The organism is Paenibacillus sp. FJAT-26967, from assembly GCF_001541095.1.
In the GTDB taxonomy this organism is placed as follows: domain Bacteria; phylum Bacillota; class Bacilli; order Paenibacillales; family NBRC-103111; genus Paenibacillus_F.
This window is the reverse complement of sequence record NZ_LMXH01000001.1, coordinates 2,231,906-2,289,576: the sequence shown is the minus strand read 5'-3', so window position 1 is coordinate 2,289,576 and position 57,671 is coordinate 2,231,906. Positions and strand designations below refer to the sequence as shown.

Below are 57,671 nucleotides of genomic sequence, written 5' to 3'. Positions count from 1 at the left end.
AAAAGCGGCAGAAGCTTGCCGAATCTGTTTCGATAAAAAAACCTGGTCGATTCTTTCCGGCCCGGAGCTAGCAGAAGCATCCCGCTAATCATGACGAATACAGGAACGCTCCATCGGAAGGCGGCGTTAATGATATGAGCCGTCCACCAATAGTGGATGTCGCCGACGTCGCTTTTGATTCCAATGACCGGAGCGGTTATATGTATGAGTACCACTCCGATAATCGCCGCGACTCGAAGAACATCCGTATAGATCCATCTTGATCCTGCCATAAACGTATTTCTCCCAACATAAAATACCGCCGGCCTCACGAATTATCGGTTAATCAGGCGCTTCAGCAGCTTTTTTCCTTGCCTGATCACGTTGCCGGCAATCTGTTCCACACTGATATATCTTTCGAAGTACTCATTGCCTAGAGCGAAAGGGTTGTCCACCCGGTACGGAATTTCAGGCGTATCCCGGTAGACGATGCGGGCATCTCGCTGGATCCGTTCACCGCTTATATAGAAATCGTAAGACCAATTCGTACGCCCAAGATGTGCCTGATCCGCTTCCTGCAGCTCCCGAACATATTCATCGCGCAGCAGGTACACAACGTTGCTGCGATCCGGCACATACTTGTTAATCATTCCTTCGTTTGCGCCCGAATCAAACCCCGAGTAGTGGAAAAATCGCAATGGTTGTCCGTTGACCAGGAAGCCGCCGGCCTCAGCCGCCAACTTGCGCTTGGACAGATTCCACGGCGCCACATTATAGCCCGGATGCTTCAGAATATAGACGTCGAAGTAGCAGGGTGCCAGATCGATCCATTTCTGATCGGTGAAGATGCCCCTAGGAATGTCGTCATAGCAGAACATCGCCAGCCGGCTCGCCCACCACTCGGCGAAGCGCACGGCCTCATCGGATCTGGAGATCGCAAGAAAGCCGAGGTTGAACACGCCGTGCTGCAGAGCGCTTAATTCATTGTCCATCACTGCGTCCATAATGTCCTCGGGATGGCACAGATGCGGCGTCAACACTATCGGATAACGGTCCAGCGCCTCCGCCAGCTCCGTCAGTTCACCATAGACCTTGATATCCGGGTCCAGATAGACGAAGCGATCTTCTTCGGCATAACGCCGCAACATATAAAGTAACAGTTGTCCCTTGACCGCCGTCGAGGCTTCGACGATCGAATGTTTAAAGATAAACTTCTCAAACTGTTCGAATCCAAGGTCCTTCGCGAGTATGACATCATCGAAATACTCGAAGCTTCGCGCAGCAGGATGGATGTCCCGTTCCAGCAGGCACACGATGAATTGCACGGCCGGATTCGTCTCCTTCAGCGACTTTGCCAGCACCATCGCTTTCGGCAAGTAATTCGCGCATATGGATGTAGTAACGATCATGAACGAGCCTCTCTTCTACCGGTAGGCAAATGGTTGTATTCCAGCACGTAACGCGCCCGATCCCCCGACACATAGTTTCGCACATGCTCGGAATCGAACAAAAATGCTCTAAGCTCATCTTCACCGCTCAATATTTTGCCCAGCTCCGGGTGCGCATCGATGGTCGCGGCAATATTACCGCTTAGCGGCGAGGTTAAGACGGGAACGCCTGCCGCGATTGATTCTTGGAGTGTGTAAGAATAGCTCTCCGGAACAATCGACCATAGCAATACCAGGTCGATCTCTTGCGCAATCAGCAGATCGGGCGCTCCCATCCTTCCTTCCCGGAGGAAGGAATATCGGTGTACCGCGACTTGATCGGCATACTTTTCTTGCGAGCCTATATGATGGAATTCATACAGGCGGCCGAGCGCTTCATCTTTATACAAGCGCTCCCACAACAACCATCCTTTATTTTCCATTTTATAACCAAGGAAAGCCAGTCTGATTTTGCGATTCTCGGGCCGGGGCTTGTAGATGATCGTTTGCTTGTCGAAGATCAAATGCCCTCTGACCCGTATTTTATCCGTAATATCCGGGTAGAGGGCAGCCACCGTCTCTTTAACGAAATCAGAAGGAACTACGATTCGATCGGACTGATGAAGCACGGGGCGAAGGGCCTTCCTCCACTCTTCTAGCGCTATGCCGTGCGTACAGCTCTGACAAATAACCGCACCGGTTCCCGCGGCGGCGACATCGGCAATACAGGAACGTCTTTCTTTGGCTTCTATGATGCTCTGGCGGATCTTGGGCTGATACATCATATGATAGCTGGAACATAACGCGAAAAAGTCGTGCATGAAAAACGTATGGGGAATGACGCCCGACTCTTCCACGTTCTGCAACAGTGCCGTATAGTCTCTTATCTGCCAGTTCAACAGATGATGTGTATAAATCTCAGTAAGTTGCTTATGAATTCGGGAGAGCCACTCCACAATCTCTCTGACCGAATAAAAGCCTATGAATTGATCGCTCACGACCACTCCGTAGAAAGTGTCTTCCTTTGTATGCAGCAAAGAGTAGCTCTGACCTGGATAGATCTGAATGATACCCGCGTTGTTCTGAGACAAATATGAAGCTTGCTCATAAATATACTTCTCGGTACCGCCCATGGATTCCAAGTAGTTCGTGTGGGAGAAGACGAGCGCATACTGCTTATAAGGAAGCCTGCCGGTCAACCCGGCGTAACGCGAGTGCCGGTTCCTTCGAATCGCATATCGCTGCAGCAAGCCCTTGGCCCATTTTTTGAGCCGCCGCTTGGCTCCGCGCTCGATCTCTCTCGCCATTCGGAGCGGCAGGGTTACCCTCCAAGACAACGAACCTGTAAATAAAGCGACTTCCCGCCGGTAGTTTTCAATCTCCAAATCCTTTTGTCGAATCAGCAGGGCTTGAGCTTCCTTTGCCCGCTGCTCTCTTCTTTCTATCTCGGCGCTTAACCGGCTCGCTTCGGCCCGCTGCTCATACAACTCACGGCTTAGATCGGCGAGCTTCGCCTCGCGTTGCCTGCTATCTTCGCATAGAAGCTCGAGCGTATCGATCTGCTGCTCGATCTGACCGACGGCCAGTCCAAGCGCTTTCTCCTTCTCGGCATTCGCTGTCAGCAATTGTTCGATTCGCAAGCCGGCATCGTGAAGTGCATAGGACAACGCAACTTCCGCGGGGCGCTCAAGCTGAAGCGCCTGAACCACATCTTCTCCTATTCCAAGCGAGCAGCTTAGCTCCAGGCGCAAGGTCGCAGTCGCGCCATGAGAAGGCAAGTCTCGAAACAATAGCTGTGACGCAATGCCCGTGCTTATGCCACAAATGCTGTCCCTTTCTTCACCAGGCCGTGTGAAGGTTAGAAACTGCACATACTCTTTGGCATAATCCCGAAGAAGACTAACCTCTTGTCCTTCGTAAACAAGACTCAGCTGCGACAACTTGAAATATGCGGGCTCAGCAAAAAAATCGATTCGCAAAGCCGATCCGAGCGGTTCGCGGATATCGACCGTTTGAAGGCTTTTCTGTCCATTTGCGCTCACGGTGATATAAGTTGATTTGTCTTCTGTGAAACGCTCGTCCGCTCCCGACCAATATATCCGGATTCGATAGGATTTCTCATGGCTCAAGAGCCGATTGATTTGCACCAGCTGGTCGTAGGAGTTTTGGACACTCTCGTGCATATCGTCTTTATACAGCGCATTAGAGTCTCTCTCACCGATCAATCCGAGTTGATAAGTTTGCCGTACCATGGAGGGAACTAAGCGATCCTCCCAAACATCCTGCATCGAAAAACTGGCATGCCGCAGAGAAGGTTTTGGCAAACCGCCGACTCTCGCCCGCTCCACAGCGCCGTACGGAATGTCTAGAAAGTCGCTGATTGTGCGGCCAGTCTCGGCAGGCTGTTCTAGCAATCGGTCGTAGTCAATTACGATTCGCCGCTTATGGCTCGTGTAATATAAGCTGGAGAGGACGTACAAATTCCACATCGCGAATGATTTGTCATGCTCGAATTGATCTCTCTTGTGCAGAGAAGCAGCTACGTTTAAAGGATTGCGCAAGCTGAGAATATATCGGGGTTCAATGTTTAACTCGTCAAACACGGACTGCCACAGCGGAAGCAGCAGGCAGGTTCGCGGATCCTTGAATCCCCATAGTGGGTGTTTCGAGAAGTCTCTGGCGATAATAGCGGCCAGTCTCGCCCGACTCGCCATTCCCGCCTCAGTCAGCCACCACTGCTCTGGCAGCGGCTTTGTGGCATCCCAGGACGAAGATAGGCGATCCAGCAACTCATCGTGAACCGCTACGATCTCGGCGTGTTCCCAGAAGCCCTCAGGGTTGTCCTCCCTGGGAGGAACCATCTGATGTTCATCGCCGATATAAACGCCCAGCGATTTGACCGTTTGAGCCAGCAGCGAGGTGCCGCTCCGATGCATCCCCAGGATAATTACCGCAATTGGTCTATCTGACATTGCTGCACCTCTTTAGATAAGTCACGACCACGATCTTTACATGGCAATATTTGATTTGATTCGACAAAATATCGCATGAATCCTGCTAATTTTGTTTTTATGATTTAATTATCCCTGCCCGACTCGCGAGTAAAGCCTTGCTCTTGATCTATAGATTGAGTAACGGAGGGCTGCCCCTCCTCTGATGATTCATATTGGCCATTCAAGATTCATGGATTAACACCTTACATATCTTCGTTTGAAGCCAAGTCGCCCTTTATCTGCCGCTTTTTGAATACTAACGGAAGCGTCCAAAAACTTGCTTTTTGCAGTATCGCGATTAACTTCCACCGGACCTACTTCCTCCGCAATCGCGGCCGCCTTATCATGGAGCGGCAGATAAGATACGCCCACAGTGGAGATGAAATTGATCATCGCGTATTTCGTACGATCAGGGGCGTCCTGAATCGTATTTTTAACAAGTTCCAACATACCAGCAATCTTCTCCTTGGAAAATTCACTGTCCGGACGATTCCCGAGCAGCCAGCAGTAACAGCTCCAGCCCGCCGACATTTTTAGCTCTATACCGCTTGCAATCCATTTATCGGAAACTTCTTGCGCTATATCCGTTTCTGCCAAAGTTACTGCTACCACATAATCAGACAACATATAAAAATAAGCTTTATCTATCCACCGTTCAAAGTCAGCCTCTGACATTGCGCCAGGATCCGCGATTACCCCGGCAAAGTACATGGCATCGTAATTCCCTGTAGCGTAGAGCTGCTCGGCCAAGGGTTGATTGTTTTTTATTTTCCTGAAAAGAGGCTTCATTCCCCCTGTAGCCACGCCAAAAAGTGGTTCGTGCGCACCGTTGGATTGGTATATTTTCTTAGTGCGTTCCTTGCCGAGAGCTTCAAGCTCTTGCATGACCGTTTCCAGATTCATTATTCGCACTTCCTTTTTTTATTGGTTTATCGTACATGATTAAGCCGTCTGAACTTGAATATATCATAAAGCGGTGCTAATCCAATGAAATTTAAACCATAACTTAACGACTCTACCGATGAAAAAATTAAAGGAGCATGTTGAGGCATGCTCCTTCGCTGGTATAAATGTTTTTATTTTCAGACCCGCTTTTTATACACTCTCATTGCAAACATATAAGCCAGGAACATAATGCCAGCACACCACATAAGCGCGATCCATATATCGTTGCCCACCGGCTGACCGGACAGCAATGCGCGGATGGCCTCTACAACTGAAGTGACCGGCTGGTTCTCGGCAAAGACGCGAACGACGGTCGGCATCGACTCGGTTGGAACAAATGCCGAACTGATAAATGGCAGGAAAATAATCGGGTAGGAAAACGCACTTGCACCATCGACCGTTTTTGCGGAAAGTCCGGCAATAGCTGCGACCCAAGTTAAGGCCAGCGTAAACAGTGCGAGTATGCCGGCTACAGCAAGCCAGGGCAGCACTCCCGCCGACGAACGAAAGCCCATAAGGAGCGCTGCGAGTATAATGACGACCACGGATATCGCGTTGGATAGCAATGAGGTCAACACATGCCCCCACAGCAAGGCGGAGCGTGAAATCGGCATGGTGTGAAAACGCTCGAATATTCCCCGCTGTACATCGGTAAACAAACGGAACGCCGTGTAGGATATTCCGCTGGCAATTGCCATGAGAAGTATTCCGGGCAACAGATAATTTACATAGTTATCCGTTCCGGTTTGAATTGCCCCTCCGAGCACGTAGACAAACAGCAGCATCATCGCGATCGGCATAATGGTGACTGTGATGATGGTGTCCATACTGCGGGAAATATGACGCATGGAACGTCCAAGCATAACGCTGATATCGATGAAGAAATGTTTCTTTGCCGCCTCCATTTACTTTCCCTCCTGTTTGCCGACGATGGCGAGGAAAATCTCCTCTAAAGTCGGTTGTTTTTCAACATACTCCGTCTTTGCGGACGGGAACAACTTTTTTAGCTCCTCGAGCGTGCCGCCCGCGATAATCCTGCCTTCGTGCAAAATAGCAATCCGGTCGGCAAGCTGCTCGGCCTCTTCCAAATATTGCGTGGTGAGAAGTACCGTCGTCCCGCCGCCGGCAAGCTCCTTGACAATCTTCCAGACCTCGATTCGTGCCTCGGGGTCAAGCCCTGTGGTCGGCTCATCCAGAAAAATGATTTGCGGGTTTCCCACAAGACTCAAGGCGATGTCAAGCCTGCGGCGCATCCCCCCTGAGTAAGTAGACACTCTGCGGTCTGCGGCGTCAGTCAGGCCGAAGCGTTTTAACACGTCGTCCGCAATCCGGCGCGGGTTTTTGAGGTATCTCAGCTTGGCAATCATGATCAGATTTTCCCGTCCGGTCAAAATTTCATCCACCGCGGCAAATTGCCCGGTCAGACTGATCTCCTGCCGTACGTGCTCGGGTTTTGACGAAACATCGAATCCGTTTATGGTGGCGGTTCCGCCGTCTGGTTTGAGCAGTGTGGTAAGAATTTTGACAACCGTGGTCTTGCCCGCTCCGTTGGAGCCCAGGAGGGCGAATATACTTCCCTTTTCCACCTCAAAATCTACACCCTTCAACACTTGGAGCTGCTTATAGGATTTTTGCAGTCCTTTAACTTGAATGGCCTTGGTTTGCACGGTTTGCATCGGATTCCCTCCCTTAAATGACTGTAACTTTTGACAAATCAACGACCCAGAGGCCTTTAAGCGCAGCATAAGTCAGCTTATCCATCGTCGCGCCGTCAAAGCAGACGGTTTTGAAGGCTAAATACGATTTGTTTGTCACGGAAAAAGGCAGACGGAAGGAGACGTTCTTGAGTGTTGCCCCTCTAAACGAAACATCGTTCAGTGCAGACTTGTTAAACTTGACACCTATAAACGTTTGCCCTTCAAAAGATAGTCCGCTGAGGTCGGAATAGGTGAAGTCAACGCCGTCAAAGATACAGTTCTCAAAGGTTGTTTTTCTAAGGTCGATCTTAGTCAGCTTGACGTCGGTCAGTTTCACTCCTGTGAATTTGGCCCCATCAAGCCCCGAACTGCTGAAATTGGTGCGAACAAGTAATGTTTTGTTGAAGCTTGCATTTCTTAGATCAAGCGTGGATAAGCTGCAGTCCGTCAAATTGGCGCCGTCAAAATTAGCTTCGCGTACGTCGCTGCTCGTAAACGAAGTACCTGTCAAATCTGCATTCGAAAAGTCGGAACCGCGCAATGAGCTGCTTTTAAACTGTCCATTATGGGCCGTAACCCCCGCAAAATCACTCTCTGCCAGGTTGATGGCGCTAAAATTGGTCACTACTTGCCGCTCCAGCGAACGGGAGAGATTGGCTACCTCCAGGATCGTTTGCTCAATGTCACCGATACTGTCAACAGTTATCTTAAACGCGGTTTCATCGTCCTTGCCCTCAGCTCTGAGTTCACGGTATCGCTCCTGCAAATCGGAAAGCAGGTCGGCCTTTAATTCGGTAACGCTCTTAACTCTGTCGTATGGCGTAAACACGCTGTTTAGATAATCCGTCAATTTCTGATTCATCCCATCAAATCCCCTCATAACAAGTTTTCTAATACGCGCTTTGCATACTCCCAATTGCTTTTGTTGCGGGCGTATGTATCCTTGCCCTTATCAGTAATCCTAAAATATTTGCGCCGTCCGCCCTGTGATTCATCGCCCCAATACCACTCGATGTCACCGTCCGCTTCAAGCCGCCGGAAGCTGGAGTACATCGTGGCTTCCTTTAATTCGTACTCGCCGCCCGAACGTTCGGCTATCAGCTTCACAATCTCGTAACCGTAATGATCAGCCTCGGACAAAAGCCGTAAAATCATCGTATCCGTATGTCCGCGAAGCAGGTCGGATGTGATCTTGTTCTCGCTCATTTAATCATCTCCATAATTGCATAATAAGATATATTACTGTGACTGTCAAGGTAGTATTGTAATTATAATACTTTGTCTATTCCTCCATATAAGCAGTACCCTCATTGAAAACCCTCCTCTTAAGAACATGTATCGTTAAAACAAAAAAAGCCGCATTCATGCGACTCTTTTACGGTAAAAATAAAGGGAATCCGATTAAGTGCCCTTCTTATTCAAAAAAACCTAGTCGTATTCGCCAATGAAGCCATGATTTCCATCGTACGATAATACGTTATCGCATCTTTGGCTTCGTAAGCGGTTATGGTACCGTTTGGAAGTCTGCGTACACCGGGTATGCACGAAGCAATTTCCGCCTGACCGCTGTGCATGAATTCGATGTGTACTTCAACCGGCAATTTGACTTGAAACGGCGCAAGTTGATCGATTTTTCCCATCGCTTCTTTGGTTCTGGCCATGAGTACTTTACGGCTCTGCTGCAGGGATAGGCAGATCGCAGATGTTCTGGACAGTGCTTGCTTGACTATGCCGGTCACTGCATCCGGAACAATTCGCTTCGTCTCTTCGGAAGCTTTGTCGTCTCCGGTAACAAGAGCCACCGGGACGCCCAGCAAGCCGGCGTAGATCGTATTAAATCCGATCTCTCCCACTTCCACGCCATTGACTGTCATATTCTTGAACCAATACGCATGGCTCAGAACACCAGGCATTCCATGCCTGGCATGATACCCAACAAAGAAAACAGCCGCGAAGTCGGAAGTTAGACCGGACATCATATAGTTATCCCGGGGAATACCCGAAATTAACGTCGCCCCGGGATGCAAATGATCCAATCGGAGGTTATTCCCGGAAGAATGGCTGTCGGCAACGACGATTTCAGTTGCTCCTCCTTCCAAGGCAGACTCGATTACTGCGTTAACGTCATGTTCCATGAGTCTACGTCCATATTCATAATTCGGCTCGCTCGGCAGAAGGAAATCAGCATTCGTAACACCCGTGATCCCTTCCATGTCCGCTGAAATGTATATTTTCATGCTTCTAAAACGATGCAGGCTGAATGTCCCTGCGTGCCTTCTACGTCGTTTCCTTCCTTACGCCAGTACTCGATGCCTCCAAGCATTTCTTTAACTTTGAAACCGAGTCCGGATAAACGGGCTGCTCCTTTGGTCCCGCCATTGCAAGCAGGTCCCCAACAATAGACTACAATGACTTGATCTTTGGAAAAACCCGCGGTCGTCTCGGCGCTGATCAGATTGGATGGAAGATTAATCGAGCCTGGTACGTGGCACTCCCCATACGCACGGGCGCTTCGAACGTCGATAAGCACAAATTCATTAAGGCCATGCTGCATGTCGTATTTTACATCGGAGACGTCCGTTTCCATGGAAAGTTTGTTCATATAGTGCCGATGAGTCTGCTCCGGCGAAGCGGCAGGTGTTTCGAGTACGAGTGAAAAGCGTGTTTGATCTGTCATTTGGATTCCCTCCATTGGATGTCTTCTTCTTGAAATCAATATAGCACGATCACAGACACCGGAGTTATCGATAGAATTCTATACATTCCATCAATCATTTTGATAATTGACGCTGCTAATAAGCTCCAAGAAACCAAGAAACGCTTTTGACTTCCACTTTTTATTGGAGTAAATCAACTGGGTGTAGAACTTGAATTCAGGATGAACGAAAGGAATCGCGATAATTTGGGCTTTACGGATTTCTTCCGCAACCGCTATTCGGGGCAATAGGGCAATACCCAGACCGTAGGTTACACATTGCTTAATCGCTTCCAAATTACCGAATTGGTAGGATAGACTGAAATTCACTTGGTTCGCTTTCAATACCTTGAGCAGCAGGGCCCGATAGGTACAGCCATCCTCGGTCAAGATCAGCGATTCGCTCTCCAGATCTTCAACATGGATTTCACTTAGACCGCTGAATTTATGCTCCGGATTTGTAATAATGACCAATCTTTCTTCTCGCAAGATGCTGCTGTTAAGTTCCGGATCTCTAAACGGAGGATCGAGAATGATTCCGACGTCCAGCTCCCCTTCTTTGACCGACTCGACAATGTATGGCTCGTTTCCCGGCTGAATGACAACGTTCACGTCCGGATAATCGCGTCGAAATGCTTGCAGATGCTGCGGCAGGTAAAAAGCCGCTAACGTCTCGATCGTGCCGATGGAGAGTGTTCCTTTGGATTGCTTCGCTACAACTTCTTTAGATTCTTCATGCAGCCTGTGAATCTCATTGGCGTATTGCAGGAGCGCTTCCCCAGCCATTGTCAACTTCATGCTTCTACCGTAACGTTCCAATAGTGTGGTCCCGTAAGACTCTTCCAGCCTCTGAATCTGCGTCGTGATGCTCGACTGCGCATATCCCAGAGCTTCCCCTGCCTTAGTGTAGCTCCCCCATTTCGCCACTTCACGAAAGGTTCTCAAATAAGTCAGTTCCACGGTTACCGCCTCGATTCGCATAAGTTCCAGACACTTTATCATGTTCGCAAGATTACGGCAAATGCAGATTTTACGATTCAGTTGAAATGAATTAACACTTACTTTTACAACAGTACCTGTAATAAAAGTGCGTACTTACATCATTGAATTATTTTTTTTATACTCAAATTATCAAGAAGGAGGAAATTCATATGAGAACTCTTGTTATCGTGGCACATCCTAACTTAGAAACGTCTGTAATAAACAAACAGTGGACAGAGGAATTACTAAAATACCCCGACAAGTATACGGTTCACGAATTGCATAAGGTATACCCGGATGGAAATATTGACATAGAAAAAGAGCAAAAGTTAGTAGAATCGCACGGCAACCTTGTTTTTCAGTTCCCTGTTCATTGGTTTAATTGTCCCTCACTCTTAAAAAAATGGCTTGACGATGTACTATCATATGGCTGGGCTTATGGATCCGCAGGCGACAAATTAAAGGACCGCAAAGTTGCACTCGGTGTTTCGGCAGGAATCAAAAAAGAAAACTATAGCAAGCAAGGAAGATATCGATATACACTTGAGCAAATGTTGGTTTCTTTCGAGACGACTTTTCAATATTGCGAAGCAAATTATCGTTCGCTCTTTGCTGTTTACGGGCAAGAAGACAAGGCAGGCGAAAATGTGCCGGGTTCGGAAAGCGAACAAACGGATAACGAATTGATCAATAGCGCGCAGAATTATTTAAGATTTATCGATAATATGTAAGCTGCCTATAACGCTCTATAACAATTAAGTATTTCCTCTATAGGGAAATACTTCTTTTACATTCCCCAAGGTAATACCTATGGCTGTACCCGATTCTTCGACGCCATGTTTTTCTCCCCCCACTCGCACATCATATTCAAAAGCGGCATCAGGGATAAACCGCGTTCAGATAATGAGTACTCAACCTTTGGAGGTACTTGAGGGAATTCCTCGCGTATAACAATCCCATCTGCGACCATCTCTTTCAACATCATACTGAGGGTTTTAAAGGTGATCGAACCGATGCATCGCTTTAGTTCGTTAAACCGCATAACTTTATTTTCTGACAGCCAATACATAATGATCATTTTATATTTACCGCCTACAATGGACAATGTATATCCGAAGCCGGTGTCATTAAGTCTCACTCCGCTCGGAACACAGGTATCTTTCATTACATCCACTCTCCATTTCTTTACGATCATTTCTGAATTCCTCTTCGCTTGGTTTCAAGACTCAGACTTCTTTCTTTATAGTATAGAAAAGTTAAGTGATATTACATTAAAATTATACACTTCTAGCTAAATATCCATGTAAACATTTCCATTTTGGTAGAAAGTTAGGGGTTTGAAACCTTACCTGGAACAACGCTGCTCATTTTGCATGCTGCTTTCTCTCTTATAAACTCTTGCGGCTTCTTTTTCAAAATCTAGCAGTTAGACATTTCTTGAGATCACTAGTGAATCCTACCGCTTGAAAGCTTTCCGGAGGACGAAAATGATTAAAGATCACAATCTTGCAAAAAGTTTCCCATTGTGCAATTTTGCCCATTGGGTAATAATATAATGTATTGGATAAAATTCAGAGCTTCGTCTTTGAACTAAAGAAAAGGAGGGCGCATGTAACTTGAACGCTAAGCAGACGCTGCGCGACAAAAAAAAGGAAGCCACCGCCTATGCCTTGGCCGAGGCCGCCTTTAAGCTTGCGCTTGAACAAGGCATGGACGGCTTCATCGTCGAAGACGTTGTTCGGCAGGCCGGTTTCTCCCGGCGGACCTTTGCCAATTACTTCTCGTGTAAAGAGGAGGCGGTCGCGGCATATTTTATGGGCAGCGTCTCCAATGAAGATGAGACGCTGCTGTTTGCGGATCTGCCCCCGGATACAACCCCGCTCGATGCGCTGTACAGCTTGCTCAAAATGCAGTTTACCTCGGAGTTTCTGTATAAACTGCGGCAATTCGTATCGCTCGCGAATCAGTACCCGTCGCTTGAGCCTTATATTCTCAGCGTTTTCCGCCGCTTACAAATCGCCGCGCAAGAAGTGCTCGAAAAATTCTCCCATGGACGATATAGCGAAGGGTATACTCATCTTCTTGCCGGTGCCGTTTACGGAGCGTTCGTGCCTATTCTTGACGGGCGGCTGAACGTTCTGCTCCCGGGCGAAGCGTCAGATGAACGCTCGGGTGCCATGTCATTCGATCAATATTTGAATTCTATGTTTGCTTATTTGCACAACGGCTTCTAATTCAGAGATAAAAAGGAGAACCATCTGATGTCTACATTTCTGTACCGATTGGGAAAATCGGCTTATTCTAAACCGTGGTATTTCCTCTTGCCCTGGATCGTCATCCTCGGTGTTATAGGTGCCTTGCTCGGCGCCAATGGCATCCATTCCAGCTCCGAAATGAAAATCGAAGGCACGGAATCGCAAAAAGTGCTCGATATGCTGGCTGAGGAGCTTCCAGCCGCTGCCGGCGGCCAGGCTAGTGTGGCCTTTACCGCGCCGGACGGAGAACGTCTTGACACCCCGCAGCGGGTAGCATTAATCCTGAAAGCTATCAATGAAGTCTACAGCATGGACTATATCATCAACCCCGCCGAACTGGCCGCCAAAGCCGCTGCCGGACAGACAGCCGCCGCGGATTCGTCAGCAGCTGCCGGACAAGCAGGTGCTGCTGGACAAACGGCTGGACAAACAGACGCTGCAGGACAGGCCGTTCCTTACGGTCCGCTCTTTGCGGAGGGCGTTCCGGTTCCAGGCGTTATGCTTTCTGCCGACGGCAGCATCGCCTTGTTCCAGTTCCAGTTCACCGTCCAGCAGACGTCCCTGCCCGCTTCCGTGCCGGATAACGTTATCAAAGCCGTGAGCGAAGCTGAGCAGGGCGGATCGGGCATCACGGCCATTCCAAGTGATTCGCTCAAGAGCACGCCATCCATCGGATCGACGGAAGCAATCGGTGTTGCCGTCGCCGCGGTTGTTCTGTTTATTACGCTCGGCTCGGTCGTTGCCGCCGGGCTGCCGCTGATTACCGCGCTCCTTGGCGTCGCGATCAGCGTCGGAGGCGCTTTTGCTCTATCTAATATCATCCAGATGAATGATATTACTCCCATTCTCGCCGTCATGATCGGTCTGGCTGTCGGAATCGATTACTCGCTGTTTATTGTGAACCGGCAGCGGCGGTTGATTCTCGATGAGCAACTAAGCGCCCACGAAGCTGCAGGCCGGGCACTTGGCACCGCAGGCAGCGCTGTATTTTTTGCCGGGCTGACCGTCATTATCGCTCTGTGCGGCATGTTGGTCATCGGGATTGGATTTTTGTCGACCATGGCTCTGGTTGCCGCTGCAAGTGTTCTGATCACCGTCCTGCTCGCGCTGACTCTGCTGCCTGCGCTGCTGGGTCTGGTCGGTGAGCGGATCTGTACATCCAAGGCCCGCACGAAAAACGAAACCTCAGGCAAGAAAACCTTAAACGGGTTTTCACACCGCTGGGCGCGCGCCACAGTAAAATACCGCTGGATCATCATTATTGCGGTGATCGTGGTTCTTGCAACGGCGGCGATTCCAGTAACGAAAATGGAACTGGGCATTCCGTCCGGCGCCTCGGCCAACTTGGATACCCCGGCACGCCAAAGCTATGACATCATATCCAAAGGTTTCGGAGAAGGCTTCAACGGACCGCTGCTCCTGGTGGCCGAGGCGAAAAAAGACTCCGGCAAAATTTCTCCGCAAACGCTTGGCAAGCTTGTTCAGGAGCTGCAAATGCACGATAACGTCACGCTTGTGGCCCCAATGGGCTTCAACGAGACCGGGGATTTAGCCATTATCAGTCTGATCCCGAAAACAGGTCCGACGGATACGAAGACTAGAGATCTGGTGCAGGATCTGCGCGATCCCGGTTCCAGCTTTGCGTCGGCGAATAATGTTACGCTTGGCGTGACCGGATTTACAGCCATCAACATTGATATGTCCTCCAAGCTTTCCGAGGCCTTCCCTATGTATATTGGCATCATTGTAATTCTGTCGCTGATCATCTTGCTGCTCGTTTTCCGTTCGGTCATCGTTCCGGTCAAAGCGACGGTTGGCTTTGTTCTCAGCATCTTGGCCACCTTCGGCCTGACTACTGCCGTTTACCAGTGGGGATGGCTGCATTCCCTGTTCGGGTTTGACACTGGAGGACCGCTGCTCAGTTTTATGCCGATTCTAGTCACGGGCATTCTGTACGGACTGGCGATGGATTATCAGGTTTTCTTGGTGAGTTCCATGCGTGAGGCTTACGTTCACGGGCGCCGCGGTAACGAAAGTGTCATTCACGGCTACGATCTCGCCAGCCGCGTCGTGCTTGCCGCAGGCGTAATCATGGTTTCTGTCTTTGCCGGCTTTATTTTCGCACCTGACGCCATGATCAAACAAATCGGTTTCGCATTGGCGTTCGGTATCCTGATCGACGCATTCATCGTACGTATGACACTCGTTCCGGCCATCATGGCGGTCTTCGGCGACAAAGCCTGGTGGCTTCCGAAATGGCTGGACCGGTTGCTTCCGAACCTCGATGTCGAAGGCGACAAACTGATCGCCAAGCTTCATGCCGAGAGCGGAGATAAGAGTTAATAAAGGAAGGCTATAAATGCCTTCCCCCTTAAGTCCAAGAAAGGAGAGCCTGCGGACAATGTCCGAAGCTCTCCTTTCTTTTGTTTCCAGTCGAAGATCGAATTTAAAGACTATATATTTCGTTTCTCACACTCAAACGGTTCTTCACAAGAGCCAATCTCTTAGAAAATCCCATATACGGGATATTATCTTTCAGACATTTAGAGACCTAATGCCGGCGGTTAGTCACAATGATGCGCGAACATCAAGCTAAAATGCTAAAAAGCACCCTAATCGGTGCTTTTTATTTCGCCTAGAATGTCAGTACAGGTTCAGACGATAACATCCCTCCCCTTTTACTTCTTCACAGCACCAGGTCAACCTCTTATCTGTCGTTCACTATCCCTTGATTCGTCGGATTTCTTGCACGATCTGTTCCTTCTTATTCATTTTCAACGAATAGAGTACAGGTGCAGTCGGAATCTCAAACTTGAGATGTGAATGAGGAATTTCCGTCAATAAAGTTCCAATAGGTTGTTGGCTTTGTTTATTTCGTATAACACTCCAAAATATCCGGGATCTATTTTCCTCGGTCCCCCATTTTTCAAGCGAATTTCGGAATAGTAAACATTTACCGATAATGAAATCATTGTCCTCAAGAGGTTCCATTGCTTCAAAGCCGGCGTCCTTAAGGCCATCAAACAGTGCCGGCATCAATTGGTCCAAATACAGTCCATAGGCAGCATCCTCGATCTCATGAAAAGCGGCCGTTAGTTGATCGTGCATCGAATCGTATAAGGGCTTCCATGCCGATTCAATATACTGATTACCTGCCTGGCCAATCTCCTCGATTGTCATATTGTAATGAAAAACTGGATTAAAGGTCATTCTTATTCCTCCTTGATTGGATTTGTCTTCATCATACAACATATAAGCCAATTGGAAGGTTTTCCGGAAATATGCAAATAATATCAACATAAGGACCACAAAAACATTATAATAGTTTTAATGTTTTTGTTCATTAGAGAGGCGGGAAAACATGGGCATACGACCGAAAAAACTGGCGAATAAATTTAAGATATGCGCCAACACTTTACGAAACTACGAAACGAAGGGCTTAATTCCTCCTGCTGAGCGATCTGTCAATGGATATCGCATGTATACGGAACTGCATGAGGCTTATCTGGCATGTATTCAAGCTTTGGCCCCTGCATTCGGGATGGAAGTGACGACGGAGGTGATGCATAGTCTCCAAAAAAATGAGTTGGACGATGCATTGTGGATCATCAGGGAAAGGGAGGTCATGCTGCATCGTGAAAAAGCAAGCTTGGATCAACTAGTAAGGGAGCTGAATTTGTATACCAACGAAAATCAAACTTACGACTTGAACCAACGCTTCCGCATCCACGAGGTCTCTAGACGGACGGGAATTCCTAAATCGGCGATCCGTTATTGGGAGAAATGCGGCCTCTTCACTGCTGAGCGGGACCCTGATAATGAATATCGACTATATAATGAAGGACATCTTCTTAAAATTAAAATGATTCAGGTGTTGCAAAACTCTGTATATTCCGAGGAGACCGTAAGCTTAAAGCAATTGATCGCACATGTAGAAATACAAAACATCATGCATGCGATGAAGCTTGTGGAAAGTATCCGTATCTATCAGCATAAAACGATCAAACTCCAGATGCGGGGCATTTACTTCCTATATCGCTTGATTCAAGCGGTCCCCCAGATGCAATCGCGCTTTTCTCCGGGGTAGCCAACAGCCGGTCCCCTCGCTCTTACAATATTTCGATATACCCTTCTGTTCCATGTACGCGAATTCGCTGCCCATCTTTGATCAGCTTGGTAGCATGCTCCACTCCGACAACTGCCGGCAAGCCATATTCACGTGCGATAACGGCTCCATGGGTCATCAGTCCGCCAACTTCAGTAACGAGGCCTTGTATCGATACAAAGAGCGGCGTCCAGCTAGGATCAGTAAATGAGGTGACTAATATGTCTCCCTCTTCCAGGTTAGCTTCTTCCATGTTAAAGATGACACGCGCCCGACCCTCTATAACTCCGGAAGAAACAGGCAAACCAGCCAGAGCATTGACCGGGAGATTTTCTCTTTTGTACTCCCCCGCAATGATTTCACCATCCGACGTGATAACACGCGGCGGAGTTAGCTTTTCATAGAATTTGTACTCGTCTTTTCGTTTGTTGATGATCCGGTAATCCAGTTGGTTGGTGTGTACGACTTCACGAAGTTCTTCAAAATTGAGATAGTAGATATCTTCTAGTTCATAAATAACGCCCGCTTGCAGGAGTTGTTCGGCTTCTCTCCGTAAAGCCTGTTTATAAACGAAATAGCGATTAATCATGCCGTATTTGGGATATTCCCTAAACCCGCTGAAATTTCGGATCAGGTCGATCCTTCGTTTGGTTTCCAGGGCTTTTTGTTCCCCGTCCGGTAAGTGCTTTAATCGCTCTAGCAACTCTTGTTCTTTGTTCCAAGCTTCCTGTCGTCCCTGCTCGAATTTTCGTTTGCTGGCATTGGGCTCAAAGTTTTTGATGTTGCTGAGAATCAAGGGGACAAGTGTAGTTGGTTTTTCGCTCCAACGGGCTTTGGTGATATCAATTTCTCCGGCACATCGCATCCCGTACTTGTCGAGATAAGCACGGATCGCGTCTTGCGTCTCCTGTCCGCCATTCAGTTTAACCAGTTCATCCAGAAAGCTGTCGTCTTGTACATGCTGCAGATAATTTATAACTTCCGGAAAAGCACGAATCACATCAGCGACATCTAGTAGCGCCAGACCCATTTCCGAAGTAATATTGCCCGGTACAGATTGAGTAAGTGTATCTGCTGCGTTTTTCTCACCCAGCCACTCCTTCATTTTTTCATTAATCCATTTTGAAGCACCCATAGCGGCCATAATCACATCCAGGCTTTGCGGGTCAAATATAATTTTCTTTAATTGCTGGAGATCTTCTAGGATAAAATCAAATAAATCCGATCCTGATTTCGCCTGGATGTTATGCTTTAACTCTTCTATCGAGGTTTGACTACGCTTAATATAATAAGAAACGATAGTCGGATCGTAGTCGAATTGAGCTTGAACGCCTTCAGACGGCATGCCTTTAGTGCTTTTACCGGAACTCCCTTCTTGTTCATCAATTGCGGACGATTTTATAAAATCCCCCCGCTCTATGATGGTCAAAAGCGCGTCTTTGATAAGCGGATCGGATTGTCCCAGGGTATTTAATAAAGTTTCTCTGCTGTTGGGTGAAGACAGCATATGTGTAACATCAACAAACAGCCTTCCACCGGCTTTACGCATGGGTGCTGGAGTCGTTAACAGGAAAAAAGCCAGCCCCAGCGGTTTCATGGGATCTGTCATCATTTGTTGATGACCGACAGATACGTAAACATGGTTGTCTTCATCATTCGTTTCAGGAATCGGGAATAAAGTCGTGATTGGCCGGCTCTGGACCATATAAAAGGTATCTTGGGCCAAACACCATTCGATATCTTGCGGCTGGCCGAAATAAGCTTCGATCTGTCTTCCTATGCGTGCTAACCGTAAAATTTGCTCTTCAGAAAGCGTTTGAGTCTTTTGCCGATCAGGAGCGATCTGCCGGGTCTCTGTTCCGCCTTCTTTTAGCGCATAAATGGCCAATTTCTTGGCTGCTATCCTCATATCGACGATTTTCTCTTCCTGTACTTTATAACCATCGGCTGATACTAAGCCAGAGACCAGCGCTTCTCCAAGTCCAAAACTGGCATCGATGGACAGCACCTTTCTGCTCGAAGTAATCGGATCTGCGGTAAATAAAACTCCGGAAGCCTGTGGAAAAACCATTCTTTGAACGATAACGGATAAATAGACCTGATTATGGTCAAATCCGTTCTGCATCCGGTAGATGACCGCGCGATCCGTAAACAGGGAAGCCCAACATTTGCTGATATGCTGCAAGATGGCTTCAATGCCGATGATATTTAGATAAGTGTCCTGTTGACCTGCAAAAGAGGCATGCGGCAAATCTTCAGCGGTCGCGCTGGAACGCACGGCATAAGCATGCTCATCTCCAACTTGGGAGAGATTGCGAGTAACGGCTCTCACAACATCGGAAGGAATTTCAGCTTCCCTAATGATTTGCCGAATCTTCCTGCTGATTTCACCAATTTGTTCCCGTTCCTCTACTTTTAGCATGGCTAGTTGATCGAGCAAAGCATGATACATTTCGTTTTGATGAATGACTTTTTGATATCCCACTGTTGTAATACAAAATCCTTCGGGTACTTGTATTCCTGCTATTTTTGATAATTCCCCTAAATTCAACCCTTTTCCGCCGACAAGCATAAGCTGCGTTTTATCGATTTCTTGAAATCCGAGAACCAAAGAATTCATCATTATCTCTCCTAACCATTAAAATTGAGAAAAACATTTGACGGGAGTTTATCGGTGTGGTAAAATTAAATTATAAGATGGTATATCTATGCTCTTATAATTTTGAAAGTCGTAAACTGATTATATCATCGTGTCCGTTTAGACGCAATATAAAAGAACCTGATACAAATCCCCAGGTTCTTTTTTTGATATTCCGCTATCATACTCACATCAAAAACCTCATCAACTAACCAAACAATAAATCCAGAATCTTTTCATCCGCTCTTCTGTTCTTTCCTTTATATGGGTAGCAGTGAATATGAATCGCTGGATTAAAATTAAGTTCTATAATGCTGTAATTGGTATCGTCTGCTTCTTCCTCTATTGAATCAATCATCATATCCACACCACATATGGCCGCTCCTGCAGCTTTAGCGGATTGAACGGCAAGATCCTTATAGCTGTCCGGTATTACATCCGTTAGATCGATACTGTCTCCTCCTGTACTTATGTTCGAATTTTCTCTGAGATAGATGACTTTCCCCGCTTGGGGTATATCGTTCCAACGCCTATCATGGTTCTTCAAAAACATCTCTTCTGCTTCCCCTAATTGAATTTTCTCAAGGGGAGTCTTATACCCTTTGCCTCTGAGAGGGTCCTTATTCTTCTCATGAACAAGCTGCTCTATCGTGTGGATTCCGTCTCCGACTACATTTGCAGGGACACGATGCAGAACTCCTATGACCTCATCTCCCATAACTAGAAAGCGATATTCCTTGCCTGTCATAAATTCCTCAAGAAGGATTGTCCCATCGTGTGTAAAGGCTATTTTAAACGCTTTTTCCATATCCTCTTTCGAATAATCTCGATTAAATATCGTTATGCCTAGCCCATAATTAGTTGATTTCGGCTTAATTACAATGGGAGTGCCGCGATACATTTCGTAGGCAGACAGAGCTTCTTCCATACTCTGGAACGCTTCTCCAGACGGCACACGAATTCCATGCTGTTTGAGCACGGCTTTCGTCACCACCTTATTCTCCATAATTAACACCGTACTATAAGAGTCTAGGGACGTTTTCGTAGCCTGCTTCACATACTCTCTATGATTACCTTGTGAAAGTAAGACAAAATTCTCTTCCCGGTCAACCAAATTAAACCGTATGCCTCGTTTGACCGCTGCCTTTAAAAGAAGTTGGGTTGACAATTCGAGATCTTCATATCCTGCAAACCGGTATCCATTTTGGACACTTTGCCGGGCGTATTTTTTTGCCTTTTCCAAATGGTAGGACAGATAGGATGATTTCTGAACCTCGGTCTTCACTATTGAGGCGACATTTAGCTCAGCATGAAGAATCTTTTGCTTTTCTCCGTCCAGGATCTGAAGATAATCCTCGTTTCCGGGAAACAGGAGCTGCACCATTTCCTTCATCTCCCCGATAAAAGCGAGAGCCATTTCTTCCATGGTGAACTGACTATACTCAGGCTCGTTTAAATAACCCTGTATCCCTTGCATGATCATCTGATCCTGATTGATATTAGCTATTCTCATATTTTCTTCATCGAAGGCTTCATCTACTTTTAACACCATAAATAGAATAAACAGATGGATAAAGTGCATCATTTCTTTGCTTATACCAATCTTATAAAGCGGATTGATGTCGATAAATCGAAGCTCCAAGTAGGCTACTCCGTCTTCTACAAGTTCTTGGCAGAGGTTGATTCCCTTCGAGGTCTTTAAACGGATAGGGCTGTAAAATTCTTTGACGCTCAGTAATTCATTCTGCTGGATCAACCGGTTTAAATCATGAACATACTCATGGACCGAGTTAAACGAAACATAATAGGATTTTTCGTTCCGATAGCCACACATACTGTTTCGAAGGGAGTTCATGATCGGAAAATAATAACTCTTATTATCATGAGAATCGGCCATTCTTACACATTTTTCCATATAGGTATTATCAAAAACAGGACTTGCTCCTGTCAGATAGATGAGAAGCCAACGATATCTAAGCAAGTTACGGGCTACTTTAAAATAAATCGCATCTTTAAATTCCTTGAAATCTTTATGCCGCTCCTGGATAGCATAGAGTCTTGCAAGAAGTTTCTCATCGAATGAAAAATTATAATGAATTCCGCTTAACAGTTGTCTCTTACGCCCATACTTATCCGCCAATACACTTCGATACCCGTCTGCGATGGGGTCACTCATTCGGGCAATCGGAATTTCCTTCTCATCGGGCAGCATGGGAGGATTGCTGCTTGGCCACAAATATTCTTCTTCCAATTCTACAGAAACTATGTCATGCAAGGCTTCCATGAAGTGATAAGTCGCTTCAATCGACTCAATGGCGGGGGTTATCATCTCGATTTGACTCTCCGAGAAATCAGTTTGAATATAAGGATTCTCCGTTTTACTTCCAAAAGCTTTAGGGTGAGGTGTCAGGGCAAGTTTCCCCTCCGGGTCGACCCGTACATTTTCTTTTTCCAACCCAAAAAGTCCTCGAAGCAGATCGTTTTGAAGTCCGTTGTCTATGACAACCTGTACAAGTTCACGATTTAACAATTTCATGGTTATGACCGTCCTTTATTCGGGTTCATTAAGAAATCAAAACGATGCCCTTAATCACACTGCTCAGCGCAAACGACATCCAAACTTTATTTAAATAATATGTTCTGCATCCATCAATTTTATTTGATATGTAAGTTAAAAAAATTAGTTCTTTGCAGGAGGATAGAAAAGGCAGCACAGCTTTTCGGATAGGAGTCCCTTGATCTCTTCATCGTTCAATTCATAGTAGTTCCATTTCCCGACCCGTTCCATAAGGATCATATTTGCATCAAGCAGCATTTTTAGATGGTAGGAGAGTTTCGATTGAGGCAATTCCAGCATGTCGGTCAGGTCACATACACATACTTTGCCTCGCTGATTTAATTCATAGATGATCCTCAGCCGGTTCTTATCAGACAGGGCTTTGAACTTTTGTTCATACAGACTTAGAACATCTTCCTGTATAAGTGGGTCCTTCATAGTGTCACCTCAACCTCCCATCAATTTATTTTGATGTATCTATCATAGCAAGTCATTACAAACACGTCAAACATCCATTTTTTGTTATCCCATTATCAAGTAGTGGTGACTTGGCTCTAAAATAAAAACAGCGGCACCATGGTCAAGAAATTAAGACCTGGAATGCCCCTGTTCTATTGAGGTATCGTTATACGTTAACGACTGTTATCTAGCCGGCACTACCCTATCGCCTCCATCGGTATGTTAACAGAAGCCATCGCATTTTTCTTTTGCTCATCATTAATATGCGTATAGAGATCGGTGGTTTCAATAGACGCATGCCCCATAAGTTCCTTCACAATTCGGATATCGTGTCCTTTTTTCAGCATCATTGTTGCAAAAGAGTGCCGCAGCTTATGGCAGGATAAATTCATGTCCGTTACCTTTGGATTTTTCTCCTTAAAAGCTGAAAAAGTTTGGTTGGCGATCTTCTGGATCTGTCTGATCGAGAGTCGTCTTCCTTTTTGTGATACAAAGAAGGCGTCTTCTTTGGAGCTGTAAGGAGTAAGCCGCTCCTCCAAGACATTGCTTAAATAGTCCTTAAGCATATCGGGAAGCGGGATTTCATTCCACTTTCGACCCTTACCGAACACTTCGATAGTTCCTTTTGCCTTCTTGAAATTCAAGAGGTTCAACCGGTGCACTTCACCTACCCTCAGTCCGCAATAACCCATTAGCAGGAATATGGCTATATTTCGGTTCCGATACCTTCCGCTTATATAATCCAGGCTTTGTACCAGCTCTTCTTCTTCGAGATAGACGGGCTTCTTATTTTTCTCGGTCTTGGATTTTCTCACTTCCAACGCCGGATTCTTCACCGCCAAATCGAAGTCGATTAAAGCGCTATAAAAGGATCTTACTGCTGAGAGTGACCGGTTTCTTGTAGACTCACCCGCCGTTTTTTGCTTGGAAACAAGAAAGTTGATCACGCCTATCTTGCCGGCCTCTTCAATTGGACCGCCTTCTAAGGATTGCAGAAAGCACAGCACTTCCCGGTTATACTCTTTTTGCGTTGCCTCGGTATATCCGAATTGTTTCATCCATAATGAAAATGCACGGATCTGCTCCGCATATTTCTCTTTGATTTCATATCTGCTCATCAGATGCGTTCTCTCTCCTCCATCAACATGTGCTCACCGGTACATCTGGATTGCTTCTAAGCGTTAGGCCGGTAAGAGCAAACGAATCCTTCTTCATTTTCTAACAAAAAAACTATCCAACATACAAACCTCGAAGACAAAAGAGGCCCTGCTACTGGTCGTAAATAAAATAAAAATCGATTTAAAAGGAAAGTGCGCCAAATATGTATTTGGCGCACTTATTATAACACATATCTGCCTTAGTTTGGTCACTACAAATACTAAAAAAGATACGAACAAAGCCTGTTCTTTTCACATCGCGATTCGGAGATGGTGAAATGGATCGATACCCGTAAACTCGATATCTGACAGCTATCCATGTTATATTATCCGAACGTACATTTGAGCGGGAGCTCAAGAAAGATCACAATAAACAGCGGCAGCCAAGGATGATAATAATCTCCTTTAGCTGCCGCTGTTTATTTCATGCCTAATTTTAATTCGCTACCGGTACAAACGACCATTGGCTCGTCCAATAGGTTGCCGGTACACTGCCCTGCTGCACGTTACCGGTCATATTCTCGGTGTGCAGGAACATCCCGTTGCTGCGGTTCTGAATCCGCCTGTAGCCTTCCTGGCTTACTTCAGTCCAATTGCTGGTTGTCACCGAGGGCGCTACGCTGCCATATCCTGCATTCGTTCCTGGCGCACCGTTCATGTACTCGCCTGTCCAACGGTTTTTATACCGCGTATAGCCATCTGTCGTTTTTTCTCTCATCCATTGCGAACTCCAATAGGTTGCCGGCACACTTCCGTACTGAACGCTGCCTGTCTTCTGCTGGATGTGCATGGACTGGCCGGTTTGACGGTTCTTGATCTGTACGAACGGTTCCGGATAGCCGCCGTTTTTCTTCCAGACGCGAACATAGTCAACAAACCATTTCTTCGGAAATACGTTGTTGTGCTGACCGGAGCCGGCATCTGTATAGATGCCCAGTATCATGCCCATCGGGCTCTGCGGCGCCTGATTGATCGTCTTGTAGAGCTGGTTGTCATAATAGAAATTAAGGGCTGTCGGCGTCCATTCCATCCCATAGATGTGAAACTCCTCTGTCGGGTTGCCGGACGGAACCGGGTCCTCGAACCCCTCCCAATACGAAAGGAAATCCGGATCGTTCCAGCCATAAGCGGCGATCCTCCACGTTTGCGGCTTGCTGAAGAAGGACTCGATAATGTCGATCTCGGAATTTTTGGTCGTTTGGCCGTTCGCGTCCGTATCCTCCTGTGTTCCAACCAGCCACCAGGCTTGATGTCCGCCGCCGCCCGCATTGGAAAACTTGGCCCGGATCTCAAAATACCCGTATTTGGTGCTGTAGCCGTTAAATTCCGGTTCATGATGATCATTAGGCATGGAGCCGTTAAACCGGTGAAGCCAATCCCGGTTATACGTCTGAATGCTCGACACGCGAACCGTGGTGTCGTACGCCGGATTCCACGCAGGGGTATCGGCGTCGATGCGTTCGACCAGGTTGCCGTTCTCGATCGTATAGCGTGCTGCCGCTTTGGTGCGGTCGCTTGTCCAGTGCGGCAAATAATAGGGCAGCCACTTTTGCGTATCGAGCGTAGCACTGTTGAACTCCTCTTGAAAATCAAGCGTATAACCGGACTTCGTTGTCGGGTTGGCAGGGAAATCGGCTGCGGCTGCCTCTCCCGCCGTCCAAGTACCAAGTGCAAGACCCATTACCGATATCAAGCCTGCTGTTCTTCTGATCCATTGCTTCATAAGTTATGTTCCTCCTTTGGATAGTTCGGTACTTTCATCCTTCTTAACGCCGTCCTCCGTTAACGGGCTTTTCTTCATATCTGCGATTCGCCAGGCATTCCCCTCCTTTACCAGGTCAACGACCCGTTGCTGCTTATAAAACTTGCCGAGCGACAGCTTGCGCTGGGCAAGATATTGCGGTTCACTAGCGACGAATTCAAATTCGTCCTCCACCTTCGCCTGTGCCAGGCGATAATCGGCGGAGAAGGTGATGTCGTACCAGGCCAGATTTCGCTGCTTAATCTCGATTTGCTGCTGCGCATACAGTTCCTTTAGCCCATCTTGATAGCGCTTTCCAAGATTGCTGCGAAAAGTCTCCGTATAATAAGCAAGCTCCTCCTCCGGCTGTAAGTTCTTGTAGCTCCGGTTATTGATGACATTCGCATGCATGATAAGCAGTTTGCGAACCGCGATAACATCGGGATGATCGTCCGCTACGCTTTCCGCCGCATTCCCTCCTGCATCCTTCACATGCCACAATGTCTGAGCTGCACGATCGGCTTGTTTCTGCGCTTCTGATGTGCGTTTTTCCGGCGTACATCCTGTGAGCATAGTACCCATTACAGCCAACAATACGACTGCAATCAGAATTGTAACGGTAAGCCGGCTGCGCGCCGAGCCTTTCGCATTTCGCTTCATTCCCGCTGCCTCCTCTTCTCGCTCTTTTAGGTTACAACGTCATTATAGAAGTAAGTACGAATTATCCCTATATGAGATTTTATCGTTTTCTATGGTAAATCCCGTGGTATCCTGTTCCAACCCCGTCCATAAGAAAAAACGAGCCCTTATCGGACTCGCTGGCCTTAGTTTCTCAATGTAAAAAGTGTTATACGGCTCTCGCAGCATTACCCTCCGGCCGTGCAAGCGAGGCTGACCGCGGGAATTCCAGCATCACCGTCGTTCCCTCATGAAGGACGCTTGTAATCCGCAGCCCATACGGCTCTCCGCAATAGTAGCGTATACGCTCATGCACGTTGCGAAGCCCGTATCCTCCCGCCGACTCCCGCTCCAGTAATGTCGCGCACACAGATGGATCCATGCCCGCGCCATTATCTTGGACTGTCAAAAAGACTGAATCCGCAGTAAGCTCTGCCCGAATGAGCAGCAGTCCGCCCGCTTCTTCTCGCTCATCCAGACCGTGAATGATCGCATTCTCCACGATCGGTTGCAGCACAAAATGCACGATTTCGCAGTTCTGCACCTGTTCGTCAATTTCATATACAACCTCCAGCCGTTCGCTGTGCATCATCCGCTGGATTTCGATATAAGCTTGAATGTTGGCGAGTTCTTCCGAAACGGTCGTCACCGTCTTCCCCTGGTTCAGGCTGGTGCGGTAAAATTTCGAGAGCATGTTAGCCGCCCGGCTGATTTCAGGAGCTTCAAGCCGCACCGCTTTCCAGTTGATCAGTGACAACGTGTTGTACAGAAAATGCGGGTTGATCTGTGCCTGCAGCGCTGCAAGCTCCGCTTCTTTTTCCTGGGTGCGTGCTTCGTCCACTTCCTGAATTAAGGTTCGGATACGCCGTACCATCTTATCGAAGCTGGCGGTCAACTCACCGATTTCATCGCTTGATGCCGTCCGGAACGGAACATGAAAATCACCGTTCTCGACCGCGACTATACTGCGCTTGAGCGCATGAATCGGCTTTACGAGCGTCCGCGAGAACAGCCAGATAAGTACGAGCAGTACAATTCCCGACAACAGCAGCACGGATACCGTCGCACCTAGAATATCGGAAGAACTGACCAGCACGCTATCCTTCGGCGCCACGTAGTATACGGTCCACTCCGTTTGCGAAATCGGTACCCCGGTCGACACGTACATGCTTCCGTCCACGCGGATGGATTGCTGCTGCTTTCCCCCGATCTGTGCCGCCAACGATTCGCCCACACCCCCGTTGTACAGAATTCTCCCCCCGTCATCTTTGATCAGATACCTCCCTTCGCCCGCGAGGTCCCCCTCCAGTTTTGCAAACACCTGATCATGATCGAGCCGGATACGGAGTACACCCGCGAAGGTCGTATTGTCGCTCCGCTGGATCGCATGCGAAGCATAGAGGACACTGCTTTCGTCATAGTGCCATAGTGTCTGGTTGCTGCTTTTGGCCTCCCTGTACCATTTCGTTTGCCGCACCTCGTCACTCGGATAAATAAAACTGCCGATTTGCCGCCCCACATAGTCCGAATAGAAGACAACTTCCTTCAGCTCCCGGTGAATGTTGATATAATACCAAATTGTCGGCTCAATATTCTCGTTCAACTCGCGTGTATAGCTGAGCATGTTGTCAAGCTCCCGCCCGGAGACCTTCTTCACGACCGGATGATACACCATAAAATCGATAAAGCTGCGCACCTTCTCCAGCTCCTGATCCACATTAGCTGCACTCTGGCGTACCGTATCGTTCATCCCGAGCAGTGCCTGCTTCTCCAGATAGCCTTCCGCGGCTCGATAGGCGAACACGCCGAGTGAGGCAACCGGCAGCACGCCAATAATCAAATAAGTAACGATAAGCTTGTGCATTAACTTACGGTTACGAAAGAGAGAGAGCAGCATATTCAAGATGAGCGCACCTTCTCCCGGTATTGAGCAGGCGTCATGCCGAAGTGGTTTTTGAACATCGCCCCGAAGTAGGACATATCTGCGAATCCGACCATCCTGCATACGTCGACGATTTTGTAATTGTTCTGATTGAGCAGCTCCTGCGCCTTCTCCATGCGAAGTTGATTAATATATTTCACGATGCTCTGGCCGGTCGTCCGTTTGAAAATATGACTGAGATAGCTGCCGGACAGATGTACATGCCGGGCCAGCTGATCCAGGCTCAGATCGCGGTCAAACTGCTGCTCGATCAGACGGATAACCTCATGTACCGCCCGCTTGCGGTGCGCTTCCTCCGCACCTGACGGTTCGGCATCCTCTTCGGCGGCAGCGGTGTACCGCTTGACCGGCTGCGGCTGAGACGGCTGGGGGCTGTAAGACTGCGGCTCAAAGTCAGTTGCCAGAAGTCGCATGACATCCAGAAATTCATCCGGTTCTATAGGCTTAAGCAAGTAGTGCTTCACCTGCAGCGTAATCGCCCTGCGGGCGTATTCGAATTCGCCATGCCCGCTTAGAATAATGATTCGAAGCTCCGGCTTCAGGTCGCGGGCCTCCTGAGCAAGCTGTAAACCGTCCATGAACGGCATCCGGATATCCGTCAGCAGCACATCAAATTGCATCTCCTGAAGCATTGCAAGCGCTTGCTTTCCATTCCTCGCCTCCGCGATATCCATGGGCAGCCGGTGTTTCTCAATCAAATACCGGATTCCGTCCCGTTCATTCTGATCGTCATCTGCCACAAGCATGCGAAGCATACGTCCTCCTCCTTTACGACTTTATTCTACCAAAATCGACATCCGGTCGGATAGCAAAAACAGTGTTCCGGCTTACGTGCCGAACACTGTTTATTGCATCGGGTTTTACGGCGTCAAGGTGTCTGGTCGTAATTCAGACGCCGATAAGACGCAGTACCCGCCCTGCCGCCTCATACACGCAGCCATCCGGCTGGGCAGGATAATGGTCAGTCTCCAGCGTCCACTCCGCTTCCCAGACAAACCAATCGATAGCTGCCGGCTCACAGCCATTCTTCAGTGCATTCCGCAGGCTGGCGAAGTAAAGCACCCAGCGCGGCCGATAAAACCGTTCCAACAGCCCCGACCATTCGCGGTGAGCATAATCATGCAGCGCCGTGGCGGATGCACGCGGTCCCCATACCGTCACCAAAGTACGGGCGTTCCATTCGAGCAACTGCCGCTCTTGCTCTGTTCTGCCGAGGCTTCTGGCTTCCTCCAGCCATCGGCCCAGCAGAAACTCGGGGCGCGTTCGCATCAACTGCTCTTGCGCGTCCAGCAAAGCCAGGAACCGGTCGGCTGCCCGCTCGAATGAAACTAGATCTCCCAGTTCATAAGCCTCCATAATTTCGGCGTATACCACACGCGAATTATCGGCGGCGGCTTGCCGGGCAACATCGGCCAGATCATAGCGGTAGCCGTCCGACGTACCACATGCCTCCCGGCTTGCCAGCAGCAAGTGACAGGCTTCACGAACCTTCGAAGTCTCGTAATGCGGCTCCTTCGGCCCCCAGGTCGATACGTTGGCAATGGCTGGCGCGGGTCTGGCGCACAAAAGCGATTCAGCCGCACCCTGCTGCACAGTCTGCGCATCGTAGACGCTTGCGGTCAGCAGCTGCCATGCCTGCATCGCCTCATTCGGTGCGCTGCCGTAGCGGCGTTGAATATATCCTTGGAGCCAATCTCCAATGTCCGGTGCTTCGGTCCGCCACATCATATCCGTAAGCAGGTCATACATGACAGGATTCGTGCCGATGCCTTCCATCGCCATGCCGATTCCCGACATGATGCCGCCTGCCGGATCGTTCAGCGCGGCAATCGGGGCATTTGCAATTGTGTGCAAATTTCCGAACAGGCCATTTTTGCCGCCATAATTCTGGATCATGCACCACACCCAAGGAACGCCCTGAAAAGCCTCCGTACTTGTCCATGCCGGCTTGGATTCGCACCATAGATCAAGCACGAGCGCATGTTCACGGTCTACAGCCTGCAGCAATTCGCGTTTCGGGTTACCTTCCCATGCCTGAAACACCCATACCGCTGCCGGATTACTGTTAAGCATATGCTGCTCGACACCCTTGGCAAAGCTGCGAAGATCGACACCCTCGGAACTTCCCCCTTCATGGAAAGGATCCATACTGTAATAACGGATGCGTGATCCCGTTAGATTTTCCTGCTCCTCATAGAAAATCTTGGCGATCTCTCCGAAGGCCGGCGATTCGGGCAGCAGCAGCGAAGGCCGCCGGAAGCCGCACCACAGCCCCTGGTCCAGCGGCATTCTTCCGCCAGAGGCGATCCGCTTGCCATATTCAGCCGGAACCATGCCGCTATACCCGGGCACGACAGGCTCAATGCCAAGCTCCCGCATCCGCTCATGAATCCGTCTTGCAAGCTCCTTGCGATCTTCGAACCAGCTGCCAGGCAGCGGCCCGCCCCAGCCAGTCAGATTCTGCATCCACTGCCAGGCAAAGAAGGCCGGACCGCAAATTTCAGCCGCCGCCTCCGCTTCGGTATATCCAAGACGAACGAGCGTATTCCGCCAAACCGTCTCCTGTCCGACCAGACTCAGCATCAGATTGATTCCACTGAGCGCCATCCAGTCGAGTTCACACTCCCAGCGCTCCCATGACCAGAACGCCATGGAGTAGGAATAGGTGCAGTAATTCAAGTTGTAGCGGTAATGATACGGGGAAGATTGGCAGATTATACTCCCCGGTGCCGGAAGGGGCTTCTTCAGGTCAATGCGGCTTCCGCACCAGGATACATGTACGCCGCCTACGTGCTTGAGATACCAATGAAAACCGGCCGCCAAAGCGGATACCGTATTGCCTCTGATTTCGATCAGGCCCGCATCCGAAGTCTCAATCTCAAACCGTTCGACATCTTGACTGGCCGTTATGACTTTAAGAGTAAAGCTATTCGCAAGCTCAGCCCCGATTGTACGAACCATCAGTGCTTGGACAGCACGAACCGCTCGTCCCGCTTCTTCCATTCCCATTTTCTCTCCCCCGCTCATCCTTTTAGCGCTCCCGCCGCAACGCCTTTGATCATATATTTCTGCATGAACAGATAGAACGCCATGAGTGGCGCAATGCCAAGCAGCAGCATCGGGAACAAGCTCGTCCAGTCGACCGAGAACTGGCCGATATTGCGGAATACTTCGAGCAGGATCACATTATTCTCTCTGGATTGCAGGAATAACAACGGGTTCATGAAGTCGTTCCATACATTCAAAGTCGTTACGATCGCAACCGTCGCAATGACGGGCTTCAGCAGCGGGAACGCGATCAGCCAGAATGTCTTCGGCACCGAACAGCCGTCCATGAATGCCGACTCCTCCAGTTCCAGCGGCACTGAAGATTGAATGAAGCTATGGAACAAGAAGATCGCAATCGTACAGCCGCTGCCGATATTAACGAAGATCACGGCGAGCAGCGTATCCATCAAGCCAAGCCCATTGATCAGCTTGTATAGACTAACAAGCCCCATTTGAAACGGAACCATCAGTCCGGCAAGGAACAAGTAAAATATAATCCGGTGCAGTCTGTGCGAGCGTCGTGCCAGTCCATAGGCCGCCATCGCGGAGAATATAACGATGCTGGTCACGGATGCCACCGTGACGATTACCGTGTTCGCCAGCACGCGAGGGTAGTCCATCGCTTTCCAGGCCGCGGCGTAATTGCCGAAATCAAGACTCGCAGGCAGCGACAGCGGATGGAGCGCGGCTTCGTCCGGCGTTTTAAACGTCGTCACAATCAGATAATAAATCGGAATAAATACGGCTGCTGCAAGCAGAATCAGGATCGCTTCCATCATCCAGGGGTAGCGGTAGAACTGTCGTTTCTTTGCGTTAGTCATCGTAGTCATCGTATTTTCTCCCCCCACTTGCTTAGATAACGCATCATAACAAGCGTAATGACCATGACGATGCCGAAGAACACAACGCCGAACGCCGCGCCCCGATTATAGAAGCCCTCATTAAACGAGGTTTTGATATAAGCGGTCATAATCGTCTGCGTGGCATTGCCCGGTCCGCCGTCCGTCAAGGCCAGAATAATGTCAAACACCTTCAGCCCTCCGATCATCGCCGTAACCGTCACAACATTGACCGACGGCTGCATGAGCGGCAGCGTCACGCGCCAGAACTGCTTCCAACGGCTGGCTCCATCAATATCCGCCGCCTCATAGAGATCCTTCGGGATACTTTGCAGATTCGCGAGGAAAATAACCATCGCCCAACCGGTCCATTGCCATAATTGCGTAAATACAATGGAATACAGCGCGATGTCTTTATCGCCCAGGAAGTTGATTTTGCTGAGCCCCAGTGCCGTAAGGCCCTGATTGATCAGCCCGTAATCGGAGGTAGACATCAAATACCCCCAGAGAAACCCGACAATCAGAGGACTAAAGACGGCCGGCATAAAGAAGACCGAGCGCAGCAGATTGCGCGTCGCGAACTTCCGGTCCAGGAAGACCGCGAGTACAAGACCAAGCGCCGTTTGGAATACGGTCATAAGCAAGGCATAAAGAATGGAGTTTTTCAATCCGGTACGCAGCAGATTGCTGCTGAACAAATGCTTGTAATTGTCCAAGCCGACGAAGGACAAGTCCGATATTTTACGGACCGTATAATCCGTTACGCTGTAATAAAACATGGACAGGAACGGGTATACGGTAAAGAGTACATAGAAGAGAAGCGCTGGTACGATGAACAAGCTATAGTTCAGTTCGCGTTTCCACGTTCGTTTATTCATCACGGCCTTACCGACCTTTCTTGGCAAAATAGACGGCAGCCGCCGGTTAAGCGCTGCCGTATGATTGGTGTTATGAATAAGTATCGTCACATGAATGTTACAAACCGCGTGTGCGGAAGGCTAGGAGCCTGCACTCAGTTCGGTGCGTTTCTCGTCCGTGCCTTTGAGTGCATCGCCGATGGAGCTGCCGCCGCCAAGCACCTCCTGGAGCCGTTTGCCGTATTCCTCGATCAGCGCTTGCGCATTGTCACCCCAGTTGTTCCATGGTGCATACACATTGCCCGCTTTAACCGTTTCCTTCACACCCTCGTATTCCGCAGGCATCTCGAATTCAACGCCTTTAAGATAACTGCTGCCGCCCTTGTTATCGTTCCAGAACGCCTGCTGGCCTTCCGGAGTCGAGATCAGATCGAGCACCTTCATAACCGCTTCCGCATTCTTGGATTTGCTGCTCGCTGCGAAGCCGACGCCAGGGCCGCCTATCAGCCAGCCAGGTCCTGGCTGCGAACCGTAGAACGGAAACATGTTGATCTTGATGTTCGGATTTTTCTTCTTGATCGCTTCCATCGCCCACGGACCGGACTCCCACATCGCCGCTTTGCCTGTAGCGAATTCATCCAGTGCCTGATCGTAGTCGATACCGAGCATTTCTTCGTTCAGATAGCCGTCCTTAATAAGAGCTGACCACTGCTCGACCGCAGGGGCCCAACTATCCGCCAGCTTTTTCTCTCCTTGGCCGAACTGCACGTCGAAGTTTTTGTTTTCCGGCTTGGCAAGGAACTCGTTCATAACGTAGCCCATAGACGACTTCATCATCGGCTCCCACGATTTGGCACCCATCGCTTGCGGCTTTAAGCCTTTATCCTTCAAGGCTTTGTGCAGCGCCATTTCCTCCGCGAAGGTCGTAGGCGGATTCAACCCGTATTTCTCGAAAATATCGACGTTATAGAAGATGCCTTCAAACCAGCTGATTCCTGGAATCGCATACAATTTTCCGTCTACGGAATACACGTTCTTTCCACCATCGTTATAGCGGTCAGCGAGCGTAGAGATATCCTGCAGGTAACCAAGCTTGGCATACTTGGTGCTTGCCGCCGGGCTTACGGACACAATATCCGGTCCAGAACCCGCTGCAAGCTGGGTCGCAATAATATTGTCATACTGCTTGTTATCAATAAACTGATATTCCAGTTCAATATTAGGCAGTTTTTCCTCGACAAGCGCAAGCAGAGTCTTAACGCTGTCTTCTTTGTTCCAATAGGCGAGGCGCACTTTCACCTTGCCGGCAGTTTCTTTACTACTGCCTTGACCGCTATCTTGCACATTACCGTTGTTGCCGCCGCAGCCTGACAGCGCCGTTGTCATTGCCATCAGCCCGACAAGGAGCGTAATCGAAGACTTTCTCATGGTATGACCTCCCTTTTTCTGCTATATATCGTATTGTGAACCGGTTCTTGATTAGATTATAGGCGATGGCCGGGAGCGCGGATATCTAATATATTTATGATCATTATGAGAAAACAGCTGTAACAGAGGAAGCGTGCAAGCAAGCAGCTTTGTTTGACGAGGCGATATGTCGCTTGTAACAAAAGGGCTGCCTATTAGTCTTCAAGATTTTGTAGACTGATCTGAGAAGCTGCTCAAAGGCAAGCACTTACGCTTCTCCGGAATCATCCGGCTTGTCTCGTTTTCGGTTTTCCCTTTCCATTTTTAAAAACAAAAGAAGCCCTGCTTTATCAAAATGTTGGCGCCACCAAACACCCAAACACCCAAACAAAAGTGAGGCTTCTTTTACGTAATCCATGTACAGAATTTCATACCTACAGCCGGATGGCCTTCACCTTGAGCTCATGTGGATGCCGCTACCACTTCCCGTCAGTTTATTGTAAGGTGCAAAACCCTAACTCAGGCATCAGTAACTCAACTTCCGAATACATGTTTTTTTGAATCATCAGAATCCTTTCAAGTCTATATAATTGATTTTTAAGATTATGGTTTTGCGGAGCAGCGTCCAGCTGTGCCAATATGGAAAAGTATTGAGGAACTTCCCAAACACTTCTTAAAGCCGTACTTAAATAAAATCCATAACGCATTAACTTCTCATCTCCCTGCCAACCTGCGCTGCGCAGTCCTTCCAAATAAGATGTATATAATGATCTTTGAAATTCGTCATACTGATTAGGCTGAATGATCCCTAGACTCATATTCACCCCAAATAACTTACCCAGATCCTCTCCAATCCCTGAGATACTCAGAAATTGCCAGTCAATCAGCACCAATTGAGAGGTGGAGTTGCCCTTTGCCGTAAGGAACATATTCTTTTGACTCAAGTCTTGATGTGCCAATACACGAGGCAGCCGTTGGAGCGATTCAATGGTAAAATCAAGTTTCCTAATGAGTTTCTGATACCAAGCCCATATTGTTGGATAATGATCGTCAGATAATCCTTCCACATCTGTATCAACATGGGGTGCAAATAGACGGCTGGCTGTCGTCCATGATTTAAGCCAGGCACTGCATAACCAATCATACTTGGGTAATGTGTTAATTCCGGTAAGATAGGCAGCATTAAAGCGGCCCAACTGCCCTGCGATAAAGGAAAAATGTTCCACTGTATCCGCATGTTCGCCCTGGATATGCTCCATCCATATCCATATTGTTTCGTCAGGTAACTCTTCAACCCAAAAGCATCTTGCAACCTTTATAGAATCCGGCAGCTCGTTCAAAATACCGGAATTAAATACATGAGCTTCCCTTCGCCAATAATTGTGATGCTCTGCAAAATTCTTCTCCGCACTGTCCGGTTTAATCACTTTAACGATGACACTCCATGATTTATTTTCGTTATTGGCCAACTTTGCCGTTCCGTGCAAACAATAGATCCCGGATGTCGTGAAATTTGGTGTTTTGTAACCCACATCGTCACAGATGACTGCCAGTGAATCAATTTCTTCTTCCAAAAGGATTCTTGTAACACAGGCGCAGATCCGGTCACTTTTAATTTCAAAATCAATAGTTGTATTATTTTTAATCCTTATATGTACCATCGCTAAATTGATCACCTTTTCTTACTTTAATAAACTTCTCATTTTCACTATGACGAGGAATTACATTTGACGCAATGCATTCTGGCGAGTAGGCGACTATACATAAATTTCGTTATTTAGTTATTTGCTTATCTATCTCATCTTCAATTATGTAGTTAAAATCATCTTTATTATAATTTTTAGGATTAATTCGTTCCCATTCAACGTTACAGCTAATTGCTGGTGCTGCATCTTCTACATAACCATATGTCCATCTGAAATTTGAAAATCCTTCTTCCAAAAAAATGAAGGGCCGTTTGTCTTCCATACGCTTTAAATAATTAAAAAAACGATGTTGAGGGTCATTCGGTCCATAAACTACTGGCAACCTGAGAACTGTGCCTGCTTTTTCTTGTCCCGCCAATCCGCCATATTTTCATTGGAATACTCCCTCTCTGTCTGTCAATAGAATGATTCTGGCTCAGTTTTTGATTCTCGTCAATGTATAAAAAAAGCTCCGCCCGAAAGACCAGACGGGTCTAGTTAGGGCGATGCTTCCGCTTTTTCCGTATTCTATATAAAAGCCAAAATATTCAAAAAGAACGCCGCAGATCCCCGGGGTACATCTGGATGGTCTGCTGGCGCTCTATTTGATTTCAAGATTACTTGCTGTTATCGATCAAATAAATCAATTGGATCGTACTGTCATGCACGGTATAAGTTAAATACATCATGTAATAGCCTTTATACTCGTTCGATAGATCAACAGTGAATTTGTCCGGGTTCTTCGCCCATTCCTTCCTATCAAACACGATTTCTTTGGAGGTTTTGTTGTTTCTGGCTCCCGCCATGGTTGGAATCACTTTATTTGCATCGATCCCTTTAACCGGATTATCCACTTGAACGATAGGACCATTTAAGGACCCTACTTCTACGATCTGCGGGTCGATCATAAGGTTCACGAGTTTAGTTAAGCCTTGAAGCGGAGAGAAGTCGGTAATCTCATTTCCCTTGATGTCCAAGGTTACCAGGTTTGTGGCATACTGAAGGCCTTCCAAGGATCTGGCTCGTCTGGATTCACTGGTTAGCGCGGTCAGCTTAACCATGTCCCCAAGCGTAATATCCCCGGAGATTCCCAGCGTCTTCTTGATCGATTCCTTTAAATAGCGGTCTTCAATGGTAATTACTTGCGAGAGATCTATTCTGGCTAATCCATCTTTTGCGGATTTCAAAGCTGCGGCCACTGCGTCGATTTCACTCTGGACAGCGCTTTGTTTCGTCAGAACAGCTTCTGCACTTGCTATGCAGGCATTTAATGCTGCAAGGCTCTCCGAAGTATATCCTTCCGGGTTGACCGCTTTGGCTTCCGTGATGGCTTGCTGCAAATCTGCGGTGTACAGCTTATCCGCATTGGCATAATGCAGTTTGGTATCTCCCCAAGTTGCATGGTCTGAACCGTTGCCGTTTCCTCCATCGGTTACGATTAATTTAAGCTCACTGGCGCCATTAATATCCATCTCAATCCATTTCTGCGGATCTCTGGAGTTCATCACGCCGCTGTCGAACTTCTTCTCCCCGTCTACATACACTTCGAAGCTAACGGAAGCTATCGACCCGTACATTTGCCGGTCCACACCTGCGTAGGAAGTGAAGTAATCATAATTCTTATCGCTTAAATCATATACGATCGTTGAGGAAGAATGCGCCCCGATGCCGCGAGTGTAGGCGGCTTCCCTGTAGCCGGCATCCGTTAATCTTAATGGATTGCTGCTTACGGAGATATCTTTCTTAGGCGCGGTATAGCTGTTCTGTGTAGATTTCCAGTCAAAATCGGTCAGATACTTGTAATCGTCCATGCTGACAACGGCTATGGTTCTGGTCTTGGCAACTGTGTTTCCTTCACTGTCGGTAACGGTGTACGTGATTGGATATTCACCGGTCCGGCTGAAGTTGACGAGGTCTTCACCCGTTACCTTCACCTGTGCCGTGAGATCCCCGTCTTCCGCATCCAGTGCGGTATAGTTATCTCGCAATGTTAACGCTTGGCCCACTTTCGTGGATATGGATTTAGGGATCGTCAGCTCTGGCGCACTGTTCAGAATTATAAACTTGGCATCCGCAAAATTTGCATGGTCCGAAGCGCTTCCGTTGCCCGCGTTATCGACTACCAGCTTTAACTCACGAACTCCTTTAACAGGAACTCTTGCCAGCTTGGCCTCGCTGCCGTATTTCATCAACCCGCTGTTATAGATTTCCTTGCCGTCCGCTATGATTTGGAACACCACGCTGGAGTTCGCTTGATCCGGAATGTTCCGGTCAACACCGACATAGGTTTCCAAATATTCGTAGTTCGTATTGGTGAGATTGTATACGATTTCCGAGTTGGCATGCGTGCCGATACCCTTGCTGTACTCTTTATTGACGCCGTTCACAAGCAGCTTGATTATGCCGCCGGAGCTGGCTTTATCTTTTCTGACAACATTATAGTCGGTTCTTGCGGAAGCCCAGTTCCCATCACTCAGGTAAAAGGTGGCGCTGTAGACTACGATATTTCTAGTCTTGGTCTCGGAATTACCGTCACGGTCAGTCACCGTAAGCTCAACAGGGTAAGTTCCAGTCTTATGTGAAGTGAACCCCTTCGCGTTGACTTTAAGCTGCCCACTTAAATTGCCGTCTTCCGTATCCCAAACTTGTACATCTTGCAGCACATCGAACTCGCTGTTCAGCTTCACCAAAGTTGTTTCTTCAGGAAAGGTGATCGTTGGCTTGCTGGAGTTCTTCGTCAACTTGGCATCCGCCCAGACGGTATGGTCCGCCGAATTGCTGTTATTCTGTGCATCTGTGGTCACCAGCTTAATCTCTTTGGCTCCCGTGACAGGGATTCGGATAAATTGATGCTCCGTACCCGATTTGAATACATCGCTCGTAAATTTCTTCTCTCCATCCACATACACTTCAAAAGCAGCCGAAGAAGCGCTGTTTCCTTTCACGGCTTGATCAACCCCGATATAGCTTTCAAAGAAATCAAAGCTTTTACCCTCAATGTCGTACACAACTTCCGAGTTGGCGTGAACCCCCAGACCTTTGGCATAGGTGGCGGCAATACCTTGCCGTACCAGGGTGATCGTTCCGCCCGAAGGGGCTTTATCTTTCCGCAGTTCACCCCAGCCTGTAACGGCTGATCGGGCACTCAGGTCCGAAACATACGAATAGTCACTCGTAACCGAGACATTTGCCGTTTTGGTTTCGGTGGCCCCTCCGTCTTGGACTTCATAGACGATTTGGTAGTCTCCTTTTTGAGCCATATTTACATCGTTCGATTTGATTGCAACCGCGCTTGTAATATCGCTTCCCTGATAGTTAACCGCCTTAATAAAGCTCATAGGGTCAAAAGCTTGATTCAGCTTTAGCGTAACATGTTCCTCGATGGACAACGTTGGCTTAAACGCCTTAAAGGTAACGGAATTCAGGGCATTTAATTTTTTATCATAGCCAATCACCTTGTACGAATAATTGACAGCCGGGTCCACATTCTGATCCACGAACTGATCGGTCCCGGTGAAGCCTATCAGTTTATCGTTTCTATAAATCTCGTAGCCTAGCAGATCCTTCTTATAAATTTGATCCATACTTAGATTTAACGTATTAGACTTTACGGAAGCATTCGCACTGATGTTTACTTGGATAGGAGCCTTCTTATCTTGAATTCCGGTTCCCTCGTAGTTAAGCACTGTATTATTCAGATACCAAAGCTTAAGGGAAGCCGGATATTTAGCTGTTTTCACACGGGTCTCCGGATTCACCGTGAAGCCGTGTCTGGCAAAAAAACTGCTAAGATCCATCCCGAGTACTTCGGAGGAGAATTCAACCAGATACTGCTGTTTGGAATTGTCTCCATTTGCAAGCGCAACTTTCCGGTCCCTGTACAGACCGTTAAGCTCCTTCCAGTACCCCGGATGAGCCAGCTCCAGCTGCCAGTAAGCCCCCAGTCTTGCTCCCAGAGACTGCTGATCCATCGCTACTTTATTCTCCTCAATGACAGTTTTATAGATCTCAGATTCAAAAGGAATCCGGTTATCCAGCGAATTATATGCTACCGACATCGCCATGGATAACATGTTGTTGGTAATTTCGCCGTACTCCCTTTCGCCGACAGCCATACGGTGTCCGATCTCATGAGTCAAGCCCCAGCCCGGGTATTGCTCCTTGAAATCACCTAACATCAAGCCGACTTCTCCGAGCTGGATACCGGTATGGTCCCCGGCGGCATACATAAATCCGTAAGGCTGCATCAGTCTGATATTTTCTCGGATTTGCTTCGGATCATGGTCCACACTTCGGCTATCCAGACCGTAGGCGTCAAAAATACGCTTCATCCAGAAGTCATAGCCGGTCAAGGTATCCATAGGATCATGACCTAGCGTCACAAAATGTTTGTAGGCTTCTGTAGCCGTACCCGTGAAAATAATCCGGTCACTGGCTAATTCGGCCACGTCGATGAGCTGCCGGTCTTTCACATTGGGATGCGCAGCGATATCCTGATCCAGCTTTTGCTTGTAAGCGGTTAGCAACGCTTTAAATTGGGCCGGATCCGTATTCTTGGTTATGAAAGGAATCGGCTGGAGACCTTCAAACCGGATCAGGGGAGCTTTACCCTGTTCTTCAGGTGTATAAGGATTGACGATATAGACAGTTCCGCCTTTGGTCACATCATGGGCGTATGCGTTACTCGTTGCGATCTCAGGAACGGTTATCGTATTTTTACCAGGGCTTAATGGCACGCCTCTGGCCCAACTGTTCCAGCCGCCGTCCTGCTGCGAGAAGATAAGCGAAGGGAGTTTATCCTTCGATTCCACATCAACATAGATGTTGATTGTACGGCCTGGCAAAGCTGCAAAACCGGTAGGCTGGTTGTTCGTACCGAAGCCAAACCTTAGATTTTGCTGGGCATGCTTCTTCATATCCCCGTGCTGCTGCGCGGTGATGACCGTACCTTCGATTACAACTTCTCCTTTAACAAGCTTGTCAGCCAGATCCAGCTGTTCCTTCATCAGTGGGTAGAGAGGATGGGTCTTCGCACTTTCCTGTAGCGCCTGTATGGCAGCCGAATTGTTGTACCCGGGCACTACCTCACTCATCGTACCATCGGTGAATAAGCTATTAACAGCCTCACGGATGGGATCTTCTTTGTAGAAAGCGAACTCCGCCGCACTTGCCCAGTCTTGATTAGCCTGTTTAAACACAAACTTGACCCGCTTAAAAGCGGTCGGTGCGAATTTAATCTCAACAATGTCACCGGTAGAGCCTTTATACTCCCCCGAGGAGACCAGCGTGTAACGATCACCGGTATCTTCCCCGGAAGCATAAATTTCAAACGCCTGCGCAAATCCTTTGCCTGGGGCACCGGATTGTCTGGCTGCATATAAGATTCTATTCAAGGTCGTCTCTTCATTGAACAGGAAAACGACCTCGTTGGTAAATGCGGAGGTGTTCGGCTTGCCTGTCTCCCAATGGGTGTTCATATCCCCGTCAATCGCCTTATTCAAGGTTGAACTTGCGTAATTCCCCCCGTTATTCGTCAGTGACTTGATATTGGACGGATTCATCCGATAGACCGTGTTGTAAGCAGGTAAAAGGTCTTTGCCGTATAAGTCAAACGGCGCCACGGCTGCGAGGTTTGATGTGTTCACTCCACTTTCCATTAAAGCTTGCACTGCACGTGCGTTTGCGTCAGGCAGTACATTGGCGGCCAGAGCCTGATACGAGCCATCAGAAAGACTGATTAACAGAGCTGCAGATGTTGCGATGGCTATCCTTTTATACACGTGATTAACCCCCTCATGATTGTTTGCTTATGATCAAAATGCACAAAAAAAGCTACCCCGAAGAGCAGCATGATTGCGCTAAGCAAAAAGCGGTATGCACTCTTTGGCAGCTGGCTGACATCATCTCCTTAGACCTTAGTCCCTATAGCTTTGCGTCCCCGCATTTCTGCGGGTTTGCCTATGAAGTTTGAAATATATTACAAACTTTATCACGATTCGACAAATCTTGACATGGATATTAGGCACTATCTATATAATAGGAAGATATAGGTCTTTAGATGCTCTCACGGCGCACTCTTGCGGTTATCCTAGTCTGGGAGAAACTCTCAATGGAATTAGTAATTACAGCTGCACTTGTAAAATAACCCAAGAAACCAACCCTCTATCTGGGGGTTGGTTTCTTGGGTTAATGCTCCATCGAGATTAGCTGAAGTATCGTTTTATTATTATCCGCAATCCGCATGTTCCGGCAGCTTTAATTTATATACAAGTTGCTGATAGCTATTTTCTTGGTTTTGGTTAGCAAAACCTGCTTTTTCATATAAATGGATCGCTTGCTCGTTTTCTTGTTCTAGTGTTAAAGATATAACCTTGCCCTTAGGGTGATTTTCGTAATTCCTTATCGATCTGAAATCCAAGGGTTCATTTTAATTCAATCCAATCTCCGAAATGTTCTGAGATAAATCCAATCTCATTCTCATAGTGCGCCAAGTGTCCCTCGTCAACCATTTTTTGGAAGGCGATATTTCCTTCAGCGGCACCCTTTCTCAATGTATCGCACAGAGCAGATAACCGTTGAATAATCCACTGCGGCAGATCATTAGAGACGGGAATTCCATACGACTCAAAAAACAGATGAATCCGTCGGCGGCGCTCAGCGGCGTGTAAATCGGATTGGTAAGCTGCCGTCTTTCCTGAGGAATAGTCTGGTACGAAACTGGCAAGCGGAACTGATGTGTACATGGTGTACGCAATGTCCCACATACGGGGTCCGGGACCTGCCATGTCAAAATCAATTAACGCCACGGGTGCCTCGTTTCGAAAGACCACATTATACAAAGCAGCATCATTATGACAGATCACTTCACGCTCACTGTCATCACCGAAGCTAAGCTGCCATCTGCCCGTCGTGAGAGCGAACCCTTCCGTCGCATCGTGGAATCGGCGCAAAAGAAGCGCCAAATTGACCAGGGTTTCGTCCGACCACATGTACGGTTCAAGTTCAGGATAATTGTTTCCTGGAACTTCTCCAGGAATAAATGACAAGATTTCACGTTCTGAATCATCGATTCCGTGGAATCTTGGTGCTCCCTCAAACCCCCGGTTTTCCAAATGTTCGAGCAGTTTATGCACACTCGGACTCCAATAACCTGTGGGGCGGCGAACAGTGTTCGCCATGCGGACAATATCATTTACATTCCCGCCTTTTAATATCTCTTCCTGAGTCAACGGGATCACCTCGCTTTCAGGATTCTAGCATACAATTTAATGAAAATATAAACAAAAGAAATTTTAATTAGAATTAAACTATGCTTGTTTTAAAAAAAACGCCACCGCGTATTGAGGTGACGTTTCTTCTGGTACGAATTCCCGATGACTTGTAAGTTGTTCGACGCGCATAACAACGAAACACGTTTGCTTAAGGTTAAAGTCATTTGTTTTACACTTTAGCAGCCCAAACTTCAATTTCTATTTTTATCTCTGGCAATCCTAATTCAGAAATATAGCCAATCGTCATTGCCGGATAATCATTTCCGAACAATTTATCCCATTCTTCATATAGGTAGTCCCAATCAATTTTTTGGGTTGCCCATATGTTTATTTTGATTATGTGCTCTGATGTTAACTCCTCGGAACTTAACACTTTTTGAATATTATCAAAAGTATTTTTAATTTGGTCGTTCAGACTAGCGGGAATCTCCCCGTTCAGATCCGCCCCGATTTGACCGGAAGTCACATACAATTCTGAATTTCTAGGAATTTTGGTGATATGCGTGTAGTTACCTACGGGGTGATGCGTACCTACAGGGTTTTTTCTGGAGATTTTGGCCTTTTCCATCTTTCATTACCTCGCATTCTAAAAGAAATTTTTCTGCCAATTTCACAATTCATTTTTGGACACACTTCGCCCGTACAAATGAATTTTAGAAAAAAACAGCAGTAGAGTATCCATATCCTGAAGATATAGACATTAAGGATTTTTTCTTCATGAAATGGATTCTCCTTTCTTTTTAAACGAGAAGTGAATGATGTTTAGAATTATATAAGATCTATATTACTTGTTAATGAGATTGTTTACAACAAGGCAACTTATAGCGGTAAAGGTATATTCAAAGGACGCTCGCCTACTCCGTTGAAGAAGATCACGAATAGTTCTTTGTACATTTGCCGTTTGCGATTTTCATCCTGTTCCTCACGAAGCCTCTGTAGTGCTTGACTGCTGAACAGATTGATATAAAACAGAATTGTATCGGTAGAGAGCGAACTATTAAAGAATCCGAGCCGCTTGCCTTCCCCAATAAAGGCGACGAACAGTGGAATCAGTTTAGCTTCATAGGTTTTGACGATCTCCGCCATTTCAGGGGCATCGGAGAGAAACGTATCAATGAACTGAGTGTGAAGGCTGTCGAACTTGCTAGATCGGAGCAACAATTGTTCCAGCTTTTCCTGATACGGAAGTTCTCCTTGACAGAATGCTTCGAACTCCTTCAAATATTGATCCAGATAATTAGCGATGACGTCTCGCGTCAGATCTTCCTTACTTCCGAAGTAGTTGTAAATCGTTACCTGCGAAACACCAGCAGCCTTCGCAATCGCCACAATGCCTACATCGCGCAACCCGTGCCTCATATATAATTTAAGCGCCGCTCTGCAGATCGATTGACGCTTCTGTTCTCTTCGTCTCTCGAATCCATTCATTTCTTGCACCTCTATCCAAATAGGCTATCCTTACAATAACTGAAGATATGAATTTTTTCAAAGGAATCATTTCAAAACTATTGCCATACTTTGCGGCTGAAACTATACTCAAGGCAAGATATGAAATAAATATAACATTATATTTCATAAGTGTGATGAAGGGATGATTATATGGCCACGTTCAAATTAAATGGCGCCGATATTTATTACGAAGAAAAAGGAAGCGGGTCCGCGATCATTTTTACGCATGGCCATTCGTTATTCCATAAACAGTGGGTACCGCAGATCGATTATTTCTCGGATTCGTACCGGACGGTTCTATGGGATGTTCGCGGGCATGGAAATTCCTCCTTGCCTGAGGGTGTGGTTGATCCAGAGCTATTCAGCAAAGACTTGGCTGCCTTGATGGAGAAACTGCAGCTTCCGCCTGCTATTTTGTGCGGATTATCAATGGGGGGACATATTTCGTTGCAAACTGCAGTCCGTTATCCGGACCGTGTGCGGGCGCTCGTTCTGATCGGTACTCCTTTCACGAATACGTTTAATTGGTTCGAGAAAACATCCGCCCCTTTTAGCCGTTTCGCTACTCGACTTATTCCGCTGAGTGTAACAGCCAGGCTGACTGCGATAGCACTCTCGAAGATCACGCCTTCCAATCACGACTTGGTCAAAGAAGCATTCGGATTGATGACGCACCGCAATTTTATACGTCATTGGTCTGGTAACCTACGGATGGAAAGTAAAGACGATCTGGAAAAGGTAAAATGCCCTACCCTTATCTTGTATGGTGACAAGGATAAGATGGTCGGTCGGCAACAGGCTGAGTTAGGGACACGAATTTCAGGTGCAATCTCGCATCCGATTACGAATGCACATCATTTGACAAATCTGGACAACCCGAACGAAGTTAATCGTAGAATAGAGAAGTTCCTGAACGAAATAAATGCAAACAGTTCATGAATAACGCAGTATGGGATCCATATTCCAACCTGGCAAATTTATAAACATTGATTTTAGCTCCGTCTTAAACAGCAGTAACAGATTGAGAAGTTTCACATTGACCACCATAGTATCATATGTTACTTTTAACCTATGTTATTAATAATGAGGTGTAATAATGTCGATCCGATTGGCAATATTAGGCATACTGAGTTGGAAGTCCTCAACAGGATATGAACTAAAAAAAATTTTTGAAGAATCCTCCTTCATGTATTGGTCCGGTAACAATAATCAAATTTACAAAGCCCTAATGAATATGGAGAACGAAGATTTCGTTACCAGTGAAGTGGTTCATCAGGATAACTCTCCTTCAAAAAAAATATATACCATAACAGAAGAAGGACTTAAGGAACTAAGAAATTGGCTTGTGTCATCATCAGAAGCTCCTGAGATAAAAAAAACATTTTTGGTACAGCTTGCATGGTCAGATATGTTAAGTAATCAAGAATTAAGTGAGATACTCACAAAATATGAAAATGAAATCAAACTGCAATTGATGATGCAGAAGGAAAAATACAGACGTGCTCTTCATTCGCCTAATAGAAGCAGGAGGGAAAGCTTAATATGGGAGATGATTTCAGAAAACATTATTTCAACCTATCATAATGAACTTAATTGGGTTCGTGAAACCCGTCAGAGGTTGTTCGAAAACGAAGTTATGGAGGAAAAAGATAAAATGAACTATCAAGTCAGAGAAACAGAGAGTAAAAAATATATTGAACTGATTTCTTCTACTGAACCTTTAAGTACGGAGAATAATGCACTTGATCTAATATCTCTCTGCTGGGAACATGAAGCAAACGCGATTATTATACACTATACAGCCTTATCAGAAGACTTCTTCAAACTTAAAACCAAAGTAGCCGGTGATATTATTCAGAAATTTATAAATTATGGTATAAAAACTGCTGCTATTATTCCTCAGGAGATAATTGAAAAAGGCAGATTTAAAGAATTGGCTATGGAAATGAACACGGGCAATCATTTTAGAATGTATGGAAGTAAAGAAGAAGCAGAAAACTGGCTTCTGAAATAGAAAGCCGGGCTCAACCGGCTATTTCGTATATCGTAACGATACACTGTAATTGATCCCGATTTTTTTTGCTTGCTTAATTGGTATTTGCCTGCGTTTGTATTCTTCAAAACCTAATTTTAAATAGAGTTTCATGGCTGGAATATTCGTATCGGCAACTTCTTCAATCAAGTAAGCCTCATAAGGCGTATGATTCAGAATATGAAGAATTAATTGTGAAGCTACGCCCTGTCCCCTGAAATCAGCCGCCGTCCCGACAAATTCAATAGAGCCTGCACCGTTTAAAGGCTGAACAAAGGCAGTTTCAAATTCTTTTTTTAGAAAAATACCCGCGATCGTGCCTTTGTAAAAGCCGAAATGTTTGCGAAGTTCCTTTTTATCCAGTTTAACAGAGAGTGAAATTCCATCCGTGCAGGCAACCATCCCAACCACTTGTCCCTGGTATAGAGCTACATAAAATTGATCCAGTACAAACATATGGGCAAACGCAGCGGCAATCTTTTCCGGATCCTGGGAGAAAAAACCAAGCCATTGTGTGAATCCTTCCGCGAATATTGTAGACATTCCTTGCCTCACATCAAACTCGGCTTGATCTGCTCTAACCATTTTAAACATGACAGGATCACTCCCTTTCTTTAAATAGAAATGCAGTGATGACTGAAGGTGAAGGCACTGTGAAGTTACCTTTAAGCAATACTTTCATTTCAGCCAAACCGTGAATTGAAGCATAAAAAAAGACAGCCATCTCTTGCGCATCACCCGATCTGAATTCCCCAAGCTGCTGACCTTTACGAATGAGTTGTGCCGTAGAATCAAGAAGCCTGGCATTGACTTGAAGGATCTCTTTATATGGTTCAGATGCTGTGCCAGCTTGAGCTAATAGGGATTGATTAATAAGGATCAGCAGATTAGCCAGATCTTCGCCATGACTCAAATCGCTGTGGACTTCGTCGACAAATTCTGTGATTAACTTTTTAGGAGACTGTTCAGAATCGTCAAAGAAAGTAATATTACGTTGTAATCCTTCCATTGCATAGGCAAGCAATTCGTGAAATAATTTTTCCTTTGTTTTGTAGTGACGATATAACAACCCAATACTAATTCCGGCTGTGTCGGCAATATCTTGAACATTTGTTGAACCGTATCCTTGGTGGACAAATAACCGCATCGCAGACGCATGAATTTTCTCCCTGGTTGCTTTGCGCATTTCTTCAAACTGCTCCTTAGTTCGTGGCAATCGAATCCCCTTCTTTTTTTGAGTGAATTTTCACTCATTATAAAATATATGAATGAACATAGCAACACTCAATTACAGAAGCGTAATCTGCACTCAATAAAAAAAGCAGCGGATCGCTATCTGATTGACTATCCTCTCCCTTTATATTTAATTAACGTGCACGGTTAGTTGGAATGCTGATTCCCAATACCAGTATGGTATTAGGCTTGTGAATTGGGACTTATCCTTACAATAAACAGGAGAAAAACGCAGCTAACGTTATGTAATTAAAATGTTAGCTGCGTTCTCGGGTTCAATATAAACGGGAGGTTGCGCTGATGTAAGATTTTAATGAGTATGGACTTGCCCATGCTTCCTTATTCCCTATTTATCAAATTCGGCTTTAACTATCTTACTAAAAGTTTGGTGTTCGATAGCAGTTCCTAAATAGTTGGTACTGACGGCTAACGTATGTTTACCGCCAAGCACACCGCCCGCAAATGTTGCAAATCCCGGTATTCCTCCGGTATGCCCCCACACCGTATCACCGTTTTGAAGGTTGAATGCATATATCCCGAGTCCGTATCCCTTGAAATCCTTTTGCCCTGTTGCTACAGGGGTAAGCATTTGTTTCAGCTGTTCTTCTTTCAGTAATTGGCCGCCAAGCAAGGCGGAAAAGAACTTATTCAAGTCTTCGGCAGAAGATATAATATCCCCGGCGGAGCTGGCGACGCTCGGATTATAGTACGTAATATCTAGCGGCTCCTTCCCAAATTCCGGCTGGAAATACCCCCGCGCATGTTTATTGCCGGGGATCACCGCTGAATTACCCGGAAGGAACGTATCGGAGAGTTCAAGCGGTTCTAGGATCCGTTTCTCGATTTCCTCCGCATAGCTAGCTCCGGACACCCTTTCAATAAGCATGCCCAGCAACACATATCCCGTATTGGAATACGACCAGCCCTTGCCGGGAGCGAAATCCGCGGGCATAGCCAGGCCGATTTTGACGATTTCTTCAGGAGTATACGTTTTTCTGGTTTCCATTAAATTGATTTTATCTGACTTCAAGTATTCGCTGATCCCGCTGGTATGGTTCAGAAGCTGCCGGACAGTGATCTCTTTTCCTTCGTAGCCGTTTCCGCGTACGACACCGGGCAGCCATTTCTCGATGGAATCGTCGAGATTCAATCGGTTTTCTCCGGCTAGTTGGAGGACAACCGCAGCGGTGAACGTCTTCGTTACGCTGCCGATGCGAAAACGATAATTCGTTTCCATCTGCTGCCCGGTCGTCAAATCGGCGACCCCTATGGAATAGGCCCACCTTTTTCCATTCTCAGTACTTTTGACGAGTATACCCGGCAGCCCGGTCTCCATTGCATCCCGCAAAGCTTGCTTGACGGCACTATGATTCCGTTTTGCCTGCGCCTCAGAGGAAGAATTAATAGACGAGGCGGCTTTCGCTTCTACCGCTATACCTGGAACTACGTTATATTGGGAGATTCCCGTCACCATAAGGGCCAAGCTGGCGGACACAATTTTATAAGGCATTTTCATACGTAAATCAGCTCCTCGAATAGATAATGGCGGTAATTTCCCGCCTTTTCATCCTATCCGCAAGGCTGTCATATCCGCTATTCACAAAATGTCATCATTTACATAATGACAAATTTGTGGAAGTATTTTTGTCAATCGGAACAGACTGGCCTTCGACATTCCAACCCGTATTATCCCATGATAAGCTTGGTGCGTTCATTAGCGAAAGTGATTTCGAAGGCGTTGGAGAACGCGATCGAGTATTAGCGGATTTGGTGTCACATGATCGAAAATCGCTGACATGGAGATATTTCTGACAAATCAGCAAGAGCATTTCGAACCGTACATCGTTCTGTACAAGGAGTATGCGGGCATTCATCTGCAGGCCGACACCCTACTCGGCGTGCCCGGTCTTGTGTTCCCTCATCAACGGATTGAAATCCGCGCCGTCGCACACACAGACTATAAAGCGGCTGCTTTGATAGACGGAAAGTTAACCAAACAAAAGGAGGGCTTGCGCCCTCCAATATACTTTCAGTTCTCTATTTAAATGACCGGAATCGGTTCTTCCCAACGAGTCATGCCCGCCAGTTCCGGATGATCATCCGGACATGATTCCGTAGGCAGTCTGGTTTTCTTGGAAAGCACACAGCCGCACTTGCCGCAGATCTTCTCTGCGGCATCGGCGCTGGCCGAAGTGGTCACGGACAGGGCGTTGTAGAGCAGCTTATCCGGTTTGTTTTGAATGTGCGGGCAGGCCTCGCAAGCGCTCATCCGTTTACGGTAAACGTCGTCCTCCACAGTGGCAAAACCCGTTCTCGCCCACTTCCACAGCGCTTGACCGGCTTTCTTGGCCAATTCCGCATTGGAATGCGCAGCGGCGTGCCCTTCAGCCAAACCGGCCACCTCTTTTACTTCCATTGTTGATGCATCGGAAGCATCCGTTACTCCCGCTAATTGCGACACTCCGGCTGCTTCCATTTCACCTGACGTTTCTGAAGTTTCCGCAGCTCCGGTTGAACCCGATGCTCCCGGCGCTCCGAAAGCTTCCGTCCCCCCGGCCATGTCCACCTCGGGAGGATTGTTCAGCAAATGGTTCAAGAACATCTCCGACCTTCGTGCTGCGAGTAAATTATGCGCATAACTGGGATCATGAACGGCCGCAATAAGAACCTTTTCCGAAACCGGTCCGTTCAAACCCAGGATGATGCCGAATTGCTCGCACTGTTCTTCTATAGTCCCCGTGAATGCTCCCAACGGTTTGTCGGCTGATTCCATAGTCAATCTCCTCTGTTGGTATGATCGTATTCCTATTGGTTCAACGTAACTTCAGCCGAAGAAGAGTGCGGGTCCAAGGTCGAGCCGATGTCTGAAGTCAGCGCTCTGGAGACCGAAACGGTATAAGCCACCCCGCGCTCCAGCGTTACCTTCAACAACACCGAAGATTTGCTGCTGCCAGGCGTTACATCCTTAATAAGCGCACTCGGTTCGAAGGAGAAGTCATCTTCATCGGCAGTACTCAGCGCTTTGACGGCTGTATTGAAATACAGTTCAACGGTGGAGCCGGCGTGCAGCAAGGCGTAGCGCACTTCTTCCGTGAGCAGCGTTTTGTTCTCCCCTGTCAGATCTGCGAATAAGAACGATAAATCCGTGGAAACTGCGAAATCCGCCGCAATTAATCCGGTTGCATCCACAATCTTGTTCTCTTGCAGAAGCTTGAACGCTGTCTCCGCGATATCGGCTGTAATATCAGCCGTCACCAGCGAAGACACGCTAACCGTCGGCCCGGTTACCTTCGCTCCGGTCACTTTCAAGCCGTTCGCTTCCGGACCGCCTATGCCGTTCGGTGGGAAATTCATGCCGTTACCTGCTTCGATGGCATCCATTCTGGTCCCTGTGGTTGGCTCGAAAGGATCGGTTTCAAAAGCATCATGCAGTGAAATATTAATGTTGTTAAATATTACGAGTTGAATTTGGTGCAGCGCACTAGTCATCAATGGCGCGTAGAGAGTACCAAAGAACATATTTTGCAAGATAACAGGTGTATAATAATCGCTCATGCCAACAGTTGTGTAGCCGTCCGCGTTCAGAGGCGCGCTCTTTTGAAGCCGGCTGACCATATTTCCGAGAATGAACGCCATCCCTTCCATGCCGAGCCCTTTAATACGCGTTAATCCGCCCGATAGTACAACATATTGCTTGCCGTACTGGGTAAAGGCATAAGCGTTCGGCTCCAGACGTCCGATGTCATGATAGAACGTAATATCAGGGTAAAAGCCCTGGAACAGGTTCACCAGGTATTTCACCATGGCATTACCGATGCTTACTTCCGTAAAACCCCATCTTTCCGCTTTATCGTTCACGTCAATCGCTTGAAGGGGGCTAAGGAAGGATGCCGCATTGTCCGGCACGAAAGCCACGTTCGAACCCATCACATAGAATTTGCTTAATTGCTCAGCCGCTTCAGGACTAGCCGCAACGGAAGCCGCGTTCGATTCACCCACGACCGGGGCGCTGAATGACATATAATTTCCGGCGACCAAGTGCGGGTTAGCCGCTTCATATGCCAGACTCCCTACTTTCGGGCAATCCTCCGCATCTTCCAGCATACCGCTTTTCTTAAGCTCATTCTGATGAATTTGCAAGTTGAAATCGCCGGAAACCAATCCCTCGGACAACAGTAAGTGACCATCCAGCGACCCGTCAAAGGAAACATCCGTAGCGATATGATGCACCCCGCCTGTGTATTCGCCGATGCTGATTTCATTAATCGCTACCTGCGTACCGTTATAGGAAATCAACAAATCTTTACCCGGCACCAATCGGTCGGCCCGCTTCAGTTTGCCGCTAGGCATCAGGAACAGGTGATCCGGAGTGACGATGATACTGCCGTGACCGCCGAACCGGATATAGACCATAGCGGGTTGATGACTGTGAGGACCGGTACCATTACTGAAATTAAGCTTGGCTTTCTTCCACTCCAGTTGGATACCTTCCGCGCTCTGCTGCAAGCTGGCCGTGATGACTTTATCACCAACACTGAACTTCTCAATCGCACGGTGACCATCCGGTGTTCCGATTTGAGTCCCGTGAGCGAAGCAGGAGCAGCAACAGTAGCACGTGACCACATTCCAGGTATCTCCCAGACTCATACAGCCTCTGTTACCCAACGTTGCATGGCTCATATCGGAAGGATTGCTAGTGTTAAAGCAGACCTGGGCCGCAAAGGGGTACAAATAATCATGCGGGGAACAACCCGGTACAGGTTTTCCGTTAATATCGGTGCATTGACACAAGCGGTGTGCCTGAGGCGTAAAATTGACATTATCCTGGCAATGCTCTCCGGGACATACCAGATAAAAGGGTTTTCCGAACTGAAAGTTATTGTTATTAATATCCTGAGGATTCACCTTAGACCAATCTACATCCGTTAAATTTTGGGCCGCGCCCAAGTTGATTTCAAGAGAACCTTTACAATCCATTATTCATAACCTCTTTTCGTTTAGTTGATTGTGCTTGTCTTCGCGAATACATTCGATTGATAGGTGATAATGACGGTAAGCCCCGCTAATACATCCGGATTTAAAGCCCCGTTCAACAGAAGTGCATCCGGTGTATTCGATAAAGAAAACTGCAAAGTGGCCTCTACACCGGTTCCCGTTACATTGCTTAAATCGCACGTCCCCGTGTTATTGGTTACACTCATCGGGGCCGCAGGATTATCCCCCAGCTTCAGGCTCAAGAACGGTGTGCTCTTATCCTTATCAGACACATTTGCCAGATTGGACGTAAGGATCAGTACAGTGGCGGACAACAAGCTTACATCAGATAAGTGGGTCAGAATGCTGCGGTCCGTTACAGGAAAGCTGATCTGCTGCACACCCTGGGTCGCCTGCGGATGAAACAGAGCGAACCAATCGCTCGGGAATGCTCGTTTCAAGTCCATAATTTTGGCTGGTGTATACGGATAAGGAGCGCTGTCGGCATGCAGCTGCTGCCTCACCTGACCGGCGAATTGAGCTCCGCCGTCTTTGGCCGTGTACTGAATCTTGACAATGATATCCGAGATATTCCCGAAATCGAAGCGATTGGTCTCCGGCGGCAGGTTCAACGTCCACGAGGATACCGCGCCCGTCCCCTCGAATGGCAAATACCGATCATCCTTAAAATCCAGTACGAACAACCCGGAATCATTCATTCCTCGGGTTACGGCAACCTGCTGCGCCATATGGTTCTGCCTCAACACGTCAGGTCCAGGTGCCGGATCAGACGGGTTCAAGAGATAGCTGACTCCCGTGATATCGGCTTGAACCACTACCGAATTTCGGTTTTGGACCAGTGTAGCGTTGATATTCTGATAAGGTCCGACCAAGGCCGGTATGGATATTGCGATAGACTTTATTTTGCGGCAATAATGGCCAGGAAAGTCGAAGTCGAACAACTTCTCGTTCAATTCAAAATCCAGCTTGCCTTGTACCTCCGTACCGCTCTGCATCCCCCCTTTAAATGCGATGAATTTAACCGGGTCCAGATGGAGCAGAGATACGGTTTTCTCCAGTTCCAAATCTCTCGAATTGTTGAACACGTAAGCTTTCTCCATCTGATTCAAGGCAAGCAGCAAGCCTTCCCCGGCAAGAAGACCCCTGTGCAGGTTATCCCAGTAATCGAATTGCAGGAATTGATCCTGCCGCTCCAGCTCGTATTGATAGGCCGCTTGCGCAGCCATCGCCATGTCCACAGCGAGCTGATAACATTGGAAATACGTCGTCGATAACCGGCTGATCATCCACTGGTACAGCTCTTGCCCGGTAAACTTGCCCCGCAGAAACTGTTCCATCTCATCCTGCTGCTTCATGGATTGCTGATGGATGTCAAGTTCCCTTTGCAGCATGGCGGCACGCACATTCCCGCCGGCAATCTGCTCATCCAGCTGCTTCACTTCGGAGGCCGCCACATCCCGCTGCAGCCCCCATTCCTCCCGGCGGCGCACATACTGGGCACCGGTGTTAATCAAGCCGGCAGCTTTATCCAATCCGTTAGCCACCCCGTCAGCCATAGCGGCGCCGGCGTTCACAGCATCGCCGAACTGCATTCCGCCGTCCGCTAATCCGAATATGTTCGGAGCCAGATAGCCCGCGATCGACAACCCGTGAATCGCGATGGATGCGTTCTGAAGGTCCGCGGATACCCCCCTTAATACCAGATCGGTAATTTCCAGCCCATTGATGTTCTCGTCATATAAAGAGCTGTAATGGTCGTGACGGAACACTGCGTTGGCTCTGCTTTCCGATAATGACGCCAGGGAATCGGTCATTTCCTCCAATTGCTTCTCTTTAATCATGGTCGTGAGATTGAGAATGTTTTTTTCATGCGTGCTCTGGAGCAGAGACAGGCTCTCCGCGTCATTACGTTCTAGCGCCGCCAGCAAACTTCTGCCAAACTGGGTTAACGTGCCCGCTAAAGATTTAGCCCTCTCCAGCATGAATGTAAACCGGTAAGGAACGCCTTGATTTTCCATTTTCAAAGCAGCTAAAGGATTCACGCCCGCACTGACCATGCGAATCAACTGAGCGGGATCCAGCGGCGGTTCGAACAGAGCCAGCGTTTGAGGAATTCCCTGCAGATTGAGACAATGTCTGATTTTGAACAGGCGATCCTCCACCCGATCCCAGTACGCAATAAATTGTTCATTCTCCGGCACACAGAAGTAGGTGTCGAGCGCATTAAATGGAGCATGGGTCATTAAAGCGCCGCTTTCGGGAGTCTCCTGCTCCAGTGCAATCAGGAATTGAGGAATCCCGTCCTTGAACTGCGCCAGAAGATCGGCGAACGTTTTGGGCGCAGGCTCAGGGGATTTTCCCAGATTCTCGGGCCTTGGTCCCAGTAAATCATAAGCGTAAACGTACATCATCGTTGCGGTAACGATCGCTTCCCAGGTGTACTGCGCAAAGTACGAATCGCCCCACTGCAATAAGTTATCTATATAGGCCATCACGACAGCTTTATCGTATGCGCCGATCCGAAGGCCCGCAATCGCGTCCGGATCGAACGGATCCATATTGTAAGCCGAGATCTCCTGCGGATTGGTCAATTGATCCTTTAAGGATTCCAGCGTATGGTTCCGGAAAGGATTAAACTGCCAGAAGCGAGCCGCCGGATTGCCTAACTTGTCGTTTAACAACCGATTTCGGACCGAATCAATCTGTTTGTCGTCCAGAAAAGCGAACAGCCGGTTAATCGGCGTTGTCTCCGAGAAATCCGCGCTTACCGCTCCTGCATCTGTAATGATCTTTTGATCAACCAGGATTTTGTAAATACGCTGAGAACTCGTCAGCCCGATCGTTGAGGTTTGGAAATCTCCCGCTCCTATCTGAAAAGGCTGCAGAGTCGGATTAAAAATATACTGATACCACTTCTCCGCGTCTTGATAGTTTTGATTCGTCTTGAGCAAGCCCGCGATCAAGAAAGGGGCATGGAAGAACAATTCCCAATAATATGTCTTGTAAGCTCCCCAGAAATCAACCTGCGACCCGTCGGACGCATCTGGAGCAATTACATAATTGCTATCGAACTGGAATCGCTTGAACAACAGTTCAGCCTCAATCGGAATCTGCTGCGACTCCAGACTGAGAAGCGCATCAACGCCGCCTGTGAAGAGTGTAGAGCTAAGCCTGTGCACCGCGGCCGTCGTCAGACGGAAGGTGGAGAAACGGTACTTGATGCTGCCGATACCGTCCTTGTTCCTGTCCAAGAAACCGACCGATACCGGGAAAGGCCATTGATACAACGTATCCATGACATGCCGGACCTTCAGATCCTCGCTTGGTTGTCCGTCCAACAGTCCCTTGACGTACTCGAGCAATTCATAGAAATCAATATCCGCCAGAATTCTGCCGTTAGGATCGAGGTAGCCCGCTTTGATAAACTGCTGGAAGATTAACTGGGAACCGGATGCCTCGATATCAATCGGAGCCGACGCCACAAAGGATTGATCTGTAAACAATGGGCTATTCATCAATACGTTGACGACCGCCGAAGTGTTGGATACCAGTTGCGGTTGCAGGTACTCCGTCAGGCTCTGTGCATCGGAGTCATTTTTGAGAACCCCGTCCCCATCCAAAAATCCTCCCGAGACGAGTAAATTGTAGATCGTCCGTGAACCGTTTGCGTCGATGTTCACTTGGGCGGAAATAAACGATGCCGGCGTAAAAATCGTATCGGGATTCAGAAGCGCCTCGCTGATTGTAGGCACATGATCCTGCACATCCGAATCCGTATCCATGAACAGAAAAGCCTCTTTATCCCCTTTGAACAAGAACGCAGCCGGATGGTTTTTTACGGTAAGCACTTCGTACTCATTGCCTCTCATATTACCTGACAAAGACACGGTTCCGACGGCCTGGCTGATCTGCTGCAGTACATACGCAGCTTTCGCCGGTATGTTCGCCTGCCCAGTAAGATAGCCGGCCACGTCTTTACCGAGTTGAACAAAGTTCAAGGAACTTTGAGGCAACCCTCTATCATTGAGATAGCCTGATTTGACCAGACCGCTGTAGACGGTTGTAGACTGTGACGTATCTATTCCTAACAACTCCGAAACAAAGGAAGAGGCATTCAGATTAGACGCTGCTAGGACGGGTGACGGGATTCGGATGGAATCAGCGGCATAGTTATCATAAAGAATTTGAGCCGTGTCGATCAGGTTCAGTCTGCCGGAACTTCGGTCAATTTCGGGACGGAAATACGTCTCGCTGATGGCCGCTTCTTTAGCCGAAATGATATACTCATCCGGATTAACGATAAAACCGGGCTGCAAATCATCCTGAATGACGATCGGCTGAAACAGGGGCAGGAAGCCGGTGTGCCCGACATTTTTGGCCAAAACAAACTGATGAACCACTTCATACAAACGATTCTCGAATTGCTGCAGCGTATCGTTGGCAGAAACAGGCGCATCCGGCATGGCGAACGCGGATAACCCCCCAATATCAATCATAGGACCGAGAAACAACACCAGCTTCTCAAACCGGTTGGCTCCGACGTTCGGAGTAAGATAGTTGTTTCTCTCGATTTTGAGCGGATACACCTTATTCCACCAAAGCTGAG

Annotated in this window: 44 protein-coding genes and 1 riboswitch (2 of these 45 running past the window's edge); of the genes, 6 read left to right on the top strand and 38 right to left on the bottom strand. The window is 47.6% G+C overall.

All coding sequences use genetic code 11. The features are described 5' to 3' along the window. The 11 genes from AR333_RS24250 to AR333_RS09765 form a co-directional block, all read right to left on the bottom strand. Window positions 1–272 carry the 5' portion of an acyltransferase family protein gene (locus tag AR333_RS24250; protein WP_084783552.1) on the bottom strand. Its footprint begins 1,570 nt before the window's first position, so 272 of the gene's 1,842 nt are visible here — the first part of the coding sequence; its start codon is at window positions 270–272; its stop codon lies beyond the left edge, outside the window. 42 nt (window positions 273–314) lie between these two features. Continuing rightward, on the bottom strand, window positions 315–1,388 hold the full coding sequence (locus AR333_RS09810) for a hypothetical protein (RefSeq protein WP_068775058.1): 1,074 nt from the start codon (window positions 1,386–1,388) through the stop codon (window positions 315–317). Further along, on the bottom strand, window positions 1,385–4,378 hold the full coding sequence (locus AR333_RS09805) for a sulfotransferase (protein WP_068775057.1): 2,994 nt from the start codon (window positions 4,376–4,378) through the stop codon (window positions 1,385–1,387). Before AR333_RS09805 ends, AR333_RS09810 begins: the two co-directional genes overlap by 4 nt. Before the next feature lie 216 nt (window positions 4,379–4,594). Further along, window positions 4,595–5,302, bottom strand: a complete 708-nt coding sequence (locus AR333_RS09800; protein ID WP_068775056.1) for a DNA alkylation repair protein — start codon at window positions 5,300–5,302, stop codon at window positions 4,595–4,597. A gap of 179 nt (window positions 5,303–5,481) precedes the next feature. Next, window positions 5,482–6,249: an ABC transporter permease gene (locus tag AR333_RS09795; protein WP_068775055.1), complete on the bottom strand. Its 768-nt coding sequence runs from the start codon at window positions 6,247–6,249 to the stop codon at window positions 5,482–5,484. Further along, the gene (locus AR333_RS09790) at window positions 6,250–7,020 is read right to left on the bottom strand and encodes an ABC transporter ATP-binding protein (protein WP_068775054.1); all 771 of its coding nucleotides are present in this window, start codon (window positions 7,018–7,020) and stop codon (window positions 6,250–6,252) included. A 13-nt stretch (window positions 7,021–7,033) separates the two neighbouring features. Continuing rightward, complete coding sequence (locus tag AR333_RS09785; RefSeq protein WP_068775053.1) at window positions 7,034–7,903, bottom strand: pentapeptide repeat-containing protein; 870 nt, start codon at window positions 7,901–7,903, stop codon at window positions 7,034–7,036. Window positions 7,904–7,917: 14 nt separating this feature from the next. After that, a complete protein-coding gene (locus AR333_RS09780) occupies window positions 7,918–8,247 on the bottom strand; it encodes a PadR family transcriptional regulator (RefSeq protein WP_042226496.1) in 330 nt (109 codons plus the stop codon). A gap of 212 nt (window positions 8,248–8,459) precedes the next feature. Further along, window positions 8,460–9,278 (bottom strand): M55 family metallopeptidase, encoded by an 819-nt coding sequence (locus AR333_RS09775; protein WP_068775052.1) that lies wholly within the window; start codon window positions 9,276–9,278, stop codon window positions 8,460–8,462. Then, window positions 9,275–9,718, bottom strand: a complete 444-nt coding sequence (locus AR333_RS09770; protein ID WP_068775051.1) for a rhodanese-like domain-containing protein — start codon at window positions 9,716–9,718, stop codon at window positions 9,275–9,277. Before AR333_RS09770 ends, AR333_RS09775 begins: the two co-directional genes overlap by 4 nt. Window positions 9,719–9,808: 90 nt before the next feature. Then, the gene (locus AR333_RS09765) at window positions 9,809–10,696 is read right to left on the bottom strand and encodes a LysR family transcriptional regulator (RefSeq protein ID WP_068775203.1); all 888 of its coding nucleotides are present in this window, start codon (window positions 10,694–10,696) and stop codon (window positions 9,809–9,811) included. Between the two features lie 191 nt (window positions 10,697–10,887). Between AR333_RS09765 and AR333_RS09760 the strand changes: the two genes are divergently transcribed. Further along, window positions 10,888–11,448, top strand: a complete 561-nt coding sequence (locus tag AR333_RS09760; protein WP_068775050.1) for an NAD(P)H-dependent oxidoreductase — start codon at window positions 10,888–10,890, stop codon at window positions 11,446–11,448. 77 nt (window positions 11,449–11,525) lie between these two features. Here the strand turns inward: AR333_RS09760 and AR333_RS09755 are convergent, their stop codons facing one another. Further along, window positions 11,526–11,882, bottom strand: coding sequence for a helix-turn-helix domain-containing protein (locus tag AR333_RS09755; RefSeq protein WP_068775202.1), 357 nt, complete (start codon window positions 11,880–11,882; stop codon window positions 11,526–11,528). A gap of 451 nt (window positions 11,883–12,333) precedes the next feature. On the opposite strand from AR333_RS09755, the gene AR333_RS09750 reads away from it, so the two are divergent. Next, complete coding sequence (locus AR333_RS09750) at window positions 12,334–12,951, top strand: TetR/AcrR family transcriptional regulator (RefSeq protein ID WP_068775049.1); 618 nt, start codon at window positions 12,334–12,336, stop codon at window positions 12,949–12,951. Between the two features lie 27 nt (window positions 12,952–12,978). Further along, entirely contained in the window at window positions 12,979–15,315 is a 2,337-nt protein-coding gene (locus AR333_RS09745) for an MMPL family transporter (RefSeq protein ID WP_068775048.1), read from the top strand. A gap of 378 nt (window positions 15,316–15,693) precedes the next feature. Here the strand turns inward: AR333_RS09745 and AR333_RS09740 are convergent, their stop codons facing one another. Continuing rightward, window positions 15,694–16,182: a DUF6022 family protein gene (locus tag AR333_RS09740; protein ID WP_068775047.1), complete on the bottom strand. Its 489-nt coding sequence runs from the start codon at window positions 16,180–16,182 to the stop codon at window positions 15,694–15,696. Window positions 16,183–16,333: 151 nt separating this feature from the next. Here AR333_RS09740 and AR333_RS09735 point away from each other — a divergent pair, with 151 nt between their 5' ends. Further along, window positions 16,334–17,059 (top strand): MerR family transcriptional regulator, encoded by a 726-nt coding sequence (locus AR333_RS09735; RefSeq protein WP_068775046.1) that lies wholly within the window; start codon window positions 16,334–16,336, stop codon window positions 17,057–17,059. 22 nt (window positions 17,060–17,081) lie between these two features. Here the strand turns inward: AR333_RS09735 and ppsA are convergent, their stop codons facing one another. From ppsA to AR333_RS09645, 19 genes are all read right to left on the bottom strand, one after another. Then, a complete protein-coding gene (gene ppsA / locus AR333_RS09730) occupies window positions 17,082–19,697 on the bottom strand; it encodes a phosphoenolpyruvate synthase (protein ID WP_068775045.1) in 2,616 nt (871 codons plus the stop codon). A 226-nt stretch (window positions 19,698–19,923) separates the two neighbouring features. Continuing rightward, window positions 19,924–22,251, bottom strand: a complete 2,328-nt coding sequence (gene gshAB, locus AR333_RS09725) for a bifunctional glutamate--cysteine ligase GshA/glutathione synthetase GshB (RefSeq protein WP_068775044.1) — start codon at window positions 22,249–22,251, stop codon at window positions 19,924–19,926. A gap of 144 nt (window positions 22,252–22,395) precedes the next feature. Next, the gene (locus AR333_RS09720) at window positions 22,396–22,710 is read right to left on the bottom strand and encodes a helix-turn-helix transcriptional regulator (RefSeq protein WP_068775043.1); all 315 of its coding nucleotides are present in this window, start codon (window positions 22,708–22,710) and stop codon (window positions 22,396–22,398) included. A 218-nt stretch (window positions 22,711–22,928) separates the two neighbouring features. Then, window positions 22,929–23,849 (bottom strand): tyrosine-type recombinase/integrase, encoded by a 921-nt coding sequence (locus tag AR333_RS09715; RefSeq protein ID WP_068775042.1) that lies wholly within the window; start codon window positions 23,847–23,849, stop codon window positions 22,929–22,931. Between the two features lie 475 nt (window positions 23,850–24,324). After that, the gene (locus AR333_RS09710; RefSeq protein ID WP_068775041.1) at window positions 24,325–25,611 is read right to left on the bottom strand and encodes a glycoside hydrolase family 16 protein; all 1,287 of its coding nucleotides are present in this window, start codon (window positions 25,609–25,611) and stop codon (window positions 24,325–24,327) included. 3 nt (window positions 25,612–25,614) lie between these two features. Beyond that, window positions 25,615–26,289: a hypothetical protein gene (locus AR333_RS09705; protein ID WP_068775040.1), complete on the bottom strand. Its 675-nt coding sequence runs from the start codon at window positions 26,287–26,289 to the stop codon at window positions 25,615–25,617. A gap of 187 nt (window positions 26,290–26,476) precedes the next feature. Next, on the bottom strand, window positions 26,477–28,204 hold the full coding sequence (locus AR333_RS09700) for a sensor histidine kinase (protein ID WP_253735799.1): 1,728 nt from the start codon (window positions 28,202–28,204) through the stop codon (window positions 26,477–26,479). Between the two features lie 2 nt (window positions 28,205–28,206). After that, window positions 28,207–29,004 (bottom strand): response regulator, encoded by a 798-nt coding sequence (locus AR333_RS09695; protein WP_068775038.1) that lies wholly within the window; start codon window positions 29,002–29,004, stop codon window positions 28,207–28,209. Between the two features lie 133 nt (window positions 29,005–29,137). Continuing rightward, entirely contained in the window at window positions 29,138–31,276 is a 2,139-nt protein-coding gene (locus tag AR333_RS09690; RefSeq protein WP_068775037.1) for an alpha-N-acetylglucosaminidase, read from the bottom strand. Then, complete coding sequence (locus AR333_RS09685; RefSeq protein ID WP_253735772.1) at window positions 31,273–32,127, bottom strand: carbohydrate ABC transporter permease; 855 nt, start codon at window positions 32,125–32,127, stop codon at window positions 31,273–31,275. The genes AR333_RS09690 and AR333_RS09685 overlap by 4 nt, the downstream gene beginning before the upstream one ends. Then, window positions 32,124–33,014 (bottom strand): carbohydrate ABC transporter permease, encoded by an 891-nt coding sequence (locus AR333_RS09680; RefSeq protein WP_068775036.1) that lies wholly within the window; start codon window positions 33,012–33,014, stop codon window positions 32,124–32,126. The genes AR333_RS09685 and AR333_RS09680 overlap by 4 nt, the downstream gene beginning before the upstream one ends. A 120-nt stretch (window positions 33,015–33,134) precedes the next feature. Beyond that, entirely contained in the window at window positions 33,135–34,421 is a 1,287-nt protein-coding gene (locus AR333_RS09675) for an ABC transporter substrate-binding protein (RefSeq protein ID WP_068775035.1), read from the bottom strand. Window positions 34,422–34,668: 247 nt separating this feature from the next. Further along, window positions 34,669–34,818, bottom strand: coding sequence for a hypothetical protein (locus AR333_RS24595; RefSeq protein ID WP_156430855.1), 150 nt, complete (start codon window positions 34,816–34,818; stop codon window positions 34,669–34,671). A gap of 76 nt (window positions 34,819–34,894) precedes the next feature. Then, complete coding sequence (locus AR333_RS09670) at window positions 34,895–36,061, bottom strand: phosphotransferase (protein ID WP_068775034.1); 1,167 nt, start codon at window positions 36,059–36,061, stop codon at window positions 34,895–34,897. 112 nt (window positions 36,062–36,173) lie between these two features. Then, entirely contained in the window at window positions 36,174–36,464 is a 291-nt protein-coding gene (locus AR333_RS09665) for an NAD-dependent epimerase/dehydratase family protein (RefSeq protein WP_068775033.1), read from the bottom strand. Window positions 36,465–36,702: 238 nt separating this feature from the next. Continuing rightward, window positions 36,703–41,865, bottom strand: coding sequence for an NPCBM/NEW2 domain-containing protein (locus AR333_RS09660; RefSeq protein ID WP_068775032.1), 5,163 nt, complete (start codon window positions 41,863–41,865; stop codon window positions 36,703–36,705). 102 nt (window positions 41,866–41,967) lie between these two features. Continuing rightward, window positions 41,968–42,054: riboswitch (cyclic di-GMP riboswitch) on the bottom strand. A gap of 453 nt (window positions 42,055–42,507) precedes the next feature. After that, complete coding sequence (locus AR333_RS09655) at window positions 42,508–43,314, bottom strand: aminoglycoside phosphotransferase family protein (protein WP_253735771.1); 807 nt, start codon at window positions 43,312–43,314, stop codon at window positions 42,508–42,510. A 211-nt stretch (window positions 43,315–43,525) separates the two neighbouring features. After that, on the bottom strand, window positions 43,526–43,924 hold the full coding sequence (locus AR333_RS09650; protein WP_068775031.1) for a RidA family protein: 399 nt from the start codon (window positions 43,922–43,924) through the stop codon (window positions 43,526–43,528). Window positions 43,925–44,175: 251 nt separating this feature from the next. Beyond that, complete coding sequence (locus tag AR333_RS09645) at window positions 44,176–44,784, bottom strand: TetR/AcrR family transcriptional regulator (RefSeq protein WP_068775030.1); 609 nt, start codon at window positions 44,782–44,784, stop codon at window positions 44,176–44,178. 171 nt (window positions 44,785–44,955) lie between these two features. On the opposite strand from AR333_RS09645, the gene AR333_RS09640 reads away from it, so the two are divergent. Beyond that, the gene (locus AR333_RS09640; protein WP_068775029.1) at window positions 44,956–45,744 is read left to right on the top strand and encodes an alpha/beta fold hydrolase; all 789 of its coding nucleotides are present in this window, start codon (window positions 44,956–44,958) and stop codon (window positions 45,742–45,744) included. 157 nt (window positions 45,745–45,901) lie between these two features. Then, window positions 45,902–46,819, top strand: a complete 918-nt coding sequence (locus AR333_RS09635) for a DUF4180 domain-containing protein (protein ID WP_068775028.1) — start codon at window positions 45,902–45,904, stop codon at window positions 46,817–46,819. Window positions 46,820–46,837: 18 nt separating this feature from the next. Here the strand turns inward: AR333_RS09635 and AR333_RS09630 are convergent, their stop codons facing one another. From AR333_RS09630 to AR333_RS09600, 6 genes are all read right to left on the bottom strand, one after another. Next, window positions 46,838–47,431, bottom strand: coding sequence for a GNAT family N-acetyltransferase (locus AR333_RS09630; protein ID WP_068775027.1), 594 nt, complete (start codon window positions 47,429–47,431; stop codon window positions 46,838–46,840). A 7-nt stretch (window positions 47,432–47,438) separates the two neighbouring features. Further along, entirely contained in the window at window positions 47,439–48,053 is a 615-nt protein-coding gene (locus AR333_RS09625) for a TetR/AcrR family transcriptional regulator (RefSeq protein WP_068775026.1), read from the bottom strand. Window positions 48,054–48,416: 363 nt separating this feature from the next. Next, on the bottom strand, window positions 48,417–49,586 hold the full coding sequence (locus AR333_RS09620) for a serine hydrolase (protein WP_068775025.1): 1,170 nt from the start codon (window positions 49,584–49,586) through the stop codon (window positions 48,417–48,419). A gap of 525 nt (window positions 49,587–50,111) precedes the next feature. Then, the gene (locus AR333_RS09610; RefSeq protein WP_068775024.1) at window positions 50,112–50,843 is read right to left on the bottom strand and encodes a hypothetical protein; all 732 of its coding nucleotides are present in this window, start codon (window positions 50,841–50,843) and stop codon (window positions 50,112–50,114) included. 32 nt (window positions 50,844–50,875) lie between these two features. Further along, a complete protein-coding gene (locus tag AR333_RS09605) occupies window positions 50,876–52,717 on the bottom strand; it encodes a Hint domain-containing protein (RefSeq protein ID WP_253735770.1) in 1,842 nt (613 codons plus the stop codon). Window positions 52,718–53,067: 350 nt separating this feature from the next. Next, on the bottom strand, window positions 53,068–57,671 hold the 3' portion of the coding sequence (locus tag AR333_RS09600) for a neuraminidase-like domain-containing protein (RefSeq protein WP_068775022.1). It continues 3,619 nt past the right edge of the window; the window shows 4,604 of its 8,223 coding nt (coding positions 3,620–8,223); the start codon falls outside the window, past its right edge; its stop codon occupies window positions 53,068–53,070.

Bases quoted from the DNA above. Each gene is read 5' to 3' on its own strand.
- AR333_RS09720 (WP_068775043.1), bottom strand. From the start codon at position 22,710: ATGAAGGACCCACTTATACAGGAAGATGTTCTAAGTCTGTATGAACAA.
- AR333_RS09795 (WP_068775055.1), bottom strand. From the start codon at position 6,249: ATGGAGGCGGCAAAGAAACATTTCTTCATCGATATCAGCGTTATGCTT.
- AR333_RS09785 (WP_068775053.1), bottom strand. From the start codon at position 7,903: ATGAATCAGAAATTGACGGATTATCTAAACAGCGTGTTTACGCCATAC.
- AR333_RS09605 (WP_253735770.1), bottom strand. From the start codon at position 52,717: ATGAGTCTGGGAGATACCTGGAATGTGGTCACGTGCTACTGTTGCTGC.
- AR333_RS09790 (WP_068775054.1), bottom strand. From the start codon at position 7,020: ATGCAAACCGTGCAAACCAAGGCCATTCAAGTTAAAGGACTGCAAAAA.
- AR333_RS09740 (WP_068775047.1), bottom strand. From the start codon at position 16,182: ATGACCTTTAATCCAGTTTTTCATTACAATATGACAATCGAGGAGATT.
- AR333_RS24595 (WP_156430855.1), bottom strand. From the start codon at position 34,818: ATGGATTACGTAAAAGAAGCCTCACTTTTGTTTGGGTGTTTGGGTGTT.
- AR333_RS09800 (WP_068775056.1), bottom strand. From the start codon at position 5,302: ATGAATCTGGAAACGGTCATGCAAGAGCTTGAAGCTCTCGGCAAGGAA.
- AR333_RS09755 (WP_068775202.1), bottom strand. From the start codon at position 11,882: ATGAAAGATACCTGTGTTCCGAGCGGAGTGAGACTTAATGACACCGGC.
- AR333_RS09805 (WP_068775057.1), bottom strand. From the start codon at position 4,378: ATGTCAGATAGACCAATTGCGGTAATTATCCTGGGGATGCATCGGAGC.
- AR333_RS09735 (WP_068775046.1), top strand. From the start codon at position 16,334: ATGGGCATACGACCGAAAAAACTGGCGAATAAATTTAAGATATGCGCC.
- AR333_RS09760 (WP_068775050.1), top strand. From the start codon at position 10,888: ATGAGAACTCTTGTTATCGTGGCACATCCTAACTTAGAAACGTCTGTA.
- gshAB (WP_068775044.1), bottom strand. From the start codon at position 22,251: ATGAAATTGTTAAATCGTGAACTTGTACAGGTTGTCATAGACAACGGA.
- AR333_RS09700 (WP_253735799.1), bottom strand. From the start codon at position 28,204: ATGCTGCTCTCTCTCTTTCGTAACCGTAAGTTAATGCACAAGCTTATC.
- AR333_RS09690 (WP_068775037.1), bottom strand. From the start codon at position 31,276: ATGAGCGGGGGAGAGAAAATGGGAATGGAAGAAGCGGGACGAGCGGTT.
- AR333_RS09635 (WP_068775028.1), top strand. From the start codon at position 45,902: ATGTCGATCCGATTGGCAATATTAGGCATACTGAGTTGGAAGTCCTCA.
- AR333_RS09650 (WP_068775031.1), bottom strand. From the start codon at position 43,924: ATGGAAAAGGCCAAAATCTCCAGAAAAAACCCTGTAGGTACGCATCAC.
- AR333_RS09770 (WP_068775051.1), bottom strand. From the start codon at position 9,718: ATGACAGATCAAACACGCTTTTCACTCGTACTCGAAACACCTGCCGCT.
- AR333_RS09630 (WP_068775027.1), bottom strand. From the start codon at position 47,431: ATGTTTAAAATGGTTAGAGCAGATCAAGCCGAGTTTGATGTGAGGCAA.
- AR333_RS09675 (WP_068775035.1), bottom strand. From the start codon at position 34,421: ATGAGAAAGTCTTCGATTACGCTCCTTGTCGGGCTGATGGCAATGACA.
- AR333_RS09810 (WP_068775058.1), bottom strand. From the start codon at position 1,388: ATGATCGTTACTACATCCATATGCGCGAATTACTTGCCGAAAGCGATG.
- ppsA (WP_068775045.1), bottom strand. From the start codon at position 19,697: ATGAATTCTTTGGTTCTCGGATTTCAAGAAATCGATAAAACGCAGCTT.
- AR333_RS09640 (WP_068775029.1), top strand. From the start codon at position 44,956: ATGGCCACGTTCAAATTAAATGGCGCCGATATTTATTACGAAGAAAAA.
- AR333_RS09685 (WP_253735772.1), bottom strand. From the start codon at position 32,127: ATGACTACGATGACTAACGCAAAGAAACGACAGTTCTACCGCTACCCC.
- AR333_RS09610 (WP_068775024.1), bottom strand. From the start codon at position 50,843: ATGGAATCAGCCGACAAACCGTTGGGAGCATTCACGGGGACTATAGAA.
- AR333_RS09645 (WP_068775030.1), bottom strand. From the start codon at position 44,784: ATGAATGGATTCGAGAGACGAAGAGAACAGAAGCGTCAATCGATCTGC.
- AR333_RS09715 (WP_068775042.1), bottom strand. From the start codon at position 23,849: ATGAGCAGATATGAAATCAAAGAGAAATATGCGGAGCAGATCCGTGCA.
- AR333_RS09620 (WP_068775025.1), bottom strand. From the start codon at position 49,586: ATGAAAATGCCTTATAAAATTGTGTCCGCCAGCTTGGCCCTTATGGTG.
- AR333_RS09695 (WP_068775038.1), bottom strand. From the start codon at position 29,004: ATGCTTCGCATGCTTGTGGCAGATGACGATCAGAATGAACGGGACGGA.
- AR333_RS09775 (WP_068775052.1), bottom strand. From the start codon at position 9,278: ATGAAAATATACATTTCAGCGGACATGGAAGGGATCACGGGTGTTACG.
- AR333_RS09780 (WP_042226496.1), bottom strand. From the start codon at position 8,247: ATGAGCGAGAACAAGATCACATCCGACCTGCTTCGCGGACATACGGAT.
- AR333_RS09710 (WP_068775041.1), bottom strand. From the start codon at position 25,611: ATGAAGCAATGGATCAGAAGAACAGCAGGCTTGATATCGGTAATGGGT.
- AR333_RS09745 (WP_068775048.1), top strand. From the start codon at position 12,979: ATGTCTACATTTCTGTACCGATTGGGAAAATCGGCTTATTCTAAACCG.
- AR333_RS09670 (WP_068775034.1), bottom strand. From the start codon at position 36,061: ATGGTACATATAAGGATTAAAAATAATACAACTATTGATTTTGAAATT.
- AR333_RS09680 (WP_068775036.1), bottom strand. From the start codon at position 33,014: ATGAATAAACGAACGTGGAAACGCGAACTGAACTATAGCTTGTTCATC.
- AR333_RS09705 (WP_068775040.1), bottom strand. From the start codon at position 26,289: ATGAAGCGAAATGCGAAAGGCTCGGCGCGCAGCCGGCTTACCGTTACA.